Origin of the sequence: Streptomyces sp. NPDC002896 (genome assembly GCF_040295225.1) — a bacterium.
Classification (GTDB): domain Bacteria; phylum Actinomycetota; class Actinomycetes; order Streptomycetales; family Streptomycetaceae; genus Streptomyces.
Genome location: NZ_JBEOVA010000038.1, coordinates 1 through 56,394, shown reverse-complemented (window position 1 = coordinate 56,394; position 56,394 = coordinate 1). Strand labels below are relative to the sequence as shown.

General features: G+C 70.7%; 51 protein-coding genes and 2 pseudogenes (1 of these 53 only partly in view). 22 read left to right on the top strand and 31 right to left on the bottom strand.

All coding sequences use genetic code 11. The features are described from left to right. A protein-coding gene (locus tag ABT009_RS40265) for an alpha/beta fold hydrolase (protein ID WP_351306447.1) crosses the window boundary here: on the bottom strand, positions 1-287 show its 5' portion. Its footprint begins 484 nt before the window's first position; the window shows 287 of its 771 coding nt (coding positions 1-287); the start codon lies at positions 285-287; its stop codon lies beyond the left edge, outside the window. A 150-nt stretch (positions 288-437) separates the two neighbouring features. On the opposite strand from ABT009_RS40265, the gene ABT009_RS40260 reads away from it, so the two are divergent. Next, entirely contained in the window at positions 438-1,301 is an 864-nt protein-coding gene (locus tag ABT009_RS40260) for a helix-turn-helix transcriptional regulator (RefSeq protein ID WP_351306445.1), read from the top strand. Positions 1,302-1,407: 106 nt separating this feature from the next. Here ABT009_RS40260 and ABT009_RS40255 read toward each other — a convergent pair whose 3' ends face one another. Together ABT009_RS40255 and ABT009_RS40250 are read right to left on the bottom strand one after the other, a co-directional pair. Further along, positions 1,408-2,103, bottom strand: a complete 696-nt coding sequence (locus tag ABT009_RS40255; protein ID WP_351306443.1) for a hypothetical protein — start codon at positions 2,101-2,103, stop codon at positions 1,408-1,410. A gap of 415 nt (positions 2,104-2,518) precedes the next feature. Beyond that, positions 2,519-2,722, bottom strand: coding sequence for a cold-shock protein (locus ABT009_RS40250; protein WP_037648160.1), 204 nt, complete (start codon positions 2,720-2,722; stop codon positions 2,519-2,521). A gap of 362 nt (positions 2,723-3,084) precedes the next feature. Here ABT009_RS40250 and ABT009_RS40245 point away from each other — a divergent pair, with 362 nt between their 5' ends. Then, the gene (locus ABT009_RS40245) at positions 3,085-3,447 is read left to right on the top strand and encodes a P-loop nucleotide/nucleoside kinase family protein (RefSeq protein WP_351306441.1); all 363 of its coding nucleotides are present in this window, start codon (positions 3,085-3,087) and stop codon (positions 3,445-3,447) included. A 97-nt stretch (positions 3,448-3,544) separates the two neighbouring features. Here ABT009_RS40245 and ABT009_RS40240 read toward each other — a convergent pair whose 3' ends face one another. From ABT009_RS40240 to ABT009_RS40230, 3 genes are all read right to left on the bottom strand, one after another. Continuing rightward, positions 3,545-5,650 (bottom strand): SpoIIE family protein phosphatase, encoded by a 2,106-nt coding sequence (locus tag ABT009_RS40240; protein WP_351306439.1) that lies wholly within the window; start codon positions 5,648-5,650, stop codon positions 3,545-3,547. A 219-nt stretch (positions 5,651-5,869) separates the two neighbouring features. Next, a complete protein-coding gene (locus ABT009_RS40235) occupies positions 5,870-6,139 on the bottom strand; it encodes a phage terminase large subunit family protein (protein WP_351306457.1) in 270 nt (89 codons plus the stop codon). Positions 6,140-6,142: 3 nt separating this feature from the next. Further along, complete coding sequence (locus ABT009_RS40230) at positions 6,143-6,427, bottom strand: hypothetical protein (RefSeq protein ID WP_351306438.1); 285 nt, start codon at positions 6,425-6,427, stop codon at positions 6,143-6,145. Between the two features lie 24 nt (positions 6,428-6,451). On the opposite strand from ABT009_RS40230, the gene ABT009_RS40225 reads away from it, so the two are divergent. The 5 genes and pseudogenes from ABT009_RS40225 to ABT009_RS40205 all read left to right on the top strand — a co-directional run. Beyond that, positions 6,452-6,676, top strand: coding sequence for a hypothetical protein (locus ABT009_RS40225; protein WP_351306436.1), 225 nt, complete (start codon positions 6,452-6,454; stop codon positions 6,674-6,676). Between the two features lie 283 nt (positions 6,677-6,959). Beyond that, a complete protein-coding gene (locus ABT009_RS40220) occupies positions 6,960-9,200 on the top strand; it encodes an MMPL family transporter (protein WP_351306434.1) in 2,241 nt (746 codons plus the stop codon). Between the two features lie 77 nt (positions 9,201-9,277). Then, complete coding sequence (locus ABT009_RS40215) at positions 9,278-10,504, top strand: sensor histidine kinase (RefSeq protein ID WP_351306432.1); 1,227 nt, start codon at positions 9,278-9,280, stop codon at positions 10,502-10,504. Continuing rightward, a complete protein-coding gene (locus ABT009_RS40210; protein ID WP_351306431.1) occupies positions 10,501-11,181 on the top strand; it encodes a response regulator transcription factor in 681 nt (226 codons plus the stop codon). The genes ABT009_RS40215 and ABT009_RS40210 overlap by 4 nt, the downstream gene beginning before the upstream one ends. 107 nt (positions 11,182-11,288) lie before the next feature. Next, positions 11,289-11,540, top strand: a pseudogene (locus ABT009_RS40205) (LexA family protein); the annotation flags it as partial. Positions 11,541-11,793: 253 nt separating this feature from the next. On the opposite strand, the gene ABT009_RS40200 reads toward ABT009_RS40205, so the two are convergent. From ABT009_RS40200 to ABT009_RS40175, 6 genes are all read right to left on the bottom strand, one after another. After that, on the bottom strand, positions 11,794-11,940 hold the full coding sequence (locus tag ABT009_RS40200) for a hypothetical protein (protein ID WP_351306429.1): 147 nt from the start codon (positions 11,938-11,940) through the stop codon (positions 11,794-11,796). Positions 11,941-12,249: 309 nt separating this feature from the next. Beyond that, the gene (locus tag ABT009_RS40195; protein ID WP_351306427.1) at positions 12,250-12,822 is read right to left on the bottom strand and encodes a flavin reductase family protein; all 573 of its coding nucleotides are present in this window, start codon (positions 12,820-12,822) and stop codon (positions 12,250-12,252) included. Between the two features lie 61 nt (positions 12,823-12,883). Next, positions 12,884-13,963 (bottom strand): acyl-CoA dehydrogenase family protein, encoded by a 1,080-nt coding sequence (locus tag ABT009_RS40190; protein ID WP_351306426.1) that lies wholly within the window; start codon positions 13,961-13,963, stop codon positions 12,884-12,886. Then, a complete protein-coding gene (locus ABT009_RS40185) occupies positions 13,960-15,006 on the bottom strand; it encodes an acyl-CoA dehydrogenase family protein (RefSeq protein ID WP_351306424.1) in 1,047 nt (348 codons plus the stop codon). Before ABT009_RS40185 ends, ABT009_RS40190 begins: the two co-directional genes overlap by 4 nt. Next, positions 15,006-16,175: an acyl-CoA dehydrogenase family protein gene (locus tag ABT009_RS40180; RefSeq protein WP_351306423.1), complete on the bottom strand. Its 1,170-nt coding sequence runs from the start codon at positions 16,173-16,175 to the stop codon at positions 15,006-15,008. Before ABT009_RS40180 ends, ABT009_RS40185 begins: the two co-directional genes overlap by 1 nt. Next, complete coding sequence (locus ABT009_RS40175) at positions 16,175-17,047, bottom strand: enoyl-CoA hydratase (protein WP_351306421.1); 873 nt, start codon at positions 17,045-17,047, stop codon at positions 16,175-16,177. The genes ABT009_RS40180 and ABT009_RS40175 overlap by 1 nt, the downstream gene beginning before the upstream one ends. A 114-nt stretch (positions 17,048-17,161) precedes the next feature. Between ABT009_RS40175 and ABT009_RS40170 the strand changes: the two genes are divergently transcribed. The 4 genes from ABT009_RS40170 (at position 17,162) to ABT009_RS40155 (ending at position 21,073) form a co-directional block, all read left to right on the top strand. Continuing rightward, the gene (locus tag ABT009_RS40170; protein WP_351306420.1) at positions 17,162-18,367 is read left to right on the top strand and encodes an acyl-CoA dehydrogenase family protein; all 1,206 of its coding nucleotides are present in this window, start codon (positions 17,162-17,164) and stop codon (positions 18,365-18,367) included. Continuing rightward, positions 18,364-19,158, top strand: coding sequence for an SDR family oxidoreductase (locus ABT009_RS40165; RefSeq protein ID WP_351306418.1), 795 nt, complete (start codon positions 18,364-18,366; stop codon positions 19,156-19,158). Before ABT009_RS40170 ends, ABT009_RS40165 begins: the two co-directional genes overlap by 4 nt. 102 nt (positions 19,159-19,260) lie before the next feature. Then, positions 19,261-19,848, top strand: coding sequence for a TetR/AcrR family transcriptional regulator (locus tag ABT009_RS40160; protein WP_351306455.1), 588 nt, complete (start codon positions 19,261-19,263; stop codon positions 19,846-19,848). Between the two features lie 67 nt (positions 19,849-19,915). After that, entirely contained in the window at positions 19,916-21,073 is a 1,158-nt protein-coding gene (locus ABT009_RS40155; protein ID WP_351306416.1) for an acetyl-CoA C-acetyltransferase, read from the top strand. Between the two features lie 88 nt (positions 21,074-21,161). Here the strand turns inward: ABT009_RS40155 and ABT009_RS40150 are convergent, their stop codons facing one another. From ABT009_RS40150 to ABT009_RS40135, 4 genes are read right to left on the bottom strand one after another with little or no spacing between them, the layout of a single operon-like run. After that, entirely contained in the window at positions 21,162-22,226 is a 1,065-nt protein-coding gene (locus ABT009_RS40150; RefSeq protein ID WP_351306415.1) for an NAD(P)H-dependent flavin oxidoreductase, read from the bottom strand. Then, positions 22,223-22,996 (bottom strand): CoA-transferase subunit beta, encoded by a 774-nt coding sequence (locus ABT009_RS40145; RefSeq protein WP_351306413.1) that lies wholly within the window; start codon positions 22,994-22,996, stop codon positions 22,223-22,225. The genes ABT009_RS40150 and ABT009_RS40145 overlap by 4 nt, the downstream gene beginning before the upstream one ends. Then, complete coding sequence (locus tag ABT009_RS40140) at positions 22,993-23,874, bottom strand: CoA transferase subunit A (RefSeq protein ID WP_351306411.1); 882 nt, start codon at positions 23,872-23,874, stop codon at positions 22,993-22,995. The genes ABT009_RS40145 and ABT009_RS40140 overlap by 4 nt, the downstream gene beginning before the upstream one ends. Further along, complete coding sequence (locus tag ABT009_RS40135; protein ID WP_351306409.1) at positions 23,871-24,695, bottom strand: enoyl-CoA hydratase family protein; 825 nt, start codon at positions 24,693-24,695, stop codon at positions 23,871-23,873. The genes ABT009_RS40140 and ABT009_RS40135 overlap by 4 nt, the downstream gene beginning before the upstream one ends. A gap of 91 nt (positions 24,696-24,786) precedes the next feature. On the opposite strand from ABT009_RS40135, the gene ABT009_RS40130 reads away from it, so the two are divergent. Together ABT009_RS40130 and ABT009_RS40125 are read left to right on the top strand one after the other, a co-directional pair. Beyond that, a complete protein-coding gene (locus ABT009_RS40130) occupies positions 24,787-25,551 on the top strand; it encodes an SDR family oxidoreductase (protein WP_502990054.1) in 765 nt (254 codons plus the stop codon). Positions 25,552-25,677: 126 nt separating this feature from the next. Further along, positions 25,678-26,592, top strand: coding sequence for an SDR family oxidoreductase (locus ABT009_RS40125; protein WP_351306405.1), 915 nt, complete (start codon positions 25,678-25,680; stop codon positions 26,590-26,592). A 117-nt stretch (positions 26,593-26,709) separates the two neighbouring features. On the opposite strand, the gene ABT009_RS40120 is transcribed toward ABT009_RS40125, so the two are convergent. Next, the gene (locus ABT009_RS40120; protein WP_351306403.1) at positions 26,710-27,375 is read right to left on the bottom strand and encodes a response regulator; all 666 of its coding nucleotides are present in this window, start codon (positions 27,373-27,375) and stop codon (positions 26,710-26,712) included. Further along, positions 27,372-28,598, bottom strand: a complete 1,227-nt coding sequence (locus ABT009_RS40115) for a sensor histidine kinase (RefSeq protein WP_351306401.1) — start codon at positions 28,596-28,598, stop codon at positions 27,372-27,374. The genes ABT009_RS40120 and ABT009_RS40115 overlap by 4 nt, the downstream gene beginning before the upstream one ends. A gap of 192 nt (positions 28,599-28,790) precedes the next feature. Between ABT009_RS40115 and ABT009_RS40110 the strand changes: the two genes are divergently transcribed. The 3 genes and pseudogenes from ABT009_RS40110 to ABT009_RS40100 all read left to right on the top strand — a co-directional run bounded on the left by ABT009_RS40110 (position 28,791) and on the right by ABT009_RS40100 (position 31,484). Beyond that, on the top strand, positions 28,791-29,414 hold the full coding sequence (locus ABT009_RS40110) for a VanZ family protein (RefSeq protein ID WP_351306399.1): 624 nt from the start codon (positions 28,791-28,793) through the stop codon (positions 29,412-29,414). Positions 29,415-29,695: 281 nt separating this feature from the next. Then, positions 29,696-30,164, top strand: a pseudogene (locus tag ABT009_RS40105) (SDR family oxidoreductase); the annotation flags it as partial. Positions 30,165-30,281: 117 nt separating this feature from the next. Next, positions 30,282-31,484: a PP2C family protein-serine/threonine phosphatase gene (locus ABT009_RS40100; RefSeq protein WP_351306398.1), complete on the top strand. Its 1,203-nt coding sequence runs from the start codon at positions 30,282-30,284 to the stop codon at positions 31,482-31,484. 5 nt (positions 31,485-31,489) lie between these two features. On the opposite strand, the gene ABT009_RS40095 is transcribed toward ABT009_RS40100, so the two are convergent. Continuing rightward, a complete protein-coding gene (locus ABT009_RS40095; protein ID WP_351306396.1) occupies positions 31,490-31,879 on the bottom strand; it encodes a hypothetical protein in 390 nt (129 codons plus the stop codon). A 301-nt stretch (positions 31,880-32,180) separates the two neighbouring features. Between ABT009_RS40095 and ABT009_RS40090 the strand changes: the two genes are divergently transcribed. Then, positions 32,181-36,740: an HAD-IC family P-type ATPase gene (locus ABT009_RS40090; protein WP_351306394.1), complete on the top strand. Its 4,560-nt coding sequence runs from the start codon at positions 32,181-32,183 to the stop codon at positions 36,738-36,740. 6 nt (positions 36,741-36,746) lie between these two features. On the opposite strand, the gene ABT009_RS40085 is transcribed toward ABT009_RS40090, so the two are convergent. The 5 genes from ABT009_RS40085 to ABT009_RS40065 all read right to left on the bottom strand — a co-directional run bounded on the left by ABT009_RS40085 (position 36,747) and on the right by ABT009_RS40065 (position 41,282). Further along, the gene (locus ABT009_RS40085) at positions 36,747-38,117 is read right to left on the bottom strand and encodes a chloride channel protein (protein WP_351306392.1); all 1,371 of its coding nucleotides are present in this window, start codon (positions 38,115-38,117) and stop codon (positions 36,747-36,749) included. A gap of 156 nt (positions 38,118-38,273) precedes the next feature. Further along, positions 38,274-39,698, bottom strand: a complete 1,425-nt coding sequence (locus tag ABT009_RS40080; RefSeq protein WP_351306390.1) for an RtcB family protein — start codon at positions 39,696-39,698, stop codon at positions 38,274-38,276. 44 nt (positions 39,699-39,742) lie between these two features. Further along, positions 39,743-40,390: a protein-L-isoaspartate(D-aspartate) O-methyltransferase gene (locus tag ABT009_RS40075; protein WP_351306388.1), complete on the bottom strand. Its 648-nt coding sequence runs from the start codon at positions 40,388-40,390 to the stop codon at positions 39,743-39,745. A gap of 16 nt (positions 40,391-40,406) precedes the next feature. After that, positions 40,407-40,640 carry a metallothionein gene (locus ABT009_RS40070; protein WP_351306386.1) on the bottom strand — a complete coding sequence of 78 codons (234 nt, stop codon included), beginning with the start codon at positions 40,638-40,640 and terminating at the stop codon, positions 40,407-40,409. Positions 40,641-40,841: 201 nt separating this feature from the next. Next, on the bottom strand, positions 40,842-41,282 hold the full coding sequence (locus ABT009_RS40065; protein ID WP_351306384.1) for an archease: 441 nt from the start codon (positions 41,280-41,282) through the stop codon (positions 40,842-40,844). Positions 41,283-41,412: 130 nt separating this feature from the next. On the opposite strand from ABT009_RS40065, the gene ABT009_RS40060 reads away from it, so the two are divergent. Then, positions 41,413-42,111: an NAD(P)-dependent oxidoreductase gene (locus ABT009_RS40060; RefSeq protein WP_351306382.1), complete on the top strand. Its 699-nt coding sequence runs from the start codon at positions 41,413-41,415 to the stop codon at positions 42,109-42,111. A 39-nt stretch (positions 42,112-42,150) separates the two neighbouring features. Here ABT009_RS40060 and ABT009_RS40055 read toward each other — a convergent pair whose 3' ends face one another. Genes ABT009_RS40055 through ABT009_RS40045 form a run of 3 tightly spaced genes read right to left on the bottom strand, consistent with a single transcriptional unit; the run spans position 42,151 to position 44,528 of the window. Continuing rightward, the gene (locus ABT009_RS40055) at positions 42,151-42,882 is read right to left on the bottom strand and encodes a DUF429 domain-containing protein (RefSeq protein ID WP_351306380.1); all 732 of its coding nucleotides are present in this window, start codon (positions 42,880-42,882) and stop codon (positions 42,151-42,153) included. A 57-nt stretch (positions 42,883-42,939) separates the two neighbouring features. Beyond that, positions 42,940-43,641 (bottom strand): response regulator, encoded by a 702-nt coding sequence (locus tag ABT009_RS40050; protein ID WP_351306378.1) that lies wholly within the window; start codon positions 43,639-43,641, stop codon positions 42,940-42,942. Then, positions 43,638-44,528 carry a sensor histidine kinase gene (locus tag ABT009_RS40045; protein ID WP_351306376.1) on the bottom strand — a complete coding sequence of 297 codons (891 nt, stop codon included), beginning with the start codon at positions 44,526-44,528 and terminating at the stop codon, positions 43,638-43,640. Before ABT009_RS40045 ends, ABT009_RS40050 begins: the two co-directional genes overlap by 4 nt. Before the next feature lie 138 nt (positions 44,529-44,666). Between ABT009_RS40045 and ABT009_RS40040 the strand changes: the two genes are divergently transcribed. Next, the gene (locus ABT009_RS40040) at positions 44,667-45,374 is read left to right on the top strand and encodes an ABC transporter ATP-binding protein (RefSeq protein ID WP_351306374.1); all 708 of its coding nucleotides are present in this window, start codon (positions 44,667-44,669) and stop codon (positions 45,372-45,374) included. Beyond that, positions 45,371-47,683 carry an ABC transporter permease gene (locus ABT009_RS40035; protein WP_351306372.1) on the top strand — a complete coding sequence of 771 codons (2,313 nt, stop codon included), beginning with the start codon at positions 45,371-45,373 and terminating at the stop codon, positions 47,681-47,683. Before ABT009_RS40040 ends, ABT009_RS40035 begins: the two co-directional genes overlap by 4 nt. A gap of 48 nt (positions 47,684-47,731) precedes the next feature. Here ABT009_RS40035 and ABT009_RS40030 read toward each other — a convergent pair whose 3' ends face one another. Next, a complete protein-coding gene (locus tag ABT009_RS40030; protein WP_351306453.1) occupies positions 47,732-49,600 on the bottom strand; it encodes a serine/threonine-protein kinase in 1,869 nt (622 codons plus the stop codon). Positions 49,601-50,181: 581 nt separating this feature from the next. Here ABT009_RS40030 and ABT009_RS40025 point away from each other — a divergent pair. After that, positions 50,182-51,150 (top strand): trypsin-like serine peptidase, encoded by a 969-nt coding sequence (locus ABT009_RS40025; RefSeq protein WP_351306370.1) that lies wholly within the window; start codon positions 50,182-50,184, stop codon positions 51,148-51,150. A gap of 74 nt (positions 51,151-51,224) precedes the next feature. Here the strand turns inward: ABT009_RS40025 and ABT009_RS40020 are convergent, their stop codons facing one another. Both ABT009_RS40020 and ABT009_RS40015 read right to left on the bottom strand, forming a co-directional pair. After that, the gene (locus tag ABT009_RS40020; protein ID WP_351306368.1) at positions 51,225-51,527 is read right to left on the bottom strand and encodes a hypothetical protein; all 303 of its coding nucleotides are present in this window, start codon (positions 51,525-51,527) and stop codon (positions 51,225-51,227) included. A gap of 165 nt (positions 51,528-51,692) precedes the next feature. Then, entirely contained in the window at positions 51,693-52,658 is a 966-nt protein-coding gene (locus tag ABT009_RS40015) for an RNA repair domain-containing protein (protein WP_502990053.1), read from the bottom strand. Positions 52,659-52,933: 275 nt separating this feature from the next. Here ABT009_RS40015 and ABT009_RS40010 point away from each other — a divergent pair, with 275 nt between their 5' ends. Then, positions 52,934-55,057 carry a hypothetical protein gene (locus ABT009_RS40010; protein WP_351306366.1) on the top strand — a complete coding sequence of 708 codons (2,124 nt, stop codon included), beginning with the start codon at positions 52,934-52,936 and terminating at the stop codon, positions 55,055-55,057. Positions 55,058-55,382: 325 nt separating this feature from the next. Here ABT009_RS40010 and ABT009_RS40005 read toward each other — a convergent pair. Beyond that, a partial coding sequence (locus ABT009_RS40005) for a bifunctional class I SAM-dependent methyltransferase/NUDIX hydrolase (protein ID WP_351306364.1) occupies positions 55,383-56,394 on the bottom strand: 1,012 nt, incomplete at its 5' end.

Here is a 56,394-nt window from a genome sequence, read left to right as displayed (position 1 = left end):
GCGCCCAGCGAGTAGCCCAGGACGTCCACCGGGCCGCGCCCCAGGTCCGTCAGCACGGCGGCCAGTTGGGCGGCGAGCAGCTCGACGGTCAGCTCGCCGCCGTCGTCCTCGGCCGCCTCGCTGCCGGACAGGTCCGGGAGGACGACAGTGTGTCGGCCGGTGAAGTACCCGAGGGCCGACTCCCAGGTCACCGACCCCGCGCCGGTGCCGTGCACCAGCACGAGGACGGGCCCCGAGCCCTCCAGGCGGTAGGGGATGCGGGCGCCGTTGACGGTCACTGCAGGCATGGTTCCTCTTCCCTTAGAGGGTGGGGGTCCGTGTTCCACCGCCAACGATGCGATGCCCCGGCCCGGATGAGGAGCGGACCGCTCTCCCTAGGACCGGCGATCCCAGGGTCCGCATGCCCCCATGGCCCGCCGATGCCGGACCATGGGGGCATGCCAGCCGAACTGAACCGCCGTGAACTCGCCGACTTCCTTCGCCGGTCGCGGGAGCGGCTGCGCCCGCACGACGTCGGGCTGGCCTCCGGGCCCCGGCGTCGGACGCCCGGGCTGCGCCGCGAGGAGGTGGCCCAGCTGGCCGGGATGTCCGCCGACTACCTGATGCGCCTGGAGCAGGCGCGCAGCCCGCAGCCGTCCACCCAGCTGCTCGGCGCCCTGGCCCGCGGGCTGCGGCTCACTGAGGACGAGCGCGACCACCTGTTCGTGCTGGCCGGGCACCGCCCGCCGGAAGGCCGCCGGGCGGGGAGCCATGTGCGTCCCGGGCTGCTGTACCTCCTCGACCAGCTGACGCGCACCCCCGCGCAGATCCTCGGCGATTTGGGCGACCTTCTGGCGCAGAACGCCGTGGCCGAAGCCCTGTTCGGCTGTGTGTGCACGGTGGAGGAGCCCGACCGGAACGTGGTGTGGCGGTGGTTCACCGACCCGTTCGTCCGCGAGGCATACCCGGAGGACGAGCACGAGCGGCACGGCCGGCTGGCCGTTGCCGACCTCCGCACGGCGGTGGCGCGCCGCGGCCCCGGCGACGCCGAGGCGGCGGCGCTCGTCGCCCGGCTGCGGGAGGCGAGCGACGAGTTCGCCGCGATGTGGGACCGCCACGAGGCGGCCGTCCGGCGGCAGAGCCGACTGCGGGTGCGGCACCCGGAGGTCGGGCTGATCGAGTTCGACTATGAGGCGCTCCTCAGCCCGGCCGAGGACCAGCGGCTGCGGGTCTTCACACCCCCGCCCGGCACACCGAGCGCCGAGGCGCTCGACTTGCTGCGCGTCGTCGGGCCCGAGACGGTGCACCGCAGCCACCGGTGATCAGGAGCCGAGGGCCCGCCTGCGGGTCTCGCTTATGAGGAGCACAGCGGCGGCGCTGACTACGAACACCATGGCCGGGCGCCAAAGCCCGCCGCCGGTTGGCTGCCTAGACCTTGGCGGTGGACTTCTCGCTCGCGTCCTCGACAACCGCATCGGAAGCCGCGGCGGCTTCTGTCGTGTCCATCGGCTCAGGCGCCGTGTACATCACCGACCCCTGCCTCCGCTCCCGCTCGATCTCTCCCTTGGCGACGAGCGACTCCAACGTGTTGCGCACCACCTGGGGCTTCGCCGCGCGCTCCGGGTACGCCTCCGCCAGCTCCTTGACGACCTCACTGACCATGCGCGGCTCGCCACGCCCCTGCACCAGGAGGCCCAGGACCAGTTCGCGCAGCGTGGGCCCCGCGCTCTTCCCAGCAGTCTTCTTCACGGCCTTCTTGGGGCTTGTCACCTGCCCATCGGTCCCAGCCTGCGCTGTCTTCTTCCGACGGTCCTGCGTGCCGGCGTTCTTGCGCTCTGCCCGCGGCTGCGGAACGGCCCGGGGGGCGGTAGCCGGTGCGGCGGTGGAGGACGGTGCGGGCGCTTCTGCGACGGCGGGCTCCGCCTGCTGTGGCGGTGTGGACGTCAGGCTGCCCTGCACACCCGACAGCCACTTCTCGTCCTGCTGCAACTGCTCGAGTCGATCCTGCAAGTCCTGCAGCTTCGCGCGAATCTCGCTCTGTTGCCTGCGATTGCTCTCCAAGTCGGACGCAACCCGCTTCGCGTAGACCGTCTGGATTGTGGTGGCATCCGGATCGTTGGACACAGCAGCTCGCTCTCGTCGTCCTGGTGTTCCTGCCGGATGCTACCCACCCTCACTATGCGCAGCGGTTTTCCCGCGCGATATGCACTCGACCGGGCACCACGCACCAACTGCGCCGCCGGTCCTGCGGGCGCCCTGACGTCCGCCGAGCTGCGAGAGGAAGACGACTTTCTCACTGCTGCAGCTCAAGCACCCGCGCAAGGCGGCCTCGTGGTTCACCGCGCTCTTCTATCTCAACCCGATGGACAACATGGGGGCCAGGTTCCTCGCCCCTGGCGGCCCACGCTAGCCCAGCCCCGTGGGCATCGAGAGCCGATACCGCAGCAGCACCGAGACGAATGACCGAGGCCTTCGGCGCGGTATGCACCAGGCCCCCGGAGCAAGCGCTCCGGGGGCCTGGTGATGTATGGCCGCGAGATCAGGCGGGAGTGATGTTCTCCGCCTGCGGGCCCTTTTGGCCCTGCGTCACGTCGAAGGTCACCGCCTGGCCTTCCTGGAGCTCGCGGAAGCCGGAGGAATTGATGTTGGAGTAGTGCGCGAAGACGTCCGGTCCGCCACCGTCCTGGGAGATGAAGCCGAAGCCCTTTTCGGAGTTGAACCACTTGACGGTTCCGCTGGCCATGCTGGTGCCTCTCAGTCGATATCGGGTCCGCACCGCGCGGACCCAGAGGTCCTGGTCCTGCTCTGCACAGCAAAGCGCCCACGCCGGAGCGCGGGCAGGTACTGCGAACCACGACATCTGACAGCGACGCTACATGGCGAAACTGGCTGCCACCAGAGCGCAACGGCCAATGTCCGGAGCCGGGTCGCGACCGGCCCACTCCTGCAGCAGGGACTCGCGCGTACCCGCTGCCCCCGCAGCTGGCGGAGTAATTGTCAATTCCTGTGGATGTCGTCGCGTGACTTGATGACTCGGGATGCGGATGCCTGTGCCGTTCTGGCGTTGATGGTCGGCGGATCGGTCGGGCGTGCGAGGGTGTCGCCATGTTGATCGCGATGGCGGGGCTGCCCGGTGCGGGGAAGAGTTCGGTCGCCGAGGCGTTGGGGCGCAAGCTGGCTGTTCCGGTCGTGTCCGTGGACCCGATCGAAGCGGCGATGTGGCGTGCGGGGGTGGCCCGTGACCAGCCCACGGGCCTGGCGGCGTATGTCGTGGCCGAGGCCGTGGCCGATGGTGCGCTCGGCATGGGCCAAACCGTGATCGTCGATGCGGTCAACTCCGTGGAGGCGGCGCGGGGACAGTGGCGGTCGCTGGCGGATCGTCATGGTGTGCCGCACGCCCACGCCACCCCGCCACGGTGGGCACAACCCATGCCGGACACCACGTCTTGCATGGGATCGCTTAGCTGATCAGCGACGCTTCGGCCATTGATGAGCGGGGCGCCGTCGCCTCTCGCTCACCAGTCGTGCGCCTCGCGCACCAGTGGCCGCAGCAACCGGAACCGGGTCAGCTCCGTCGCCGCCGTGCGAGAAGAAGCGCCACGTCGTCGTCATATTCGCGGTGCAGTGCGCTGAGCACCGTGTCGCAGATCTCCTCCAGCGGGCGTCGGTCGCCCTCCAGCAGCCGCAGCAGGGCCTGCAGTCCGACCTCTATGGACTCCCCGCGATGCTCCACCAGGCCGTCCGTGAACAGCGCGAGCAGGGTCCCCTCCGCCAGTTCCCGCTCCTCGGCACTGAAGGGCACCCCACCCACCCCCAGCGGCACACCGCTGGGTATGTCGAGATACTCGGCCGTGCCGTCCGGGCGCACCAGCACGGGCGGCAGATGGCCTGCGCTGGAGAGTTCGCATCGGCCGCGCTGTGGGTCGCAGACGACGTAGACACAGGTGGCTATCGAGTCGCCGAGCGAACCGGCGATGTCGTCGAGGTGGTACAGCAGCTCGGCGGGACCCAGGTCGAGCCGGGCGAGGGCGCGGGTGGCCGTACGGAGCTGGCCCATGATTGCTGCCGCGTGCACGCCCTTGCCCATCACGTCGCCGACGACCAGGCCGATCCTGCCCCCCTTGAGCGGCAGAACGTCGAACCAGTCCCCGCCGACCTCGCTGACCGCAGGCAGATAGCGGGAGGCGATCTCGATGCCGTCGAAGTCCGGTGGCGGGTGGGTCAGCAGGCTGCGCTGGAGGGTGAGCGCGATGGTGCGCTCGCGCCCGTACAGCCGGGCATTGTCGACGCAGATGGCGGCGCGCGCGGCCAGCTCCGTTGCGAGCGTGAGGTCCTGGTCGTCGAACGGCAAGGCGTTGACCGTGCGGTACAGGCTGAGCGTGCCCAGCACCTCTCCGCGGGCTATCAGCGGGGCGGCCAGATAGGAATGGACCCCGGCCCTTCGGAGCACCTCGGCGGCGGCAGCGTCCCTGGCGATGCATGGCATCGTCGCACTACTCACCCGCTCGACCAGGATCGGCCGCGCCCCTCGAACGCTCTGGGTGATCAGCCGTGACGAACTGTACGACGCCAGCTCGCCGACCGGGTCCGCGGCCCGGATGGCATCGGTCGGGTAACCCGCCGCGACCGCCAAGGCACGGAAGTCGGCGCCGTCCCCCCGGGCTGCGGCTGCGTCGCCATGGCTGACCACCGAGTCGAGGTCGCCATGGCTGACCACCGAGTCGAGTAGGTCGACAGCCGCGAGGTCGGCGAGCTGCGGCACGGCCATCTCGGCCAGTTCACGAGCGGTCTGCTGCAGGTCCAGGGTGGTGCCGATACGGACACTGGCGTCGGCGATCACCGCCAGTCGCTCGCGCGCCTTCGCGACCTCGGCGGCTGCCAGCTGTCGCTCGGAGACATCGATGACGGCGATCGCCAGGCCCAGCACGTGTCCGCTGGGGTCCTCAATCCGGTGGTACGACTCCGAGAAGGCGTGATCCTCGGTATCCGCGGCCGTCCGGCCCACGGTCTGCTGATCCAGCAGCGGCTCGCCGGTCTCCAGAACGTGCCGCATCCGCGACTCGATGGCCTCCACATCCAGCGCCGGCAGCGCCTCGCTGACGCGGCGGCCCAGCACGGCCTCCTCAGGCAGGCCGTTGATCCGCTCCAGTGACGGATTGACGCGGACCCACCGCAAATCGGCGTCGAACACCGCGATGCCCACGGGGGTCTGGTTGAACAGGCTGTGGTTCAGGGCCAGGTCCCTCTCCACGTTCCGCACGGTCTCGGCGTCGGCGGCCAGGCCCAGGGCATGGACGCCGCCACGCGTGTCGCTCAGCCGCATGGTGCGGAACTCCACCTGGCGCGTCGAGCCGTCCTTGTGCACGACTGGGAACACTCCGGCCCAGCTCGTGCCATCCCGTACGCGTTCGAACAGCTCCCGCGCCCGCCACCGATCCTCCTGGGACACCAGCACCCCGGCGCTCCGGCCCAGTGCTTCGGTGGCCGAGTAGCCGAGCAACAGCTCAGCCTCGGGGCTCCACAGCACGATCCGGCCGTCGCTGTCCAGGACCATGGCGGCGACCCGCAGCAAATCGAGCAGCCCTCCAGGCGCAGCGGTGACACCGTCCTCAGGCGCAGCGGTGGCACAGTCCTCCCAGCTGTCCCCGCTCCGGACCTCATGCCCACGCATACCAGCCGCTCCCTCCGGCGGCGGTACCGGAACCGCCAGGGACCGCTCTATGGATCTTCTCGTTACGCCATACCTCGTCCGATTACGTCATACCTCTTCCCGGGAGACATCGCACGCCGTGATCCCATGCGGGCGGTGCGCGCCAAGAACACCGAGCGCGACGAGCTGTGAAAGGCCGCCCGCGGGCCCCGGGTGATGTCATATACCGGACTTGAGCTGCTACCTCCTACCAGCCAGACGCTCATCTGATGAAGGAGCCGTGGCCCCGGCTGCCATCGCATCGAGGAATAGATCGGTGAGTGCCCACACGCAGGAGTCGAGCAGATCGGGGGACTTCTCCTCGTGCTCGGAGGCGCCAACGTACGTCGTCATCCGCTCCTCGAGGGTGGCGAAGGTACGGGGCGGCCCGGCGTGGCTGATGCGGGCCTGTTCGTAGAGCATCGCGACGGGCGCGGCGCGGGCGCGCTTGTTGCAGGTGGCGTGAACGATGCGCTACTGGACGGTGGGGTCGAGCTCGGTGAGGAGGGCGGGCAGATAGTCTCCGCCGTTGTTGGCTTCGACGACAACGCAGTCGGCTTGGTGCTCGTGGTACAGCGTGGCGGCGCGGCGCATCGCGGCGGTGGGGGTGTAGCGGTCCTGTTCGCTGTGGAGGACGTAGCCGCGGGGGCGGTGGTCGCCGTACATCTGCTCCAGGGGGTCCGAGCGGCCGACCACCCGACAGACCTGGACCGGTCCCGTGCCCGACTGCGGATCCGGCGACCCGGCCGCCTGGACCACGTCATCTACCTCGACGAATTCACCATGAAACTGGCCACCGCCTGGGGGCTGGAGCGCCACCGGCGATGGCCGGACAGCACCAACCCGCACCTCTTTGTCACGCGTAATACCGCAGTGAACGACTCCCACCCACCGATCAGCATCGGAGTGGTCCGCAAGCCGTTCCGCCAGCTCGGCCTCACCGCCAGTGCGCTGCGCGTCGACCGGATCTCGACGAGGCCCGCCACACCGAAGATCCCCTGGTCCTGATGCGACTGTTCAACCCTGTCGAACATCACCGCTACCCGGTATGTCCTCACCGCCCACCCGGACAAGAAGATCAACCCCATCGCGCCCTGACGGTGCGGGACACTCGGCCGGGCCCGGCTCGGTGGATACAGGCGGTGACGCCGCCACCGCGGGCCGCGATGTGATCCGCGCTCAGCGACTACTGCGTACGTAGTAGTGGATTGTCGGCAGCTACACGAAGACGAGAAATGCCTGGTCGGACAGGGTGGAGGGGTTCCCCGAGTTCGGATGTGGAGTTCCTTCTGTGGCTGCCTTTCTTGATCGTTTGGGCCGGTTGGCCTTCCGGCGGCGCTGGCGCGTCTTGGTGCTGTGGGTACTGGCGCTGGTCGCCGCGGGCATGGCGTCGGCGCTGGCGCCGGCTGCGCCTGATGGCTCCTACTCGATGCCGGGGACGGAGTCGCAGCGGGCGTTCGACCTCATCGAGGAGCGCTTCCCCGCCAACAGCACCGGGAGCGCCAGTTCCGAGGGGGCGAGCGCGAAGCTCGTGTTCGTGGCGCCGGATGGCCAGAAGATCACCGACCAGGCGAACCGATCGGTCGTCGACGGGGTCGTGGGCCAGGTCGGCGACCTCGATCAGGTGGTCCGGGCGGCCGACCCGTACCGGACGGACGCGGTGAGCAAGGACGGGTCCACGGCGTACGCGTCGGTCACCTTCGAGGTGAAGGCGAAGGACGTCGACGACAAGGTGAAGCAGGACCTGGAGCAGGCCGTTGAGGAGGGACGGGACGCGGGGCTGACGGTCGAGGTCAGTGGCTCGGTTCTGGCCACCCAGCCGTCGGGCGGTGCGACCGAGCTGGTCGGCGTGGTGGTGGCGGCCGTGGTCCTGCTGATCACGTTCGGTTCGCTGGCCGCTGCGGGCCTGCCGCTGCTGACCGCGCTGATCGGTGTTGGGATCGGCGCCGCGACGATCATGGCTCTCAGCAGTGCGCTGGGCCTGTCCAGTGCCACCAGCACGCTGGCGATGATGCTGGGCCTCGCGGTCGGGATCGACTACGCGATGTTCATCGTCTCCCGCTACCGGGAGGAGCGTGCCCGGGGGCTCGCGCCGCAGGACGCGGCAGGGGTGGCCGTGGGCACGGCCGGGTCGTCGGTGGTGTTCGCAGGCCTGACCGTGGTGATCGGCCTGGCCGGCCTGTCGGTGGTGGGGATCCCGACGCTGACCCAGATGGGACTGGCAGCGGCCGGCACCGTGGCGCTGTCGGTACTGGTCGCGGTGACCCTGGTCCCAGCCCTGCTCGGGATTTTCCCCCGCGCCGTCCTGGCGCGCTCGACACGCCGTTCCACCCGCCGTGGCGTGCGGTCCGCCGTAGGCGAGGGCAAGCCGAACATGGGCAGTCGGTGGGCCCGCCTGGTAGTTCGCCGGCCGCTGCCCGTGCTGCTGGTGGCGGTGGCGGCCCTGGGTGTGATCGCCCTGCCTGCCGCACAGCTGCACCTGGGCACGGCGGGAGACGAGTCCAAGCCGACCTCGGCCACCGAGCGCCGCGCCTACGACGCCCTGGCCAAGGGCTTCGGCCCGGGCTTCAACGGCCCGCTGACCATCGTCGTGGACGCCAAAACGGCCCAGGACCCCAAGGGCGCCGTAGAAGCGAGCGCCCGGGAAATCGGCGCCGTCGACGGTGTCGTGTCCGTCTCGCCGGCACGCTTCAACACCGCGGGCGACACCGCGGTCTTCTCCGTCACCCCGGCCACCGATCCCCAGGACGAGCGGACCAGCACGCTGATCCACACCTTGCGCGACGACCGGCCGACGATCGAGAAGGCCACCGGTGCGACGTTTATGGTCAGCGGCAGCACGGCGGGCAACATCGACAGCGACCAGAAGGTCCAGGGCGCCCTCGTCCCGTACCTCGGACTCGTGGTGGGCCTGGCCTTCCTCCTGCTCCTGATCGTGTTCCGTTCCGTGCTGGTCCCGCTCAAGGCGGCGCTCGGATTCCTGCTGTCGGTGCTGGCCGCCCTCGGCGCGGTCGTCGCCGTCTTCCAGTGGGGATGGCTTGCCGACCTGCTGGGTGTGCATCAAACCGGCCCGATCATGAACACCATGCCGATCGTCATGGTCGGCATCGTCTTCGGCCTCGCCATGGACTACGAGGTCTTCCTCGTCACCCGCATCCGGGAGGCTCATCTGAAGGGCGAACGTCCCGGCCAGGCGATCGTCTCCGGCTTCCGCCACAGCGCCCGGGTGGTCGCCGCCGCGGCCGTCATCATGATCTCGGTGTTCTCCGGATTCATCGGCGTCAGCGAACCCATGATCAAGATGATCGGTTTCGGCCTCGCCACCGCCGTGCTGTTCGACGCGCTCGTCGTGCGGATGACGATCGTGCCCGCCGTCCTCGCTCTGCTGGGCAAGCGTGCCTGGACGATGCCCCGCTGGCTGGAGCGGATCGTGCCCCGCGTCGACGTCGAGGGCAACGCCCTGACCACCGATACGAACGCCACGGCAGCAACACCCGACGAGACGGAGCGACAGGGTCTCCCCGTCCACTAGTGGCAGCCTGGAGGTGCCGCCCACCTGGACACGGGTGGGCGGCACCTCCAGAACGCTCCGCCGACCCGGCGTACACCATGATCACTACACACGCAGAAGGCACGATGATCATGACCTGGCAGCGCTACCTGCGCAGTCATCCCCGCAAGGTCGACACCACGGTGGCCCTGGTGCTGTTCGTCGTGGCCTTTCCCGGCAGCTTCGTCAGCGTCGACCACCTGGCCGCACCCGCCCACGGGTGGCTCGGTGTACTCCTGGCCGGTATCTCCTGCGCCGCACTGCTGTGGCACCGCACCCGGCCGAGGCTCGTCACCACCGTCGCCATCCTGTGCGCGACCGCTATGGCCCTGGCCGGCTACGTGATGACCGTCCTGCTGCTCGCCCCGCTGATGGCGGCGCTCTACTCACTGGCCGAGCGCACCGACCGCGGGACGACCCGGAACTTCACCCTCGCGGCCGTCGCCCTCGCCGTCGGCGCCTCTGCGATCGGCGGACCCGCCGGAGAATCGCTGGCTCTCAAGGTGATCGGCCCGATCGCCTACCTCCTCCTGCCGGCCGCCCTCGGCTCCACCGCCCGCTTCCGCACCGCCTACCTGGAATCGGTGCACGCCCGCGCCGAATACGCCGAACGGACCCGCGAGGAAGAAGCCCGGCACCGCGTCGCCGAAGAACGCATGCGCATCGCCCGCGAACTCCACGACGTCTCCGCCCACCACCTCGCCCTGGCCAACGCCCAGGCCACCACCGCCGCCCTCCTCATCCGCAGCCACCCGGAACAGGCCGAGAAAATGGTCACCGCCCTTGGCGAGACCACTGCCACCGCCCTGCGCGAGATGAAAGCCACCGTCGGACTCCTGCGCCAGCAGAACGACACACCCGACGACCCCCTCCAGCCGGCCCCCGGCCTCGCCCAACTCCCCGCACTCCTCGACACGCACACCGCCGCCGGACTCACCGTCACCCTCGCCACCCACGGACAACCCCAGCCCCTCACCCCCGGCGTGGACCTCACCGCCTACCGCATCGTGCAGGAAGCGCTCACCAACATCGCCAAGCACGCCCACACCAGCACCGCGGAAGTGACCCTCACCTACACCCACGACCGGCTCGCCATCAGCGTCACCGACCAAGGAACGGGCCCCGAAAACACCCCGGGCAACGGGTACGGTCTCATCGGAATGCGGGAACGCGCGCTGTCCCTCGGCGGACAACTGCACGCCGGACGCCGTCCCGCCGGCGGCTTCGAAGTCACCGCCGAACTCCCCCTGCACCCGAGCTCATCCCATGAGGACAGCACGCCATGACCATCCGCGTCCTGCTCGCCGACGACCAGGCCCTCCTGCGTGAGACCTTCCGCATCCTCGTCGACTCCCGGCCCGACATGGAAGTTGTTGGCGAAGCCGCCGACGGCGACGAGGCAGTTACGCTCACCCGCACGCACCGTCCCGACGTCGTCGTCATGGATATCCGCATGCCCGGCACCGACGGCCTCGCCGCCACCGCCGCCATCTGCGCCGATCCCGACCTGTCAGCCACCCACATCCTCATCCTCACCACCTTCGACACCGAAGAACACGTCGCCCGAGCACTGCACGCCGGAGCCAGCGGCTTCCTCGGCAAAGACGTCGGCGCCGAAGGACTCCTCCACGGCATCCGCACCGTCGTCGCCGGCGACGCCCTCCTCTCACCCCAGGCCACCCGCAACCTCATCACTCGCTTCCTCGCCACCCCCCAGCCTGGCACCCACCCCGCAGCCCAGAAAAGCCTGGCCACCCTCACCGCCCGAGAACGTGAAGTCATGGCCCTGGCCGCAGAAGGCCTCACCAACACTGAGATCGCCGGAAAGCTCTACCTCAGCCCTCTGACCGTGCGCACCCACATCCACCACGCCATGAACAAACTCCAAGCCCGCGACCGCGCCCAACTCGTCGTCATCGCTTACCAGACCGGCCTTGTCCACCCCAACCCACCACGTTGCTGATCGACGTCACAGGAAATCCCATACTTGGCGTGTGGTCCCTGGGCTGCCCGCCCTGGAGGCTGTCTCCCTGCACAGGCGTGAGCCCATCAATGACTGCCATGCCGCAAGTCCTCGAAGCCCACATCTGCGACGGTGACCTCGTCACCGTCCGCCGCCAGGACTCCGCCGACCATGGGGACATAGTCGCCGCGCTGCTGGACGGCGAAGCCACCGTCAAACGGCTGCGCCGCGAGGACGACCGCGTCTGGCTGACGCCCCACAACACCGCCTACGAGCCGATTCCCGGCGACGATGCGGCCGTTCTCGGAGCCAGGGGGCGCGGACGGCGGGGCGGGGCGGTATGCGAAGAAAATATTTGAGCGCGATGTCCACCGACGTGCCGCGATCATCGGGCCGAAGCGGGCCTGAGAAAGCCGGCCTTGGATCGGCGGACCAGCAGCTGGCCCGCGAGGACGGCAACCATGGAGGCGATCAACGCGGTCGTCTGCTGCACCGTCCCTGGCTGGATAACCCTGCCCAGCTGCGTGAGGCACAGGGCCATCAGTAGGGCCGGATTGCCGGTGAGTCGCCGGGGCGTCGGCGTACGGAAGGCCCACAGGGTGCGGCCTGCCGTCAGCGTGGCCGTACAAGCGGCGAAGAAGGCGATTCCTGCGCGGCGTCCTCGCGCAGCCGCCGCTCCTTTCGGTCAAGCCGCTGGGTGAGCAGCACGACCACCAGGAAGACGGCGAGTGATCCGGTGGGGAAGTGAATCTGCTCCATGTCCGGAAGCGACCAGGTGTGGAGGCCTTCGGCTCGGCGAGGTCCTCGAAGTACGACCCGGTGCCATCGGTCCATGTGCGGGCGTAGAAGCCGAGGTCGGGACGGCCGGGCGCGTACAGGAGCGCGAGGTCCAGGTCGGCGGTGGCCAACCCCGGGGCGACGGCACTCGCCAGGGGCTTGGAACACCCCTGTCCCGTCGTCCTTTCTGAACCAGCGGATGCGGCGGCTCGCGGAGGCGGACGCCGAGGGGGCACGGGGCAAGGAGGCGTGGGCGTATCCCACGCTCACCCTCAGATGGGCGGAGCGGTACTACGCCTCGGAGCGCGACCTGGCCGACGCGATGCTGGCCGACCTGGAGGAGCTGGAGCGCAGGCGTCCGTAAGTTCTGCGGAAGTAGACCAGAGGACCGGTGTCGTCCGGGGCCGCCGCGAGCGCGGTGACCCGGCCGAGGACGACGGTGTGGTCGCCGCCGGGCAGCCTCCCCGCCAGATCGCACTCGATCCAGGCGAGCGCGCCGTCAAGCAGAGGTGCGCCGTTGTTCCCCGCACGCCAGGCGACCCCGGCGAACTTGTCCCCGCCGGTCACCGCGAACTGCCGGCACAGCTCCTGCTGGTCGGCCCCGAGGACGCTGACGGCGAAGCGGCCGGCGCGGCGGATCCTCGGCCACGTGGACGAGGTGTGTGCCGGGCAGAAGCACACCAGGGGCGGGTCCAGCGACACCGAGGAGAACGACTGCACGGCCATCCCCACGGGCCGGCAGTCCTCGACCGCGGTGATCACCGCTACCCCGGTGCAGAAGCTGCTGAGCACCTCCCGCATCGCAGCGTCGTCGACGCCCTGTGCGGCCCGCAGGGGAGGGCTCTCGGGGGCGAGTGTGGACATTGCTTCCTCCGATGTTTCCAGCACGGATGTTTCCGACTAGAAATGGTGGTCGGGTTGCCGGTCAGGCCGCGGTCAGGCCCAGGTCTGCTGCCAGGCGGCCGCGGTGCCACGCCGGCGGGCCGAAGAGCCGGCCCGAGCCGTGCGCGCGCTTGAAGTAGCGGTGGGCGTCGTGCTCCCAGGTGATGCCGATGCCGCCGTGCAGCTGGATCATCTCGCCCGCCACCCTCGAAAAGGCCTCCGAGCAGGCGGACTTGGCGACGGCTGCGGAGCGGGTCAGCTCCGGTGAGCCCGCGGCGGCGGCGAAGGCGGCGCCGAGTGCGGCCGAGCGTGCCGACTCCACCAGCACGTACGCGTCCGCGAGCCGGTGCTTGACGGCCTGGAAGGAGCCGATGGGCCGGCCGAACTGCACGCGGTCCTTGGCGTAGGCGACCGTGAGTTCCAGGCAGCGTTCGGCCGCGCCGACCTGCTCGGCGGCGAGCGCCGTGCAGGCCAGGTCAAGGACGTGCCGCAGCACCCGGCCGCCGTCGCCCTCCTCGCCGATGAGCCGGCCCGCGGCCCCGTCCAGCACCACGCCAGCCTGCGCCCGCGTCTGGTCCATCGTGACCGCCGCCTCCCGGCGCACCCCAGCCCCGTCCACGGCCATGTGGAAGAGCGAGATCCCCGTACCCGTCCGGGCCGCCACCAGCAGCACCTCGGCCCGGGCCCCGTCGAGCACGTGCTCCTTGGTCCCGGTGATCCGCCATGCCCCGCCCGGTTCGGGGGCGGGCTCGGCTTCGGCCCGGATCGCCGCCGGGTCCCAGGATCCCTGCTCGGCCCATGCCACGGCCCCCACCGACCTACCCTCTGCGAGCCGTGGCAGCAGTTCCGCGCATGCCGCGGCGTCGCCCGAGGCGAGCAGTGCCTGCGCGGCGAGCACCGCGGAGCCGAGGTAGGGCACCGGGCTCAGCTCCCGCCCCAACTCCTCCATGACGACGTGGACCTCCTGGGCTCCGCAGCCCGCGCCGCCGTACTCCTCCGGAACGGCGAGCCCCGCCACGCCGATCTGCTCGGTCAGGGGACGCCAGGCCGCCGCGCCCTCATGGCGCCCGAGCAGCGATCGTACGGCGGACCGTAGTTCCTCCTGTTCCTCCGTCAGTCTCATCCGCCTGCTCCTTTCTGTGCGACCCGGCGGGGCTCGTACGGCCGCGGTCGGCTCTCTCCGTCCAGGACGCGGGCGCGGCAGGCCGCGGGTGTGCCCCAGACGGACCGCAGCGCACGGGCCTTGCGGATCCACAGGGAGAGGTCCAGTTCCTCGGTGTAGCCGAGGGCTCCGTGGAGTTGCAGGGCCGTGCGGGCGGCGGTGTACGCGGCCTCGCACGCGCTCACCTTCGCCGCGGCGATCTCCCGGCCGGTGGACGGGGCGTCCGCCGCGAGGGCCAGTGCCGCGGCGTGGATCAGGGGCTGGGCGAACTCCAGGGCGATCAACGCGTCCGCCAGACGGTGTTTCACCGCCTGGAACGAGCCGATGGCGACTCCGAACTGGGTGCGCTGCTTGGCGTATTCGACCGTCCGGGACAGCAGGGTCCGGCCCAGCCCGAGGGCCTGGGCCGCCGTGGCAAGGGCAGCGACATTCGCCGCGTGCGCGGCCGCGGCGGCCACCTCGGGTCCCTTCGCCAGAACGGTGCCGCCGAGCGGCCGGGACAGCCGCCGCGCCGGGTCGGCGGACGGCTGGAGGGGGCCCGCCGACTCCGCCAGGCGTACGGTGTCGCCGTCCACCACGAAGACCACGTCGGCGGCGTCGGCGTCCAGGGCGTACGGACTGCCGGGGGAGAGCAGGCACAGGGAGGCGGCGGTCTTGCCGGAGGCGATGCCGGGCAGCCAGGCGGCGGCCGGGGCCTCGTCGCCGAGGCGGTCCAGGAGGGCCGCCGCGGCCACGGTCTCCACCAGCGGGCCGGGTACGGCGTGGCGGCCCAGCTCGGTGAAGGCGACGGCCAGTTCGACCGGCAGTACGCCCAGGCCGTCGTGCTCCTCCGGGACGGCGATGGCGAAGACCCCGGCCTCCGCCAGTCGCGCCCACAGGGCACGACCGGGAGTGGTGTCCCCGGACGCCCAGGCCCGTACGACCGCGGGGGTGTCGGCCGTCGTCAGCATGCCGTCCAGGGTGCGGGCGAACTCCCGCTGTTCGTCGTCGAGGAGGAACCGCATCACCGGCGTCCCTTCGGCAGGCCGAGCAGCCGCTCGGCGATGATGTCGCGCTGGATCTCGTTGGTGCCGGCGTAGATGGGACCGGCGAGGGAGAAGGTGTACCCCTCGGCCCAACTCCCGTGTGCGGGCGCCTCCTCGGCGTCGTCGGCGAGTTCGCCGTACGGGCCGAGCAGGTCCAGCGCGGTCTCGTGCAGGGCGATGTCCAACTCGGACCAGAAGACCTTGTTGAGGCTCGATTCCGCCCCGATCGAACCTCCCGCGGCGATCCGCGAGGCGTTGGCATAGGTGAAGAGCTGGTAGGCGCGGGCGCCGATCACCGCGTCGGCCACCCGGTCGCGCAGCGCGGTGTCGGAAGGATCCGCCTGCGCGCGCCAGAGAGCGGTGAGCCGGTCGGCCGCGGCCGTGAAGCGTCCCGGGCTGCGCAGGGTCAGCCCGCGCTCGTTTCCCGCCGTGCTCATCGCGACCCGCCAGCCCTGGCCCGGCTCGCCGATGACGTCCTCGTCGGGGACGAAGACGTTGTCGAGGAACAGTTCGGCGAAGGCGGGCTTGCCGTCGAGCCGCCCGATGGGGCGTACGGTCACGCCGTCCGCGTCGAGCGGGAACATCAGGTACGTCAGGCCGTGGTGTGGTTTCCCGGCGTTCGGGTCGCTGCGGAAGAGGCCGAAGGCGCGGTCGGCGAAGGCTGCTCGGGAGGACCATGTCTTCTGCCCGCTCAAGCGCCAGCCGCCGTCGGTGCGGACGGCCGTCGACCGCAGCGACGCGAGATCCGATCCCGACTCCGGCTCCGACCAGGCCTGTGCCCAGATCACCTCGCCGCTTGCCATCTGCGGCAGGATGCGGGCGCGCTGCTCGTCGGTGCCGTGCTCGAACAAGGTGGGGGCGAGGAGGTTGATGCCGTTCTGGCTGACGCGCCCGGGGGCGCCGGCCGCGTAGTACTCCTCCTCGAAGATCAGCCACTCCAGGATCGAGGCGGCCCGGCCTCCGTATGCGTGGGGCCAGGAGACCACCGACCAGCGGTCACCGAACAGCGTGCGCTCCCACTCCCGGTGTGCCGCGAATCCTTCGGCGGTCTCCAGGGATGGCAGGGGAGCGGCGGGGACGTGGGCGGCGAGCCAGTCGCGGGCCTCGGCGCGGAAGGCGTCCTGTGCCGCCGTGAAGTCCAGGTCCATCAGGCGGAGGCCTCCTTCGCACCGGCCTTCTTCATCGCGCGGACGTCCATGCCGCCGAGCGAGTCCTTCGCTGTCTCCGCGTTGTGTGCGTGCGCCAGGTGGTGCAGTCCGAAGACGGAGTCCATGCCGGTGTGCATGCCCTGCAGATCCTCGGCCTGGTTGACGGCGCGCTTGGTCAGGGCCAGTCCCATGCGGGGCATCTCTGCTATTCGGGCCGCCAACTCCATGGTGTGGTCCGTGAGTTCGGCTCGGGCCACGACCCGGTTCACCATTCCGACCTCGTACGCGCGCTGTGCGCTCATCCGGTCGCCCGTGTACAGGAACTCCTTCGCGATGCGCGGCGGCATCACCCACGGGTGGGCGAAGTACTCGACTCCGGGGATGCCCATGCGCACCACGGGATCGGCGAAGAAGGCGTCATCGGACGCGACGATCAGGTCGCACACCCAGGCCAGCATCAGGCCGCCGGCGACGCACGCGCCCTGCACCGAGGCGATCATGGGCTTGGGCAGTTCGCGCCAGCGGCGGCACATGCCCAGATAGACCTCGGACTCGCGGGCGAAGCGGCTCTCCGCGCCCTGCTTGTCCGAGTGGTCCCACCAGAGCCCGGCCCTGCGGTCGAACGGCAAGTGCGCGTCCCGTTCGGGTGTCCCGATGTCGTGGCCGGCGGAGAAGTGCTTCCCCGCTCCGGCGAGCACGACGACCTTGACCTCGTCTTCGTCGGCCGCGCGGTAGAAGGCCTGGTCCAGCGCGTATGTCATCGCGGAGTTCTGGGCGTTGCGGTAATCCGGCCGGTTCATCGTCACGACTGCGACGGGGCCGCGGCGTTCGTAGCGGACAGGCGCCGTGGACGCGGTGCGGGCAGCGGACATCCGCCCTCCTTCCCTAACAAGTGTTTGGTAGGTTAACGTACGAGTCCCCGGCCGTCGAGAAGTCGCGCCGTCCCGCCGCGAGTCCCTCCAACGAGAGTCGTCCGGAGCCGCCAAATGAGCAGCAGCGTCGAGGAGTTCCGTACCGAGGTCCGCGCCTGGCTCCGGGTCAACGTCACCGGCGAGTTCGCCGCCCTCCGCGGGCGCGGCGGCCCCGGACGGGAACACGAGGCGTATCCCGAACGCCTCGCCTGGGAGCGGCACATGGCCGCCGCGGGCTGGACCTGCGTCGGCTGGCCGAAGGAGTACGGCGGCCGCGGCGCCACCCTCGAGCAGCAGGTCGCCTTCCACGAGGAGTACGCCCTCGCGGACGCCCCCGCGCGCGTCAACCACATCGGCGAACAGCTGCTCGGGCCCACCCTCATCGCCTTCGGCACCCAGGAGCAGCGCGAGCGCTTCCTCCCGCCGATCGTCGCCGTCGAGGAGCTGTGGTGTCAGGGCTACAGCGAGCCGGACGCCGGGTCGGACCTGGCGAACGTACGGACCCGGGCCGAGCTGGACGATGGGGGCACCTCCCGCTCGAGCGAAGCCGAGAGTGGGGGAGAGTGGGTGGTCACCGGGCAGAAGATCTGGACCTCACTCGCGCACGAATCCGACTGGTGCTTCGTCGTCGCCCGCACCGCACCCGGGTCCACCCGCCACCAGGGGCTGTCCTATCTGCTGGTGCCGCTGGACCAGCCCGGTGTGGAGGTCCGGCCGATCACCCAGCTGACGGGCACCTCCGAGTTCAACGAGGTCTTCTTCGACGGCGCCCGCACGCGGGCGTCGAACATCGTCGGAGCGCCGGGCGAGGGCTGGAAGGTCGCCATGGCCACGCTCGGCTTCGAACGGGGTGTGTCCACCCTCGGCCAGCAGGTCGGCTTCCGCCGCGAACTGGAGGCGGTCATCGAGCTGGCCAAGCGCAACGGCGCGGCCGCCGACCCACTGATCCGGGACCGGATCGCCCAGGCCTGGATCGGTCTGGAGATCATCCGCGGCAACGCACTACGGATGCTCGAAGGCGTTGCCGCGGGGGCACCGGGCCCCGAGGCGTCCATCGGCAAGATCTTCTGGGCGACCTGGCACCGCGAGCTGGGGGAACTCGCCATGGACGTGTGCGGCACCGCCGGGATGCTCGCGGCCGGTGAGCCGTACGAACTCGACGACTGGCAGCGGCTGTTCCTCTTCTCCCGCTCCGACACCATCTACGCCGGATCGAACGAGATCCAGCGCAACATCATCGCCGAGCGGGTGCTCGGCCTGCCGAAGGAGGTCCGCCCTTGAGCGCACCGGCCACGCCCCCGCCGTACGTTCCCGGCCACGCCCTGCTGGCCGGGCGCACCGCCGTGATCACCGCCGCCGCGGGAGCCGGCATCGGCGGCGCGACCGCGAAGCGGCTGCTTGAGGAGGGCGCGAGCGTCGTCATCTCCGATGCCCACGCCCGCAGGCTCAAGGAGTCCGAGGCGGAGCTCGCTGCGGAGTTCGGCGCGGACCGGGTCGCGTCGCTGCCCTGCGACGTGACCGACGAGACGCAGGTCGGCGCGCTGTTCGACCTGGCCGAGCAACGGCACGGACGCCTCGACATCGTCGTCAACAACGCCGGTCTCGGCGGCACGGCCGACCTCGTCGACATGGCCGACGAGCAGTGGGACAAGGTCCTCGACGTCACCCTGAACGGCACCTTCCGCTGCACCCGCGCCGCGCTGCGCCGCATGAAGGCGGCAGGTAGCGGGGGCGTCATCGTGAACAACGCCTCGGTGATCGGCTGGCGCGCACAGAAGGGCCAGTCGCACTACGCCGCCGCCAAGGCCGGGGTCATGGCCCTCACCCGCTGCGCCGCGCTGGAGGCCGCCGAGTACGGCGTACGCGTCAACGCCGTGTCGCCGAGCCTGGCCATGCACCCGCACCTGGTGAAGGTCACCACGCCCGAACTGCTTCAGGAGCTGACATCGCGCGAGGCGTTGGGCCGCTACGCCGAGCCGTGGGAGGTGGCCAACGTCATCGTCTTCCTGGCCAGCGGCTACTCCTCGTACATGACGGGCGAGGTCCTGTCCGTCAGCAGCCAGCACGCGTGAGACGAGAATGACCGTGTGCCAAAAACCAGCAGCAGCAAGCAAGTGCCGAAAGCCGGCAGCAGCAAGCAGGTGCCGAACGCCGGCAGCAGCAAGAAGGCCCCGATGAGCCCGTCGCCCGAGCGGCGCGAGGAACTCCTGGCCACGGCGGCCGAGGTGTTCGCCGCGCAGGGGTACAACGCCACCACGGTCCGCAAGATCGCGGACGCGGCGGGGATGCTCGCGGGCAGCCTCTACTACCACTTCGACTCCAAGGAGTCGATGCTCGACGAGATCCTCTCCACCTTCCTGGACGAGCTATGGGGCCGGTACGACGCCGTGCTCGCCGCCGGGCTCGGCCCCAGGGAAACCATCGAGGCCCTCGTCACCGAGTCCTTCCGGGAGATCGACCGGCATCTCGCCGCGGTCGCCATCTATCAGAAGGAGTCCAAGCACCTTCAGACCCAGCCGCGCTTCGGCTATCTCGCCGACTCGCAGGTGAAGTTCGAGAAAGCGTGGCTCGGGACGCTCGAGCGCGGAGTGGCCGCCGAGGTCTTCCGCGCCGACCTCGACATCCGCCTCACCTACCGCTTCGTGCGCGACACCGTGTGGGTCGCCGCGTCCTGGTACCGGCCGGGCGGACAGCACAGCCCCGAGGAGATCGCCCGCCAGTACCTGTCGATGGTGCTGGAGGGCGTCGCCCTCCGCGAATGACAGCGATCGCCCTCCGCGTACGACCGCGCGAGTGCATCCATCGAAGGACATCCAAGAAGGAGCGGCCATGGCCGAGGCATACATCGTCGAAGCGATACGCACCCCGGTCGGCAGGCGGAACGGCGGGCTCGCCGCCGTGCACCCTGCCGACCTCGGCGCCCACGTCCTGAAGGCGCTGATGGAGCGCTCGGGCGCCGACCCGGCGGCCGTCGAGGATGTCGTCTTCGGCTGCCTGGACACCGTCGGACCGCAGGCCGGCGACATCGCCCGCACCTGCTGGCTGGCCGCCGGGCTGCCGGAAGAGGTGCCCGGCGTGACCGTCGACCGGCAGTGCGGCTCCTCGCAGCAGGCCGTGCACTTCGCCGCCCAGGGAGTGCTCTCCGGCACCCAGGACCTGGTGGTCGCCGGCGGCGTCCAGAACATGTCGCAGGTGCCGATCGCCTTCGCCAGCCGCCAGGCCGCCGAGCCGCTCGGGCTGACCGAGGGCCCGTACGCCGGCTCCGAGGGATGGCGGGCCCGCTACGGCGACCGGCCGGTCAACCAGTTCCACGGCGCCGAACTGATCGCCGAGAAGTGGGACATATCCCGCCGGGACATGGAGGAGTTCGCGCTGCGCTCGCACCAGCGGGCCGTCCGCGCCATCGACGAGGGCCGCTTCGACCGCGAACTCGTCGCATACGGGGACGTGACGACCGACGAGGGCCCGCGCCGCGACACGACCCTGGAGAAGATGGCGGGCCTCAAGCCGGTGATGGAGGGCGGCCGGCTGACGGCCGCCGTCTCCTCACAGGTCTCCGACGGCGCCTCCGCCATGCTGCTCGCGAGCGAACGCGCCGTACGGGAGCACGGGCTGACCCCGCGCGCCCGGATCCACCACCTCTCGGTACGCGGCGAGGACCCGATCCGGATGCTGTCCGCGCCGATCCCGGCCACCGCCTACGCGCTGAAGAAGGCCGGGATGACGATCGACGACATCGACCTGGTCGAGATCAACGAGGCGTTCGCGTCCGTGGTGCTGGCGTGGCTCAAGGAGACCGGCGCCGACGCGGAGAAGGTCAACGTCAACGGCGGTGCCATCGCCCTCGGCCACCCCCTGGGCGCCACCGGCACGAAGCTCATGACCACGCTGCTGCACGAACTGGAGCGCACGGGCGGGCGGTACGGGCTGCAGACGATGTGCGAGGGCGGCGGCCAGGCGAACGTCACGATCATCGAGCGTCTCTGAATCGAGCGCCTCTGAGATCGAGTGCCAGTGCCACCGAGCTGTGCCGGTCGGTCCGAGGTTCCGCCTTGGGGCCGACCGGCATGCTCCCTCACCCGGGCAGCGGCAGCGCCCGAAGGGTGGCGTCGGCCTCGGCCATGATCCGGTCGACGAGCTCCGCGCAGGACGGCAGATCGTCGATGAGGCCCGCGACCTGGCCGGAGGCCATCACGCCGAGATCGGTGCGCCCGTCGACCATCGAGGCCTTCAGCAGCATCGGAGTGTTGGCGGCCAGCAGCACCTGACTCCAGGTCAGCTCCTTGCCGTGCTTCATTGCCAGACCGTCGCGGACCATCCGAGCCCAGCTCATGCCGGACTCACGCTTGAAGGCCGCGGCGTGGCGGACCGCCCGCAGCAGCGCGGCTGCCCGGCCCGAGCGCTCCAGCGCGTCGACCAGCTCGGTGCGCAGCATCCGGTGCGGGAGGCCGTCCACCTTGGTGGTGACGGTGACGTCCCCCACCGCCGCGGCCAGGTACTTCGCCTTGACCGCGTCGGGGACGGTGCTGTCGGACGTGAGCAGGAACCGGGTCCCCATGGCGATCCCCGCGGCGCCGTAGGCGAGCGCGGCGACCAGGCCGCGGCCGTCGTGGAAGCCGCCGGCCGCGACGACCGGGATGTCCACGGCGTCCACCACCTGCGGGAGCAGCACGGTGGTGGCCACGTTCCCGGTGTGCCCGCCACCCTCGCCGCCCTGCACCACCACCGCATCGGCGCCCCACGCGGCGACCTTCTCGGCGTGCCGCCTGGCGCCGATGGAGGGGATGACGACGACACCCGCGTCCTTGAGGCGCCCGATCAGTTCCCGGGAGGGCGCGAGCGCGAACGAGGCGACCTTCACGCCCTCGTCGACGATGATCCGTACGCGCTCGGCCGCGTCCCCCGCGTCCGCCCGCAGATTGACCCCGAAAGGCGCGTCCGTACGGGACTTCACCTCCCGTACGGCGGAGCGGAGCTGCTCGACGGTCATGGTGGCGGAGGCGAGGATCCCCAGCGCTCCCGCGTTGGCGGCGGCCGAGACCAGACGCGGGCCCGCCACCCACCCCATGCCCGTCTGGACGATGGGGTGGCGCACGCCGACCAGCTCGGTGAGCGGGGTGGCGATCGTGACGTCGCTCATGCCGTCGGCACCTCGCGGTCCCGCAGCCCGTTCGGGTCGATCACCTCGCGGATCAGCCGCAGCTCCTCGGGCGTTGGCTCGCGGGTGTACGGCACGTCGTCGGGGATGGTGAGCGCGAAGCCGGTGGCCTCCCTCACCTGCTTGACCGTGACACCGGGGTGGAGCGAGCGCAGCCGCATCGTCTGGTCCGGGGTCTCGAAGTCGAAGACGCCGAGGTCGCTGATGACGTTCGGGATGCGGTGGTAGCGGCTCGCGGAGGGTCCGGCTGCGGCGGCACGGTCGTACCCCACTCCCGACACCATGTCGACCCGCTCGACGAACACCCGCGTCGAGTGCCGCGGCACCCAGTAACTCGTGGGGTTGTTGAGGGTGTTGACGGGCGCACCGCGCACCCCGAGAAGCTGTCGCTTGGGCCGGGCCCAGTCGCCGATGCAGGAGATGTTCTGGTTGCCGTGGCGGTCGAGCTGGCTGGCACCCATCATCACGTGCCGCCGCCCGGTGGCCACCATCGCCAGATGCTGACGGTACGGCAACCAGCCCTCCACCACCTGGGCCTTCGCGCCCACCGCGGGCACGTCACCGATCAACAGCGCCTCGCCGTCGGTCAGCAGCAGGTCGGGGGAGAAGGTGAGCTTCGCCAGCCGGGCCCCGATCGTGGGAACGGTGCCCATGGGGCTGGCCAGCACCTCGCCCGCGTCCCGCCAGGCCTCGGCGCACGCCACCACGCAGTACTCGGCCCGCGTCGCCGTCGTCGTAGCGACATCGCTCATGCTGCTGCCTCCTCCTGTGCTTTCTCCTTGTGGAACACCGCCACCGCGGCCTGGTACGCGTCCTCGTCCCCGGACAGGAACCGCTCGGTGAAGGCCCGCCAGGCCTCGGGATCCCGCGCCGCCTGGGCATACGCGCGCTGGAAGGCCTCGTCGCGGTCGTGGTCCGGGACGCAGGAGGTGAAGTGCGCGCCGTTCGGGGTCTCCACGACGCCGTTCACGAACGCCCGCTTGACCAACAGCGACTGCGGTCCGGAATCCTTCAGCAGATCCGCGGTCTCCACGATCCGCTCGCACGACACGTACGCGGCGTCGGCGGCCTCGCAGAACAGGTCGTCGAAGTACGGGTCGGGGCCCAGGTACTGGGCATTGCCGTGCACGTCCGCGCGGTTGAGGTGGACCAGCGCGGCGTCCAGCCGCAGGGCGGGGACCGCGACCAGCTCCTCGCCGTCCTCGTACGGGGACGTGACCGTGCGCAGCGACGGGTTGACGCTCATCACGTCCGAGGCGAGACCGGCCCGGATCGGCATGAAGGGCAGCCGATGCGCGGCGGCCGTCAGGCCCCACATGAACATGGCCTCGTCCAGCTCCACCATCTCGAACTCGCCGCGCTGCCGGGCGGCTTGGAAGTGCGGCTCCAGGGGGATGGAATCGAGGGTGACGAAGGCCGCGACCAGCTTGCGGATCTTCCCGGCCGCGGCGAGCAGCCCGACGTCGGGGCCGCCGTAGCTGACGACGGTCAGGTCGGTGACGTCGGAGCGCAGGAGCGCGCGCACCAGCGCCATCGGCTTTCGCCGGGAGCCCCAGCCGCCTATGCCGATCGTCATGCCGCTCTCGAGGCGGCCGACCACCTCATCGGCGGTCATCGTCTTGTTACTCAACTCCGGTTCTCCTTCGACGATGCGGACGACGGTGACGCGGGCGACGGCGATGCGGACGACGCCGATGCGGACGACGACGGTGCGGACGACACGAAAGCGTCACGGTGCTTGTCGGCGACCCCGCTGAGGTTGGCCTCGAACGTGAAGCCCTGCTCGAAGCGGTAGCTGCGGCGGACGTCCACCGGGTCGATGCCGTTGATCGCGGCCTTGGCGAGGCGGATCAGGTCGCCGTCCTTGGCGGCGATCTCGCGCGCCAACTCCACGGCTGCATCGAGAAGTTGCTCGCGAGGGACGACCCGCCACACCGAGCCGTGCCGGTGCAGCTCCTCGGCGGTGGCGGTTCGCGAGGTGTAGTACAGGGCCCGCATCAGGTGCTGGGGGACCAGCCGGGCCAGATGGGTGGCCGCGCCGAGCGCGCCCCGGTCCAGTTCCGGCAGGCCGAAGGTCGCGTCGTCGCTGGCGACGATCGCGTCGGCGTTGCCGACCAGGCCGATGCCGCCGCCCAGGCAGAAGCCCTGCACGGCGGCGACCACCGGGACCTCGCAGTCGTAGACGGCGGCGAACGCCTCGTAGCAGCCGCGGTTGGCGCCGATGAGGGCGCCGTGCCCGTCCGTGCGCTGCATCTCCTTGATGTCGACGCCTGCGTTGAAGCCACGGCCCGCGGCGGTCAGCACCACGCAGCGCACCTTCGGGTCGGCCCCGGCAGCGCGCACGGCGGTGGCCAGGTCGTACCAGCCCTGTACGGGCAGGGCGTTGACCGGTGGGAAGTCGACGGTGATGACTGCGATGCCCTCTTCCGGGGCGGAGGTGGAGACACCCATGAGCGGATCAGCTACCTTTCCACCAAACATTTGTTAGGTCGCAAGGTAGCAGCGGACCGCGCGCTGCGGGAGGTGCGAAGTGGCAGCGATCATGAATCTGTCCGGCTCCGTCGCCGTCGTCACCGGGGGAACCCGGGGTGTCGGCGCGGGCATCACCAGGGCCCTGCTCGAAGCCGGCGCGCAGGTCGTGACCTGCGCCCGACGACCCCCGGACAAGCCCGTCGAGGCGGCGGGGCGCACGGCCCGCTTCCTCCCCGTCGACCTGCGCGACACGGAGGCGGTCGACGGGCTCTTCGCACAAGTGCGGAGCGAGTACGGACGGCTGGACACCCTGGTCAACAACGCCGGAGGGACGCCCTTCCGGATGCTCGGCGACGGCGGAGTGGAACGGCACGCCCGGGTCGTCGAGCTGAACCTCCTCGCGCCGCTGACCGCGTCCCTCGCCGCGTACGAAGTGATGCGCAATCAGAGCGGGGGTGGGTCGATCGTGATGATCGGCAGCGTCAGCGGGACCCGTCCGTCACCGGGCAGCGCGGCGTACGGAGCCGCCAAGGCGGGCCTCGAGCACCTCGCCCGCTCCATGGCCGTGGAATGGGCGCCGACCGTGCGGGTCAACACGCTCGTCCTCGGCATGGTCCGCACCGAACTGTCCCATCTGCACTATGGGGACGAGGACGGCATCGCCGCCATCGGCCGCACCGTGCCGCTCGGCCGGCTCGCCGACCCCGCCGAGATCGGCGACGCCTGCGTCTTCCTCGCCTCCGACCGGGCCTCGTACATCAGCGGCGCCAGCCTCCACGTTCACGGTGGTGGGGAGCGCCCGGCCTTCCTCGACGCCGCCACCGTCAACAACTGACCGCCTGGCCGCCTCAGGCGGTGGTGACGGAACGACCAGTTCGGACCGCACGGCCGAACGACCAGCTCAGACCCGCACGTGAGATCCGCACGTGAGACCCGCACGTCAAAGGAAGGACACACATCCATGACCACCGGAATCTGCACCGGACGCGTCGTCGTCGTCACCGGGGCGGGGCGCGGGCTCGGCCGCGCGCACGCGCTCGCCTTCGCCGCCGAGGGCGCCCAGGTCGTCGTCAACGACCTGGGCGTCGGACTCGACGGCACCGGCGGGGCCACCGGGCCCGCCCAGCAGGTCGTCGACGAGATCCAGGCACTCGGCGGCGAGGCCGTCGCCCACGGCGGCGACATCGCCACCGCCGACGGCGCGGCCTCCCTAGTCGCCACCGTGCTGGACACCTTCGGCCGCCTCGACACTCTCGTCAACAACGCCGGATTCCTGCGCGACCGCATGCTCGTCAACCTCGACGAGGACGACTGGGACGCCGTCATGCGCGTCCACCTCAAGGGCCACTTCCTGCCGCTGAAGCACGCAGCCGCGCACTGGCGCGCCGAGGCGAAGGCCGGCCGGACGCCGGAGGCCCGGGTCGTCAACACCAGCTCCGGGGCAGGACTGCTCGGCAGCGTCGGCCAGGGCAACTACTCCGCCGCCAAGGCCGGGATCGTCGGCCTGACCCTCGTCGCCGCCGCCGAGATGGGCCGCTACGGCGTCCAGGTCAACGCGATCGCCCCCTCCGCCCGCACCCGGATGACCGAGCAGACCTTCGCCGACACGATGACCGCCCCCGAGGACGGCGCCTTCGACGCCATGGCTCCGGAGAACGTCTCCCCCCTCGTCGTGTGGCTGGGCTCCGCCGCCTCCGCCGGGGTGACCGGCCGGGTCTTCGAGACCGAGGGCGGGCGGATCACGGTCATGGAGGGCTGGCGGCCGGGCCCCACTGCGGACAAGGGCGCCCGCTGGACCCCGGCCGAGGCAGGCGAGACGGCCCTGAAACTGCTCGCCGATTCCGAGCCTCCGCAGCCGGTGTACGGGGCGCGGTAGGTCCGCCGACGAGCCCCGCTGGTGAAGGGCCCACTGTGGGCGTCGCCAGCTCGATGGCCTGCGGTCACCCTGGACAGGCCGGTCTACTGCCGGTCGACGTTCACTGCCGGTCGATGTTCACTTCCGGTCGACGAGGCCGGATTCCCAGGCCCAGGCGGCGATCTCCACGCGGTTGCGGGCGGCTAGTTTCGACTGCACGTTGCCGAGATGGGTTTTCACCGTGCCCACCGAGATGGACAGTTCGGCTGCGATCTCCGCGTTGGTCAGTCCCCGGGCCACCAGGCGTACGAGGTCCAGTTCGCGCGCCGACAGGGCGCTGTGCACCGCGCCCTGCGCCCTTCGGCGCGTGGTCGCCGTGCTGTTGAGTTGGCGCAGCAGCCGCACCGTGATCGAGGGGCTGACGAGGGCCTCACCCGAGGCTGCTGCCCGGATCGCCTCGACCAGGAGCGCTGGTCCCGAGTCCTTGATCAGGAATCCGCAGGCGCCGTCGTGCAGGGCGCGGTGGACGTACTCGTCGTCGTCGAAGGTCGTGACGACGACGACCTTCGGTGGGGCGACGGTGCCGGGGCGGGTGAGCCGGCGCAGGGCCTCCAGGCCGTCGAGGCGGGGCATGCGGATGTCCATCAGTACGACGTCGGGGCGGTGCCGCCCGGCGAGTTCCACCGCCTGCAGGCCGTCGCCGGCCTCGGCGACGACCTCGATGTCGTCCTCGGCGGCCAGGATCATCGCGAATCCGGCGCGGACCATGGCCTGGTCGTCGGCGATCAGCACCCGGATGGTCATCGGGCCGCTCCGATCGGGGCGGCGGCCGGGGCCGCCGGGAGGGTGGCTTCGAGGCCCCAGCCGCCGTCCGCGCCCTGGCCGGCCTCGATGCGGCCGCCGATCATGCTCACCCGCTCGGCCAGTCCCCTCAGCCCGTACCCGGCACCGGTGGTGTGCCGCGGCCGTCCGTCGTCGCCGACCCGTACGGTGACGCCGTCCCCTGTCCGTACCACGGCCACCCGCACCTCGGTGCAGCCGCGGGCGTGTTTGCGTACGTTGGTCAGCGCCTCCATCACCACCCGGTGCACGGTGGTGGTCACCTCCACCGGCAGGTCGTCGAACGTCCCCTCCACGTCGAGTCGAGCCCGCGCGCCGCCGATCGCCGAGAAGCCCTCGACGAGCGATCGCACCTCGGCGATCCCCGCCAAGGGAGTGAGAGCGGGTTGCCCGGCGCTGTCTTTCCCGTCGCCGTTCCCACCCCCGTTCTTCGGGGTGCCTTCCTGCCCGTCGGCGTCGCGCAGCATCCCCACCATGAGGCGCATGGACGACAGTGCCTCCGTCCCCGCCTGCTCGATCCGCTCCAGCGCGGGCCGTACGAGTTCGGGGCGCCGCTCGGCGATCGCCAGGGCGCCCTGCGCCTGCACGACGATGCCGGTCACATGGTGGGCGACGAAGTCGTGCAGGTCGCGTGCGAACTCCGTGCGCTGCTCCAGGCGCAGCGTGGCCGCCCGGCGCCGCCGGTCCGCCCTGACCAGCCGCCAGGTGACACCGGCGCTGAGCACCGCCGTCGACACAACGGCGAAGAACAGTGCCGTGATGACGCTGATGTCCACCACCTCGACCGCGATCGGCCGCAGCACGATCGCCACCCACAGGACGGGAGGGACGGCCCAAGCCACCCACGACCGACGTCCGCGCAGCGGGACGAGCAGCAGCAGCCACAGCAGCGCGGCCGGTTCCGTGAACCCGTACGCCTTCGAGGCCAGTGGATCGGGTGCGGTGCCGGGCCCGGCGCGCAGGACGACTGAGACCGCCAGCGACGCCACCACCGCCAGGCCGGCGACCATCGGCAGCGCCTTGGCGCCGAGCCAGGGCGAGGCGGCGACGGAGGCCACGGCCAGCAGGGCACAGCACAGTTTGGCGAAGTCGAGCCCCTGTCCGCCGAGCAGGCCGCCCCAGTAGTCGGCCAGTAGGGCCGCGCACAGGACCGCCAGCCACGCCGACCATGCAATCCAGGGCGCCACGGCCCGCGTTCGCGCCCGCCAGGAAGGCTTTTGGGAAGCCCACCTGGAATCCGAGGGATCGGACGCCGCTCGGCCGAAAGTCGTAGCCGGCCGCGCAAGTTCTGCCTTTCGCCGGATCCGGCGCGCGGCGCGGCCGGGCAGAGTCGGGTCCGTCGGGCGGGTTCCGCGATCCATCACACCCAGGAGCATGTCATGGGCAACGCCAGCTTCCGTATCGAGTCCGTGGAGGTGCTGGGGCCCCTCCTCGCCGCGTTCGCCGTGCTGCTCGCGGCGCGCGCCTCGAGGAAGCGCCCCGGCTGGTACGGCAGGCCGGCGCTGACCCGGCTCGTGGCGGCGGGCTACGTCGCGGGCTTCCTGCACTTCACGATCTTTCCGATCATCGTGGACCGGGCCCAGAACGAAGCGTCCTGGACCGGCCAGGTCCAGCCGATCCCCTTCCTCAGCGTCCTCGCGATGGACCCCACCGTCGTGCTCAACGTGATCCTTTTCGTGCCGTTCGGTCTGCTACTCCCGCTGATCGCGAAGGGTGAACTCTCGGTGAAGGGGGTCGCCCTGCGGTCCCTGGCCGTCAGCCTGACGATCGAGCTGACCCAGCTGGGGATGTACATCCTGTTCAGCAACGGCCGGGGGACGGATGTCGACGACCTGATCGCCAACACCCTCGGGGGCGTGCTCGGTTACCTGATCCTGCGCCGGGTCCTGCGATCCTCCGCGCTGTCCGGCCTCGTACGCGACTTCGCCCTGCCGGGAACCGCGCTCGCGGCCTCGGCCACGGAGACGGTGTCCGTGGTCGCGGCCGCGCCTGGCGCGCGCTGACCGGCGGCGGCACGGCAGCGATCAGGCCCCGCGGGGCCTGATCGCCGTCGCTACAAGCGCTAAGCCCGTGCCCGCGACGCCGGACTCGAGGCCAGCCACGAGGGCGTCGACTGGCTCCTCGCCCAGGACGAGCTTCCCGACAGCGTCTTCGAGGCCACGTCGGTGAATGTCCACCGGGCCAACGCCCCCCGCTACGCAGACCTCGGCATCCGCTCCGTCGACCTCACACCGGCCGCCGTCGGCGCCGCCGTCGTACCGCCCGCCTGTGCGGCGCGCCGCGGTCGGTTGACGACTTCCGCCGGGTCCTCGACATCAACCTCACCGGTGTCTTCATCGGCATGCGGACCGTGATCCCGGTGATGAAGCGGAACGGCGGCGGCTCGATCGTCAATATCTCCTCCGCGGCGGGCCTGATGGGCCTGGCCATGACCGCCGGGTACGGAGCGTCAAAGTGGGGGGGTGCGCGGGCTCACCAAGGTCGGCGCGGTGGAACTCGGCACCGCCCGCATCCGCGTCAACTCCGTCCACCCCGGAATGACCTACACCCCTATGACCGCTCACACCGGAATCCAGCAGGACGAGGGCGGGTACCCCAACACGCCCATGGGCCGGGTCGGCGAGGCTCCGGAGATCGCGGAGGCGGTGGCCTTCCTGCTCTCGGATGCCGCCTCGTACGTCACCGGCGCCGAACTGGCCGTCGATGGCGGATGGACCACTGGCCCGACGGTCCAGCGGCTCATAGGCGGATGACCGGCCGGGCCGGCCGTCCGGACGGATGATGGACGCACGGACATGTGCGGTGGAGGTGTTGGATTGCGCCGACGCGATCAGGAATCGGCACACCGGGCCAGTGATGGTGCCGGTGCGTTGGGCCCGGTCGCGTGGGTGGAGGAGGCCGTCGAGTCGATCGGTACGACCTTGGACGAGCGGACGACATGCGCGGAGCTGGCCGGTTTCCTGTGCCGGCAGATGTGTGACGCCGCCGGGGTGGATCTGCTGTCCGAGGATGTCCCGGCCGGGCGCCATGCGCGAGGTCTGGCTTCGTCCCCTGTCGCAGCAGCAGGGCGCAGCGCCCTCCTGGAAGCGTGGACCGCGCACAGCGGCAGATTCCCGTCCGACCAAGCCCTGGGCGAGGGCCGTCCGATCATCGCCTCCGACGACGTGTCCGGCAGCATCCCCCGCAGGGCGGTGTCCGTGCCGCTGCTTGCGCACGGCCGTCTGTACGGGGTGCTGTTCGCCATCCGAACCGGTGCGGCCTTCACGGGTCAGGAAATAGCCGGCATGCACTACGCGGCACGTCTCGCTGCCGTCCATATCGGCCACGCACGCCGGCACACCGCGGTGCACAGCACCGCGCTGAACCTGCAGCGCGCCCTGTTGTCCGAGCCTGGCCGGCCTCACCCGAACCTGGACCTCGCCAGTCGCTACCTTCCCGCGGGTCGCGGCGCACTCGTGGGAGGGGACTGGTTCGAAACGGTACGACTGCACTACGGACGCACCTTGCTGATCATCGGGGACGTCATGGGGCACGGGCTCGACGCCGCGGTGGACATGAACGCCTACCGCTCCATGCTCCGCTACGTGGCATCGACGGAACTGCCACCTCACAGGGTGCTGCAGCAGGTGGACGCCGCCGTCATCGAGGACGGGCCCAGCCGCCCGGCCACCTGCCTGCTCGTCCGCGTGGACCCCGCGCGCGGTGCTGCCGTGCTGGCCAGCGCGGGTCATCTGCCTCCGGCGCTGTTCGCCGATGACGGCACGGGCGATCTACTGGATCTGACCGTGGGCCCTCCCCTGGGTACCGGTGTGGGCGGCTTCGAGCAGACCGTCCACGGCCTGACCCCCCACGACACCCTCGTCATGTTCACCGACGGCCTTGTGGAGCGGCGTGGGGAGGACATCGACACCTCCCTGGCCCGACTTGCCGGACTGTGTCTGTCACCGACCACCGGCGTCGACGAGCTGCTCGACCAGATCCTCGTCCGCCTCGAAGCCCACAGCGCGGAGGACGACGTCGCCGTACTCGCCGCTCGCATGCGTCACCGTGCCGGACACCACCCCTCCGCGTAACTCCCTCACCTTCCAGAGGCGGTACGGGTCTTGTCATCAGGTCCGTTCGAGGGGCTCGCGGAGGCCGGGCCGAATACCCCTCCCTGGCGCAGGACGGCGTAGCCGATACCGATGCCTGCCGCCACGGGCCATTCCAGGACGCCGACTAGGCCGAGCGTGCCGAGGCCGAGGAAAAGGGGGAGCCCACCTTTGGCTGGCAAGACGCGCTGAACTGCCGTGACGGGCATCGCGGCGACTTTTGCAACGGCTGAGGCGGCGCGCCCGACAGGTATGTCGATGGTGAGCGTGTGCTCGTCGCGCCCGTTCGAGGGGCTCGCTGCCTTCTTGCGCGCGGAGGCCGGCCGGCTGGGAGTTTTCGCCGTGCGGCTGCGGGCTTGCTGAGCGGTGGCGTTCACGGTTTTTCCTCCTAATGCACGGTTCGTTTTCTGAATGACGTTACAGATTTGGCAATTGTCATTCCCTGGGGCTTATGTTGCCTATGGGGCGCGATGACGGCCTCTGAATGGCATCTGCATCAGAAGGTGCTGTCGCTCAGCCCATGTCCGCTGCTCGCCGGAAAGCGGGAGGTGCCCAGTGCTGCCGTGGAGTGGGGTTCTGCCGTCCTTCTCCGGCCTGGTCTCCCCGCTGGCGCCAACGGGGGTCGTGGGCGAGGTCGCGGACGGCGCTGTCGATGGGGTCCGTTCGCGCTGGCAGGCGATGAGTGATGCTCTGAGCGGTCTGCCGCGCGCTCTTGCCGACGTGTTCGCCGTACTGGGGGATGCCGGGCAGGAACGCTCTCGGCGGCGCGTGTGGTCCGGTGGGGGCAGGGCGCACATCGAGGTACGCGGTCTGAGCGGGCTAGGGGAGCGTCACGACCGGTTGGTGTGCGCGCTGGGTATGGCGCTGCGCGCCGTCGAGGGTGTGCGCTGGGCCGAGGTGAACGCGGTGCTGGGGCAGGTGGTCGTCGATGCCGACGAAGACGACGTCGGCCTGGACCGGCTGGTGGAGCTGGTGGAGCAGGTCGAGAAGGCACACGGCAGCGACGGTGAGACGTTCGCCGGCCATCGTGCTCATCCGCCGTTCGACACGGCTCCGGCAGTGCTGGCTGGGGCGTCGCTGGCCGCGGACTGCCTCGGGCTGGTGGTGACGGGGCTCAGCCGGGTGACGCCGTGGTCCGCACCAGTCCTGCTGCGGGTGCCGGTGGTGTTGGCGGAGACCCAGCCGCGGCTGCGCCGTCTGCTGGAGGAGCGGCTGGGCCGGGCACATGCCGAGATGGTGCTGGGGGTGGCCCATGCGGCAGTGAACTCCCTGACCCGGGGGACGGCGCCGCTTGCCCTGGATGCCGTGCAGCGGTTGTGGCAGCTCGCCGAGATCCGCAGCCGGCAGGCCGTATGGAGTTGGCGGGAGAGCGAACTGGTGGGCGCCGGGGACGGACTGCCCCGTCACGTGCCCGAGCGGGTGCGCCGACCGGCGCCACTGCCCGACGGGCCGGTGGAGGCATGCGGGCAGCGGACCTCGCTTGCGGCGTTGCTGGGATCCGGGGGCGTACTGGCGTGGACCGGCAGCCCCGAGCAGGCCGCACAGGCGATCCTGGCGACCGTGCCGAAGGCCGCGGGCATAGGCCGGGAGGCCTTTTGCACACGGCTGGGCCGGGATCTGGCCCGCGACGGCGTGGTAGCGATGGACGGGACCGCGCTGCGGCTGCTGGACCGGGTCTCCACCGTCCTGATCGACTCGACCGTCCTGTGCGAGCCCCGCCCGCGACTTCTGTCGGCCGTCGCCACCGGCCGGCTGGACGAGGCCGATGTGTGGCGTGCCGGGCAGTCGGCTCTGCTGGGCCGCTCCCTGCAGGATCTGTGGGGTCCGGGCCCCTGGGTCTGCGAGGGCTGGCGGCTGGAGCGCCCCGCCGACGCCCCGCACGGGCGGCCTGACGCGCCTTCGGGGTTGCCCCTGGACCTCCGTGACACCCGGGGGCGGCGTCAGGGCCGGATTCTGGTCGGCTGTGAACTCGACCCGCTGGCTGACGCCTTGCTCGGCACGGCCCGCTCCGGTAGCCGCCGTCTGTTGCTCACCGAGCACGTAAGCGCCGATGAACTGCTCCCCTGGGCCGACCAGGCCGTACCGATGTCCGCCTCGCTGCCCGAGGAGGTGCGGCGCCTGCAGGAGGACGGGCAGGTCGTCCTGTTGCTCACGTCTGCCGAGGACGAGGCGCTGGCCGCCGCGGATGTCGGTGTCACGGTGCTGCCGGGCCCCGGCGGGGCAGGCCGGGTGTGCTGGTCGGCGCATCTGATCAGTGGGCCGGGGCTGGCGCAGGCGTGGCGTGTCCTGGCCGCCCTGGACGAAGCCCATCAGGTCAGCAGCAGGTCGGCCCGCCTGTGCCTGGGCGGGTCCGCGCTCGGGGCGCTGATCGCGGCCGCCCGCACTCGCCGATCGGTGGTCGGCCTGACCACCTCGCCGGTTCATGTCGCTGCGTTCCTTGCCCAGTCGGGTGGTGTCAGGGCGGCCCGTCGTCTGGCCCGTAGGCCTCTGCCACCGGCCCGCATCCGTAGCGCCTGGCATGCCTTGGAGGCCCCGGAGATCTTCGGCATTGTGGGTGGAGCGGGCGATGGCCCGGGCGGCCGGCCGACGGCTGGGTCGTCCGCCGAGTCAGGCCGTACGAAGCGGGGCGCCCTTGCCGCAGCCGTACACACCGTCGCCGGCGCCGCCGGCCTGACCGGAGCGGTCCGCGGGGCCGCGCAGCTGGTGACCGCGGTACGCGAGGAACTGCGCGACCCCCTCACCCCCGTACTGGCCCTGGGCGCTGCCGCCTCCGCAGCCGTGGGCTCCGGCGTCGACTCCGCCCTGGTGGGCGGCGTGATGGCCGGCAACGCCGTGGTCAGCGGCGTGCAGCGGTTGAGTGCCGAACGCGCCCTGAACGGTCTGCTTCTCGCCGAGCAGCAGTTCGCCCGACGGGTCCACTGGACACCCGTCGCCTCCACGGCAGACCCGGACCCGTCCCGGTTCTTCGCAGGGCTGCAGACCGCCCCCGTGCACACCACCGCCGCACAGGACCTGCGACTCGGGGACATCATCGCCCTGAGGCCGTCCGACGTCGTCCCGGCGGACGCCCGGCTGCTGGTCGGCGACCGACTGGAGATCGACGAGGCGACCATGACCGGCGAGTCCGTCCCGGTCGCCAAGGATCCGGCGGCCACCCCCGGCGCGGAACTGGCCGAGCGGTCCTGCATGGTCTACCAGGGATGCACCGTGCTGGCCGGGACCGGTTACGCCGTGGTCGTGGCCACAGGAGCCCAGACGGAAGCCGGCCGCGCGGCCGACCTGGCTGGTACCGCCACCACACCCCCCGGCATCGAAAGCCACCTGGCCGCCCTGACCAAGGCCGCGCTGCCCGCGGTCGGCATCGGCGGCGCCGCGGTCACCGTCCTGGGACTCCTGCGTGGGGTGCCGGTACGCGAAGCGCTCGCCTCCGGTGTGGCCATCGCCGTCGCCGCGGTCCCCGAGGGCCTCCCGCTGGTCGCCACCGTCGCCCAGTCCGCCGCCGCCCGTCGTCTGTCCCGGCACGGCATCCTCACCCGCTCCGCCCGCGTCCTGGAAGCGTTGGGCCGCGTCGACGTCGTCTGCTTCGACAAGACGGGCACCCTCACCCAAGGCCGGCTGACCGTGACCGGGCTGGCCACACCCGACCACGAGCTACGGATGGACAGTCCAACCGGTCGCCGCCTGCTGCAGATCGCGGCCAGGGCCTGTCCGACCCCCAAGGACGGCCAGACACTGACCCACGCCACCGACCAAGCCGTCATCGACGCCGCAACCACACACTGCGAACCCGACCGCACCTGGCGATCCGTCACCGAACTGCCCTTCGAAGCCAGCCGCGGCTACTCCGCCTGCCTGGGCACCGAATCAGGACACCCCTGCCTCGCCGTCAAAGGAGCACCGGAAACAGTCCTTGCCCGATGCACCGCCACCCTCTCCACATCCCACGAGCCCGGCAGTGACACCACCCTCTCCACATCCCACGAACCCGGCAGTGACGGCACCGTCCCCCTCACCCCGACTCGACGCCGCGCCGCGCACCGCCTCATGCAGCGCCTGGCCGCAAGCGGCCTGCGAGTCCTCGCGGTCGCCGAGGCCAGGCCCTCCTCACCCGCAGACCCCGGCGACGACGTGGCCGACCTGGCCCACGACCTGACCCTCCTCGGCTTCCTCGCCATCGCCGACCCCGCACGGCCAGGAGCCGCGGAAACCGTGAAGCGCCTGGCGGAAGCCGGGGTACGGACCGTCATGATCACCGGGGACCACCCGGCCACCGCCGCCGCCGTCGCCCGCGAACTCGGTATCCCCGACGCCGATTCCGTTCTCACCGGCGCCGAACTGGACACCCTGTCCGAACGCGCCCGCCTCCGCCGGATCGCCCAGACCGCGGTCTTCGCCCGCGTCTCCCCCGAGCACAAGGTCCGCATCGTCCAGGCCCTGCAACGCACCGGACACGTGGTGGCCATGACCGGCGACGGCGTCAACGACGCCGCAGCCATCCGCCTCGCGGACGTCGGCATCGGCCTGGCAGCCCATGGCTCGACCTCCGCGCGTGCCGCCGCAGACCTCGTCCTCACCGACCCGGACCCCACCCGCCTCCTCCAAGCCCTCGCCGAGGGCCGCACCCTGTGGCACAGCGTGCGCGACGCGGTCGCCATCCTCGTCGGCGGCAACGCCGGCGAGGTCGCCTTCACCGTCCTCGGCACCGCCCTGACCGGCCGCGCCCCCCTCGGCACCCGCCAACTCCTGCTGGTCAACCTGCTCACCGACATGCTGCCCGCCCTCGCCGTGGCCCTCGCCCCGGCCCGGGCGACCAAACCCGGCGAAGACCCCCTGACCGGCGGCCCGGTCCCCTCACTTCTCGGGCGCGACCTGGCGCATGTTCTGGCCGTCCGCGGGACCGCCACGACACTCGGGGCTGCCACCGCCTGGCAGATCGGCCGCTTCACCGGCCTGCAGCGGCGCGCGAGCACCATGGGCCTGGCCGCACTTGTCGGCACTCAGCTGGGCCAGACCCTCATCACCGACTGGCACAGCCCCCTCGTCCTGGCCACCGCCGGTCTGTCCACCGCCGCACTCGTCGCCGTCGTACAAATCCCCGGCATCAGCCACTTCTTCGGCTGCACCCCGCTGGGTCCCGTCGCCTGGACCACCGTCACCGCCTGCTCGGCGGCGTCCACGCTCGCGGCCGCGTTCGCCCCCCGCATCCTTGGCCTGCAACCCACCGCCACGTCCACCTGACTCCGGTCAAGCAGATGGTGGTTCAGCCGACGGGGCGGTTGCCGGTTTCTGCCGGCCTCCCGGTTCCCGCCGGCGCCATCGGCGCAGCAGTCGGCTGGTGATGAAGGAGACGACGGCCGCGACGGCGATCAGGGGCATCTGGTTGTGCGCGTCGGGGCCGAGCAGCAGTGCGCCCAGGACCGCGCTGGTCAGGGGCAGGCCCGTGACGGCCGCCGCGGCGGCGGAGATCCCGAGGCCGAGGGCTGGGGTAGGGCCGAAGCCGGGCAGTCCGGAGCATGCCAGGGCGGTCGCGGAGCCCAGCAGGACGGCCGGGAAGATGGGGCCGCCGCGCAGGCTGCCGAGGCTGATGCCCCAGGCCAGCCCCTTGCAGACCACGAGCGCGACCAGGGCGGCCACGGACCAGGCGTGCGGGTCGGCGGCGAGGTTGCCGAGAGCCGCCTGGCCGGAGAGCGCGGCCTCTTCGGGGGAGCGGCCGGTGAGCAGGGCGTACGCCGTGATGCAGACTCCGACCGCGACGGCGCAGATCACCGTGCGCAATCCGGTGTGCCGCCTTGTCCAGCTCTCCGTACGCCAGCCGAGTCCGTGTGCCGTGGTGACGACCACGGCGACCAGGGCCGCCGCTGGGATGCCCCACAGGAAGTCGCCTGCGTCGGGGCCGACGTTCGGCGGCACGGTGGGCAGGCTGAGGGCGCCGACCGACAGGCCCGTCCAGTGGCCGAAGCCGGTGAAGACCAGCGCTCCGGCCGCGCTCGCGATCAGACAGGGCAGCAGCAGGACGACGAGCTGGGGCCCGGCCAGGCCGGCCGCCTCGACGACCATCAGCGCGGCCACCAGCGGACCACCCAGGATGGTGGAGATCGCGGCCGTCGACCCGGTGGTGGCCACGACCGCCGTGGTTGCGGGGTCCGGTGCCTTGCGGGCCATGTGCAAGGAGAGAAGCGCCAGCCCGCTGCCCAGCGCCATCAGCGGAGCCTCCGGCCCCAGGACGACGCCGAGAGGGAGAGTTGCCAGGGCGGCCAGGACCACGCCGGGCACTTGCTTGGGGCCGATGGGCGGTCCGCCCAGGCCGTGCACGGGCACATGGCCGCCGCGGCCCGGCATACGGGTGACGATCGGCGCGAGGATCAGCCCGGCCAGCAGCAGCGCGGGCAGGGGCCACCACCAGGGGGGACGGTCGTAGCCGACGGCCTGCGGCAAGGCCTGCCACACGCCCTTCTGGAACGCGTGCTGCAGGCTGACGAAGAAGAAGCAGGCGAGCGCGACGGGCATGCCGATCAGAACGGAGCGCAGAAGCAGCCGGAGATAGCCGGTGCTGAGCAGGACATCGAGCCGGTCTGCCTCCGTCGGGGCGGACTCGTCGACTCCCGGGTGGTTCATGGCACCGGAACCCGGCCCCGGACCAGGCACGTTGAGACCCGCATGTCCTCCATGCAAGGCCCCTCGGCGACCCCGCGCCCGTCGGCGGACCCGAACGGATGACGAGCCCCAGCTGTCGGTGAACCGGCCAGGGACACAGGGCAGGCCCCTCCGGTGTCATCCCTTGACGACGCCGAGTGGCAGCAGGCGCGCGACCAGCCGGGCGAGCCCCGCGCCTTCGGTGGCGATGGCGACCGCGTCGACGTCCTTGTAGGCGCCCGGTGCCTCCTCGGCGAGACCGCGCCACGAGGACGGCCGGACGGCGATGCCATGGGACTCCAGTTCGCTGCGGAGCTCCTCGCCCCGGACCCTGCGGAGCGCTTGGTGGCGGCTCCACACCCGCCCCGCTCCATGGCAGGCCGACCGGAACGCGTCGTTCCCAGTGGTGCCGACCATCACGTACGAGGCAGTGCCCATGGTGCCCGGCACCAGTACGGGCTGACCGGCACCCGCAAGATCATCCGGCAGGCTCGGATCGCCCGGCGGCAGCGCCCGCGTGGCCCCCTTGCGATGGACGCAGAGCCGGCGCCGGGCACCGTCCACCTCGTGCGTCTCGATCTTCGCGGTGTTGTGGGAGATGTCGTACACCAGGTCCAGGCCCACCCCGGCCGCGGTGGCGAAGGCGTGGCGTGCGGCCTCGGCGAGCAGCTGCCGGTTGGCGCGCCCGTAGTTGGCGGCTGCCGCCATCGCCCCGAGATACGCGCGGCCGGGCGGGGAGTCGACGGGTACGCAGGCCAACTGCCGGTCCGGGATGTGGATGTCGTACGTCCGCAGTGACTGGTCCATGACGCGGACGTGGTCGGTGCACACCTGGTGTCCGAGGCCCCGCGAGCCGCAGTGGATCATCACGCAGACCTGGCCGGGCCTAAGGCCGAAGGCGGCCGCCGTCTCCGCGTCGTACACCCGGTCCACCGCCTGCACCTCCAGGAAGTGATTGCCCGAGCCCAGGCTGCCCACCTGCTGCAGCCCCCGGTCCACCGCCCGCTGCCCGACCTGCGACGGATCGGCCCCCTCCAGCACGCCGTAGTCCTCGCAGCGCACCAGGTCACGCTGCACCCCGTGGCCGCTCTCGACCGCGTACCGGGCGCCGCCCACCAGCAGCTCGTCCATCTGGGAACGCCCCTTGATCTTCCACAGCCCGCCACGTCCCATGCCGCGCGGAATGGTGTCGCCGAGGATGTCCATCAGCCTCCGCATGTTCCGGGCCAGCGGATCACGCTCGATGTCGGCGGCGAGCAGCCGGACACCGCAGGAGATGTCGAACCCCACCCCGCCCGGCGAGACCACACCGGCTTTGTCGATGTCCGTGGCGGCCACCCCGCCGATCGGGAAGCCATACCCCCAGTGCACGTCCGGCATGGCGAAGGAGGCACGGACGATGCCGGGCAGCGTCGCCACGTTCACCACCTGCTCCAGCGCCTTGTCCCCGGCCGCCTGCGGCAGCAGGTCCCGCGTGGCGAAGACGACTCCGGGCACCCGCATCCGACCCTGCTGGTCGATACGGAAACGGAACGGGCCGTCCTGGACCAGCGTGATGTCCATACTTCGAGCGTACGTGCGGCGGTGACGCCGAAGCACGCGTTGGATCAGGGAAAGCCGTACCGCCCCCGCAGGCGTACAAAACGGGCCGCCGTCAGCAGCCGCCCCGCGTCCAGCCCGGAAGCCGTGCGCCGGAACGACATGACCTCCTCATCGCCGCCGTGACCGATGGGCTGTACGAGGCCGCCCCCGAGCCGCAACTGCTCGATCAGCGGCTCGGGGACCGCGGGGAAAGCGGCGGACACGATGACGGCGTCGTACGGAGCACGGTCGGGCACGCCGCCGCTGCCGTCCCCGACCCGCAGTTCCACGTTCCGGACGCCCTGGCCCGCAAGGTTGTCGCGGGCCCGGTCGGCGACGTCCGGCCACATCTCGATGCTCACCACGTCGGCGGCCAGCCGGGCGAGCAGCGCGGTCTGGAAGCCGAGACCGGTGCCGACCTCCAGTACGTGCTCGTCCCCGCCCAGCTCGAGGCTCTCGATCATCATGGCCGACAGCGACGGCTGCGTGGTCACCTGCTCATGACCGATCGACACGGGTACGTCGTCGTAGGCCGCAGCCGCACGGCCGCTGGGGACGAAATGCTCTCGCGGCGTCGTACGCACGGCCTCGAGCAGACGTTCATCAGTGATCCCGGCCGCGCGAAGGGCCCGTACGAGATCCTCCGGAGTACGAGCAGGATCCCGCGAGCGCACTGGGAGCCGGCCGGGCTCAGGCGTGATCGACCAGTTGCCTGACCCCCTGCTGGCGGGCGCAGTTCGCACAGCAGTAGAACTGCCCGTCGGCCTGCAGGCCGTGGCCGAGGATGCGGCACTGACAGTTGGTACACGTCGGTGCCAATTGCTGGGCCGCGCACTCGAGACTGTCGAAGACGTGGACGGCTCCCTGCGCCCGTACCTCGAACGACATCTCGTAGTCGTTGTTGCAGACCTCGCACACTGCCATGAAGGTTCACTCCTTGATGTACTGCGGCCATCGGGCCGCACTCGGCTCGCCCGGGCTCGGCTCCCGCTCGGAAAAGGTTGCTCGCGATCCCTCTTCCACGGGCCAGGAGCGCGGATGCGCTCCGTGCTCAGGGATCACACGGCTGGGGCGGCAGATGCCGCCGTGCGCGGGGATCAGGGCACTCACACGTCGAGCGGGCACTCACACGTCGAGCGTCACGGAGCAGGTCCAGCCTTCGGGGCCGTGAGCGAAGTCCAGGTCGTGCAGCGTGACCGCCTTGGGCGCTGCCCCCGTCACGGGAAGTGATGAGGCGTCAGCCATGTGCAGACCGGCCCGCAGACCGTCGGGCGTCTCGGTGAGCTCCACGTCGACCGGTACCTCGTCCGCGGTGTCGAGCCAGTACACGACCTCCTCCAGCAGGGCCACGAGCAGGTCCGCGTCACTGTCCGCACGCACCACCACGTCCCGCCTGTGGATACCGGTCGCGCCCGCCCCCGACAGATCCAGGAACGATTCGCAGACACCCCGCACCGCGTGCGCCAGACACTCCTCGCGGGTCGGGGCCCACGCCTCCACCCGCAGGTCCGCGGTGTGCGGCACACCGCGGTGACCGGCGCGCCGTGCGCCGTCTTCCGGATGCATCACACCCAGCTCCCCGCCACGATCGACTGCTCTGCACCTCCCATCGTCGCCCCTCCGCCGGGATGTCACACTCGCCGCCGCGTGGGCCCTCTTAGACGGCGAAGACACCCCAGAACTGAGAGGAAAGCCAGTGAAGCTCGTCGTTTTCGGAGCTAACGGTCCGACCGGACGGCAGGTCACCGAACAGGCCATCGCCGAAGGACACACGGTCACCGCCGTCACACGCCGGCCCGACGCCTTCCCGCTGAAGGACCCGCGCCTGCAGGTGGTCGGAGCGGACGTGCAGGACCCGGCCGCGGTCGAACAAGCAGTGGCCGGGCAGGACGCGGTGATCTCGGCGCTCGGGGTCCCCTACAGCCGGGACCCCGTCACGGTGTACTCGGAGGGCATCACGCACATCACTCAGGCGATGACGAAACAGGGCGTCCGGCGCCTGGTCTGTGTGACCTCGACCGTGTTGTTCGGCGTGGCAGCGCCCGGGGAGGGTCTCTTCTTCCGCAAGGTGCTCGAGCCGTTCCTCGTGCGTTTCGTGGGGCGAACGGTGTACGACGACATGCGACGTCTGGAGGAGATCGTGCGCGAGAGTGACCGCGACTGGACGGTCATCCGCCCCGGCGGTCTCTTCGACACGACCGCCGTCAGTCACTACCAGATCGCCGACACGCGCCTTCCCGGCCGCTATACCTCCCGTGCCGACCTTGCGAACGCGCTGCTGCGCCAGGCAGTGGACGGCGGTGATGTGCGCACCTTCGTCGATGTGCGTACCACGGAAGGAACCCCGAGCTTCATCGACCTCCTCCGGAAGGAGGCGGTCGGCAGCAAGAAATAGGTGAGCCGACGCGGCTCACAGCCCAGCGGCCACCGCACGTCAGAACAGCCGGGGCAGGCTGCCCTCCGGCGGCAGATGGATCCATCCCTCGATCTCGGCGGTGGCCCGGTCCTGCTCCTCGGGCAGCGCGGTGAGCCCGAGCGCGGCGGCCCGCGCCACCAGCGCCGCGATCACCGCGTCGAAGGCGTGCTCGCTGCTGTCGTACAGCTCCCGGACGCCCGGCTCGCACCGGAGCTGCGGTGCCGCGCCCAGCAGGACCTCCATGGAGCGCGGGCTGCCGAGACCCCAGCGGAGCCGGGCGGCAGCGGGGTAGACCTCCACGACGCTGCCCGCGCCCGTCCGCTCCACCTCCAGCCCCCGGGCGGCCAGCGCATCGGCAAGGTGCGCCCAGCGGGCGGTGGTGGCGCCAAGCCTGTCGAAGGACACGGACAGCGGCGGGCGGGCACCTGCTCCCAGTGCCCGGTGGGTCAACAGGTCGGTACGGCGCAGGCGCAGCGTCGCGCGGTGCACGGCGCTCTCCGTCCCGCGCCCCGGCCACGGCCTCCCGGCCGCATGCGCGGAGACCGCCTCGATGAAGGGGATCGGCCAGCCGAAAGGACAGTCGATCCCCGCCCGGTCACCAGGCTGGAGTCCGGTGAGCAGTCCGAGCAGATCCTCGTCGGTGCACCGCAGCCGCGGGGGCTCGACGACGGCGGTCGATCCCTCCCAGACCACCACGGCGGCCGCGGTGGTCCGAGGGCCGGCGGCGAGGTCGATCCCCACGGTTCGCATGGGCCAATCATGACGGGTTCACGGGTTCACGGGTCCCGGGGCCCGCTCGCGCCGGAGTCACCCGGTGGTCCCGCTCCCGCCGCGGTCACCCGGTCTGACCAGCCCCGTCTCGTACGCGAGTACAACGGCCTGGGCGCGGTCGCGCAGGGTCAGCTTGGCGAAGATCCGGGCCACGTGGGACTTCACCGTGGCTTCGCTCAGGGTCAGTTCGGCGGCCAGCTCCGAGTTGGACAGGCCGCGGCCCATCAGTGTCAGGACCTCAAGCTCGCGGGGAGTCAGGGCCGCGAGATCGGCGTGCACGGCGGGTGGGCGGCTGTCATCCGTGGCGAAGCGTTCCACCAGGCGCCGCGTGATGGACGGTGCCAGCAGGGCGTCGCCCGTGTCGACCAGTCGTACGGCCGCCGCCAGGTGTTCCGGGGTGACGTCCTTCAGAAGGAAGCCGCTGGCTCCGACCGACAGCGCCGTGTACACGTAGCGGTCCAGGTCGAAGGTGGTCAGCATGAGCACCCGGCAGTCCGGGGCCCGTTCCAGGATGCGGCGGGTGGCCTCCAGGCCGTCCATGTTCGGCATGCGGATGTCCATCAGCACGACGTCCGGCCTGAGTTCGCGTGTCATGGCCACCGCCTCCGCGCCGTCGGCCGCCTCGCCCACCACCTCGATGCCGCGGGCGGTCAGGATCAGCCGGAAGCCGGTCCGGATCAGGGTCTGGTCGTCGGCGATGAGCACGCGGGGAGTCCGCTCGACTCCGGGCGCCGTCATGGGCGGTCCAGGGGGATGCGCGCCCGGACCCGGTAGCCGCCGCCGAGCCGGCGCCGGGCGTCCAGGTCTCCTCCGTACACCGCGACCCGCTCACGCAGGCCCAGCAGTCCGCGGCCCGCGCCCTCCCGGTGCCGCGGGGCGGTCCGCGTCGGCGCCGACTGCGCGGCCGCGGCGCCGGTCAGCACGCTCGGGCCGGTGTTCAGCACCTCCACGCGCAGCGCGTGGTCCGCGTATCGCACGGTGACCTCGGCCTTGCCGCCGTCGCCGTGCCTGAGCGCGTTGGTGAGTGCCTCCTGGATGATCCGGTACGCGGTCACGTCGATGCCCTGCGGCAGCGGGCGCGGTTCGCCGGAGATCCGCACCTCGACGGGCAGCCCGGCGAACGATATCCGGTCGACGAGCGGGCCCAACCGGTCCAGGCCGGGCTGCGGTGCCAGATCCATGGGGTGGCCGTCGTCGCCGCCTTTGTCCCCAGCCGCCGGGGCCTGGTCCGCGTCCTCGCCGCTCTGCGACGGCGCCAACAGCCCCAGCAGATGCCGTAGATCGGTCATCGCGCCGCGCCCCGCGTCCTCGACGGCGCGCAGGGCCGCCGCCGCCTCGTCCGGCATCGTGCCCAGTACCTCGCGGGCGGCCCCGGCCTGCACCACCATGAGGCTGACGTTGTGGCTGACGATGTCGTGCAACTCGCGGGCGATGCGGTCGCGTTCGGCCGCGATCGCGGCGCGGGCAGCGCTCTCCCGCTCCCGCTCCAGCAGCCAGCCGCGTTCCCCCACGGCCGTCTGCCACCGGCGTCGCGTACGCACCAGCGCCGCAGCCAGCCATGCGGCGGCCGCCCACGCCACCCCCAGCGCCGCCATCAGCAGCCCGTCCGGCTCCCACTCCCACACGGGCTTCACCTTCGCAGACCGTCGTCGGTTCCGCATCAACCTGTGGATTCAGGCCCTACATCGCGGGATTGAGGTGCCGACCGGTTTGCCACCCCGGGAGGGATGTCCACGCACCGATCCCCCCTTAGCGTCCTGTGCATGGTCAGTGAGGACAGCAGGGGAGAGGCCGTCGTACGGCTCGACGGCGTACGCAAGGAATACGGCGAGACGACGGCGCTGGACGGCGTGTCGCTGGAGATCCACGCAGGGGAGGCGGTCGCGGTGATGGGCCCTTCGGGGTGCGGCAAGTCCACCCTGCTCAACATGATCGCCGGTCTGGACCGTCCGACGGGCGGCACCGTCGTCGTGCACGGCGAGAACGTGGGGGAGCTGAGCGAGAAGGGCCTCGCCCTGTACCGGCGGCGCCGCATCGGCATGATCTTCCAGTTCTTCAACCTCATTGACGATCTGTCAGCACTCGACAACGTCGCCCTGGCCGCGCAACTTACCGGCACCCCCGCCCGGCAGGCCCGCCGCCGCGCGCTGGAGCTGTTCGAGGAACTCGGTATCGCGGATCGCAGGAACGCCTATCCGGCGGTGCTCAGCGGCGGCGAGCGGCAACGCGTCGCCGTGGCCCGGGCGTTGATGAACCGTCCTGCCCTGCTGCTGGCCGACGAGCCGACCGGGGCCCTGGACAGCCGCTCCGGCGAGCAGGTGATGGACCTGCTGCTCGACCTCAACCAGATCGGCCAGACGCTGATCCTGGTGACCCACGACCAGCACCTCGCGCGGCGCTGCGCCAGCCGGCTGGTCGAACTCGCCGACGGCCGGGTGACCGGCGAGCACACCCTGGAGCCGTCCGCATGAGGGCGGTATGGCGGGCCGCGCGCGCGGCCGTACGGCGTCGCATGCTCCAGACGATCGTCATCGGGCTGGTCACGCTGACCTCGACCTGCGCGATCGTGATCGCGCTCGGCCTGGTCGACTCGGCCTCCGCCCCGTTCGACAAGGCCTTCGCCAAGCAGCACGGGCCGCATGTCGTCGCCGCGTTCGACCCCGCGAAGGTATCGGACGCGCAGTTGGCGCGGGCTGCCCGGCAGGAGGGCGTCGAGGCCGCCGCCGGACCGTTCGCCCAGGCCACGGTCGACCTGCCGAGGGACACCGGGAAGTACGGCCTCTTTGGCGCGGTCACGATCGTAGGCCGTCCCGGCCCCGGGGGCCCGGTGGACCGGCTGGACCTCTGGGCGGGCCGGTGGGCCACCCGGCCGGGCGAGATTGTTCTGAACCGGCAGTCGGACTGGGCCCCGGACGACCTGGGCAAGCGGATCCAACTCCCCTCGGGACCGTCCCTCACCATCGTCGGGTACGCCTTCGACCTGAGCGGGACCGCGGATGCCTGGGTCGCTCCGGACCAGATCGCGGCCCTGCACCCGACGGGCACGCAGATGCTCTTCCGCTTCGAGGACGCGTCGTCGGACGGCAGGCTCCGCGCGGACCTGGCCACGGTGACCGCAGGGCTGCCGAAGGGCGCACTCGCCGCCTCCCAGTCGTACCTCACCCTCAAACACCAGATGGGCAGCGCGGCCCGGGCCTACGCCCAGTACCTGGTGGCCTTCGGCGTCCTCGGCATCGTCGTGGCGGTGCTCATCGTCGCCAACGTGGTGAGCGGCGCGGTGATCTCCGGCTTCCGGCACATCGGCATCCTCAAGGCCCTGGGATTCACACCGGGACAAGTCGTCGCCGTCTACCTCACGATGGTCTCCGTACCCGCCGTCATCGGCTGCGCGTTCGGCACCGCCGCCGGCAACCTGATCGCGCGTCCCCTCTTCCGGTTCGTGTTCACGGGGCCCAACGCCGGGGTGTTCCACCACAGCGTCGGCGTCGAGCCCTGGGTGAATGCCCTCGCCCTGCTCGGCATGCCCGCCGTGTGCGTGCTCGCCGCACTCGTCCCCGCGGCCCGCGCCCACCGGCTGTCCGCGGCGCGCGCGATCAGCGCGGGCAGCGCCCCACGCTCCGGGCGTGCGCTGGGCATCCAGCGCCGGCTGGCGGGCATCAGGCTGCCGCGGTCGGTGAGCCTGGGGGCGGGCCTGCCGTTCGCCCGGCCGGGCCGCAGCGCTCTCACGCTCGCCGCTGTGGTCCTTGGGGTGACCACCGTGACGTTCGCGACCGGTCTGGCCACGACGATGACCCGCTTCGGCAGTGCGGGCGAGGACGCGTACCAGGTGACGGTGTACGCGACCCGCGTCAGCCACGGCAAGGAGATCCAGCCGAACCACGGCGACCGTCAACTCCAGTCGCTGCTGCGTACGCTGCCGGGCGCGAGCGAGGTCACCGCCAGAGGGAATGTCGAGGTACGTATCCCCGGCTCCGTACAGAAGGTCATGCTCGAGGGCCGTCGCGGGCCCGCCCCGAGGCTGGACAGCGTGCTCACCAAGGGCCGGTGGACGCGCCATACCGGCGAGGTCGTGGCCGGGTCAGCCTTCCTGCGCCGGCAGGGTCTGCACGTCGGCGACCACTTCCGCCTGGAGAAGGGCGACCGCCACGAGGAGGTGACCGTCGTCGGCGAGTTCATGGAGAACGACGGCCGGTTGGTCGTCGCCGACTGGCCGACGCTGACGGCGCTGTCCCCGCACGAGAAACCCATCGCCTATCACGTCAAGCTCGACGACGGCGCGGACCCGGCCGCCTACGCCCGCGCGGCCCGCGCCGCCGACCCCGGGATCGATCCGGTACCCAACGGCCCGAACACCGGCGCCCAGACCATCGTCGGCTCCGCGGTGGTCCTCACCGTGATGCTCGCCATGGTCGCGTCGCTCGGCGTCTTCAACACGGTCGTCCTCAACACCCGCGACCGCCGTCGCGACCTGGGCATGCTCAAGTCCATCGGCATGACGCCACGGCAGGTCACGGTGATGACAGTGACGTCGATGGCGGTACTCGGCGCGGCCGGCTCACTGCTCGGCATCCCGCTGGGCATCGGGGGATACGAGATGGTGGTGCCGCGCATGGCCGACGCGGTGGACATCACGCTGCCCTCTTACATGACGGACGTCTGGCAGGCCCCGGCTTTGGCCGGCCTGGCCCTGGCGGGACTGGCGATCGCGGTACTGGGCGCGTACATCCCGGCGAGAGGTGCGGCGCGGTTGACGGTCGCGGAGGCGTTGCACACCGAGTGAGGCCGGAGAAGACGGACGACGGCGGCGCTTGCTGAGCGACGCGGTGGCTCAGGGCTTTTCGACGATGCTTGTGTCGAGTTTCTTGCGATCAACTCGATGCACGTCGCACTCGATGTAGTGGAATCCACTCTCCCATGTGTTCTTGGGTGGAGCGACACTCTGCATGTGGAGGGCTGTGGTGCTGTAATCGCGGAATCTGGGTGCGCAGAAATCTTCCGTGGGGTTCAGTGCGGTTTCGTATTTCATCTCAGCTGGAAGCTTGACGTACCCGACGTTCTGAGAATCATGTGGAGCGTCACAGTCTGCAAGATACGAGACGATCTTCTTCTCTGTCTCCTTCGTGTTGTAGCAGTCTCCGATCGATGAATTCATCGGGCTGGCCCGATCACCGGTCTTGCGAAACTCCGCAACAGGTCCTGAAAGCGACGTCGACTTGTTGAACACCAAGCACGCGATGTCGTACACGCCGTTGTCCCAGCCCTCTTGGGTGGGTGGCAGCGCGTACGAGCGGGCATCCGCCATTGCTTCCACAGTGTCGTTCAACGCGGATGCGCAGCGATCCTCGCCGTTGATCCGGGCGTCCTCAGGGGAGGTTGCCGATTCGGATCTGATGACCTGACCGTTAGGGTCCGACCGGCAGCCGATGGTTCGCAGGCGCGGCGCGTTTTCGAACTTCGCTCCCCTCCAGGAGGCTGCTACGCAATCGCCGGGACGTAGTTCCCGGGTGAGGCCGACGGAGTCTCCGTAGGGCATTACTTGGCGAGTTGGGGTGGTGGGTGGGGAGGGTTCGGTGGTGGGTTTCTCCGGGCCGCCGAGGCCGGTCACGGCCGCCCACACGCCGAAGCCGACCAGCACTGCTGCGGCCATGGCCAAGGCGATGCGCTGCTTGGACAGGTGGGGTCGCTGCCCCCGCGGTTGGGGCTTCGGAGGCCGAGGAGGGGGAGGCGGGGGAGGAGGAGGCGGTGGAGGCGGCGGAGGAGGCCCTGCAACGGGTGGCCGTTTGACTGGCGGCTGCTTGGCGGGCGGCGGTTTGGCGGGTGGCTGCTTGGCGGGGGGCCGCTTCATATCCGTGACGGTGGTCTGCCGGGACCGAGGACGGGCTTCTCGCACGAGCGGGATGAGCATCTGCTTTGCCGCTTCGGCACTGATTCTGTATGCCGGGTCCTTGTCCAGCAGTCTCCACAGAATCGGTGTGAGATCGCCTGCTCGCCGGGGCGGCGTGGGTTCTTCGGTGAGAAGCGCGGTGAAAACGGATTGATCAGAAGGACGGTCGAAGGGGCCGTGTCCCTCGACCGCGAAATAGAGAGTAGCGCCCAGCGAGAAGAGGTCCGACGCCTCCGTGGGATTCTGGTCACGCGCCCGTTCGGGGGCCAGGTAACCCGGAGTCCCGAGGAGTCCGGACTGTGTGGTGAGCCGTGGCTCGTCGGCGTCTTGCTGGATGGAGATGCCGTAATCGGTGAGCAGCACTCTTTCGGTGCCTGGGTGTCGGGGATCTCGCGGTTCGGCGCTCGCCATGAGGACATTGGACGGTTTGACGTCCCGGTGCAGGATCCCCAGCCGGTGGCCGGCGGTGAGCGCGTCGAGGAGAGCGAGCCCGATCTTTGCCGTTGCGGCCGGCGACAAGGGTCCTCTGTCGCGTACGACTTCCTCCAAGTTCCGTGCTCCGGGAACGTATTCCATGACGATCCAAGGAAGACCCTCGTCGACGACGAGGTCGTAGACCGTCATGACCTGGGGGTGGCCGCGCAACCGGGCGATATGCCGTGCCTCCCTACGGGCTCTGGTAATGCGTCGATTCCGTTGATGCTCGGAAAGATGCTTCGGCATGGCGAGCTCTTTGAGCGCGACGGGGCATTCCAGCACCTCGTCATGGGCGAGCCAGACGCGACCCATTCCACCGGCTCCGAGACTCCGCATCAACCGGTAGCGCCCGGCGACGACACGCCGCCCACCGGCATCATCCGGCCCTGCCACGACAGCCTCCCTCCCGGGCAGGCCCTGGCCGCAGCCGAACAAGGTGCCGAAGTCTCGCTTCCATGAAGAGCGCGATCACCATGGCAGGACTAACCGAACCGTCATGCTTTGCCGTCATGAGCACGCCGGAGGCAGCGCCGTGATCACGCGTCCGGCGTCACGGGCGGGGGAGGGTGATGCAGGCCCGGATTGGTGCTCAACCCTCGGCCGGAACGACAAGCGATGACGTTTCACGTTTCACACGCATTCGCGCAGAGATCGCGCAGCATCGCGGGAGAACGTCGGCTCGGTGATCTTGGATGGCAGCATTCGGCATGTCCACGCCATTACATGGAAGGTGAGTCATGCGAACTGCGCCACTGCGTCGGCTGTGCGTCATAGCCGCAGCCACGACCGCACTCGTGGCAGGCGCGTTAGCGCCGGTAGCGACCGCACAGGACGGCCGTAGCATGGTGTCCGGCGTTTCCATAGATCACGAAGATTCGTCCCGGTCGGAAGTGCTCGACTTCTGGACCCCGGAGCGCATGCGCAAGGCGGTCCCGGCCCCGCTGCCGGAACGCTCCGCAGCAGGAGGCAAGGACACAGCGTCAACGAGCGCCTCCAGCGCCTCCGCTTCCGACATCGACTCGGCAGCAGGTGTCATCGCGTCAGCTCCCGCCGTGCAGCCGAAGGGCTCCGCCGCGCCGCTGACGACCGAGTCCGCAGCCGGGGATGCGCCCCTTGCGGAATCCGCGGCCGCCGACGACATCGCGGTCTCGCAGCGGGTTCCGATCACCACGACGTACCCCATGAACATCGTGGGGAAGCTGTTCGCCTACGACGCGGAGGGCAACGAGGAGCTGAAGTGTTCGGCTTCCGTCATCGTCTCGGACACGGCGAGCACCATCTGGACGGCCGCGCACTGCGTACATCGCGGTGACGGTAGCGGCTCTGCCGGGTTCTACGAGCAGTTGATGTTCATCCCGGCGTACAAGGACGGCGAATCTCCCTGGGGGCTGTGGGCCGCCACGACGAAGTACGCACCCACGGCGTACACGGAGGACACTGACAACCTCGAGTCCGACTTCGCCGCCGTGGAGCTCGCGCCCGACCCCACGTACGGGAAGATCCAGGACGCCATGGGAGCCTTCGGGTACTCGTTCGGCTCGGGCTCGGACTACTCGGACGTGACCACCGCCGGGTACCCCGGCGAGGGCTACAACCGCACGGACCTCGACGGCGAGTACATGATGTACTGCTACGGCAACGCCGAGGACTACGCGAACCTCAACCCGCTGGACGACCGCATCAAGATGGACTGCGACATGGGGAAGGGCGCATCCGGCGGCCCCATGGTGATCGCCTCCGACGAGTCTGGCCTCCAGATCATCGGCGCCAACTCGCACTACATCGGCGACGCCTCAACAGGAGAGCGCGCCAACGACGATCTCCTCTCCTCGGAGCACGGCGTCAGAGCGGCCAACGTGATCGCCGCCGTCAACGACAGCGCCTGAGAGTGAGGGTGCCCCGGCTGCCGCGAGCGCTGATCGCTGCAGCAGCCGGGGCACACCCCGTCAGTTCATTTCACTCACCAGCAGTGCGGCCGAATCAGCTGCCCCCATCCGGTGCACTCCACCGGGTACACCGGCATCTCCGCCGGCTTCGCCTGCTTGATCCGTTCGGGAGTCCAGTACTCCAGGATCTCTTCACGCGACGCGTCTTCGCGGCTCTCATCCACTTCGGTGGAGCCTGCTTTGCTGGAGCCGCCGCCGGGCAGCGTGGCCGAGATTGCCGCACCCGAGAGGCCGAGCATCCCGACAGAGGCGACAAGGAGCATCCGGGCGCGTGGTGGCAGCGCTGCTTTCTGCGTACGGCGGCGGGCGGCACTCATCACGTACTCCCTCGATCGACTCCGTGATTCCAGTATTGATTCAAACGCTGAGCAGATCAACTCGGCTTTGTTTACGGCCAGTTGAGAACCTGCAGCGAGGCTGTCGAATCGGTAGTGATGGCCAGCCACGGCCGTTCCGCCTCGACGTCCAAGCGATTGTCTGGCTCACCTGTCGGTGATCGTGGAAAGCCAAGCCTCGTCGTCCGGGCCCGGCTCGTCAGGGCCGGTCTCGGGGAGCCGAAGCACGTCGCCCGTGCGCAGAGCGACCGTGGCTCGCGGCCGCATCGGCCCGTCTCCCCTGCGCGACAGCAGGACGAGCTCCCAGACCGTGGCCGTCATGGCGTCGAGCCGGGCGGCACAGTCGGCGGTGACTCGCTGCGGATCCCGGGTACGGCCCAGGGACAGGTGCGGGGTGAAGCCCTTCGCGGGCCCGCTGCAGCGCGGGAACCGCTGCTGCAGTGCGCCATACAAGCCCGCCCACGACGCCTCACCGGCCGCCGCCGGGTCGAGCCACACGGTGGAGTACGCCCGGTGCCGGAACGTGCGCACCCCGTCCAGCCGTGCGGTGAAGACCGGCGTCTCGGCCGCCGCCGCGGCGAGCAGCGGGGCCGCCCGCTCGAAGTCGGACTCCGGCACGAAGCCGAAGAGCACATTGACGTGCGGCGGCCAACGGTGGATCTGCGGATCGTAATCCCGGCGGATGTCCTGGATCGGCGGCCACAGCTCAGCAGGCGGGATCCAGGCCACCGCCGTGCGGGCCGTCGGGGGCAAGTGGAGGACGGCGGTGGGCTCGCTCCCGCCGAAGCCCGGTTCGCAGCTCAGGTCGGCTTCCACACTGCAATGGTCCGACGCGTACCAGCCCTCCGGGGCCCGCAGGCGGCGCGGGCCCCGCACCCGGCCGGCATTCGACGCGTCGATGCGGTCCACACCCGTGGCCCGGTCCCAGACCACCTCGCCGTCCGCCTCGATGAACATCACTCGGTGCCATGGAATGTCACCACCGGGTACGAAGGAGGTCAGCGCGATGCGCTTGGGGGCGTCCCCACGCTGGCTGATCCCCAGCACGAACCGGGCCGGATCGAACCGTGGGTCCCAGCGGACCTGGTGATAGATCTCGTCGCTGGTCCGCATCACGCCTCCTCTCCCGCCCTCACACCTTCTCTTCCTCCAGGGTGCCGCGCCGTCCACCCTGTCCTCCCGATGCGGTCGCCGCCAGGTTCACGCCCCGCCGGTGGCCGGGCGGCCCGGAAGGTTGCCGTACCCGCCGCCGGTACCCGCCCTCCGTACTCGGCTGTCTTTCCCACCTCGGCTCCCTGCCGGTTCCGGGCCCGGCGCGCCTGCCACGGCCGGTAGCGTGGGCAGTGAAAACAGAGCCCTGAGAAAGGCCAGAGCGGGAAACCATGCGGATGATCTTCAATCCCGCCGAAGAGAACGAGTACGAGGCGGCCTGCGAGCTTCTCGTCCACCGATTCGACCGATGGGCCAAGGAGAACGGCATCGACGCCGATCCGTTCGCCGCCGAAGCCGCGCTCGAATACCGCCATCTCGGCACACCGGACGGCAGGCTGGGACTGTGGGACCAGCGGCACATCGAGGAGTTCCTCCTCGACTGGGTTCCGCGGACGGTGACCGTACTTCCCGACGAGGAGCCTGTCGACGCGCCGGGCACTCTGCGGGCCCTGCTGCGGTATCTGGACGCCGTCCACCTCGCGGATCCCCGAGGGGCGTCCCTGGCCGAGGGGCTGGAGGCCGTCGACGCGGCGGCGCCCCGTTATGCGGAGGCGATGGCCGACCGCAGCCGCTGGGGCCTGGCGAAGTTCTGGATCACCACCGCAGCGGAGCAGGGCGTCGACGTCCACGACGAGCAGGCGTTGCAGGACTTCGTGGAGCGGGCACAGCGCGAAGAGGTGCCCCACGACCCCGAAGTGCTCGAAGCCATCGTGGAGCGGCAGATGCGGAGTCCCGGGCCCGTAAGGTCCGAGCCACAGCTCCCGGTCGCGCTCCCGGACGACGACGTCCTGCGGGCCCAGGCCCACCGCTCACCGGTCCTGCAGCAACTCCGCGACCTGGCCGAGTGGGCGGGCCGCGACGGCCAGACGCTCACCGGTTCCGGGAGGCTACGTCTGTCCGATGCCCGGGAACTCGTAGACCGCCTGGACACCGGAGACAGCACCGACTCAGTCCGCTCGTCCGCGGACCTGCCGCGCCTCAACCTCCTAGTGGAGTGGGCGAAGACAGCCAGGCTGATACGAGTCGCCAAGGGGAGGCTGTACGCGGTGGCCAAGGCGGAGCCCGTGCTGAACGACCCGCTTGCACTGTGGCGGCGCGCGTTCGACGCGCTGCGCGAGCTGCGCGGCCCTGTGAGGGGCGGGCGCCGCGGCAGGTACGCAGAATCCGTGCTGTTCGACGAGTACGCCATGTGCGACCTGTACGACGTCATCCTGCCCGACGTACTGGCCACCCTCTACAGCCTGCCGCACCCCATGCCGTGGCCCGGGCTGAGGGAGACAGTCCACCTCGCCTACCGCTCGAATTCCCTGCTGGGAGTCCTCGGCACCGACTCCATCGGATTGGAACAGTCCGACGCCGACAACGATCTGCGCAGGCTGCTGGGAGTTTTGGAGAACCTCGGGGCGATCGAGTGCCACCAGGGGATGGCCGAACCTGTCTTTGCGGATCTGGCGATGAGCGAGGACGAAGACGAGGACGAGGGATGGGCTGACATACCGGCCGAGGACGATGACGACCTGCTGGACGGCGCCCTGCTGGATGACGCTCTGTCGGCTGATGCCCTGTTGGATGACGAGGCGACCCTGCGGGCCCGGAAACTGAAGTCCGAACTGACTGCGGGACCCGTTGAGTTGATCCGCCTCACCGACCTCGGAACGGACTCCGTGCGCCGCAGGCTGCTGGCCGAAGGCCGGGACGCACCCTTGATCGGCGAGCTTACCCAGGCCCCGCCGGCCGGCCTGCTGGGCGTCCTCGCCGACCACTACGATCCGGAGTCCGCACGGGCAGAGCTCGCCGCATGGATCGCCGTCCACGGCGACCGCCCCGCAGCGCTGGAGCAGCTCGTCCACGCGGTGCGGACCATGCCGTTCCGCACCCGGGCCGAGGCCATGCTGGACGTCCTCGTCTCATCGCTCGACGACGGGGTGATCTTGCTGCGAAGCCTCCGTTCGGACCCATCGCTGGCTCCCACCGCGCTGAGCCTCCTGGCCCGCCGGGAGATTCTCGCCCCCGAGGACCTGACAGAGCCGGAAAGTCTGCTCATGGTCGCTGAAAGCCTGCTGCAGCTCTGCGAGGCGACGGGCGTCGACGGGGTGAGGCACGTACTGCACCAGCAGGGCCGTGAGGCCGAAGAGGCCCTCCGGGCGGCTCTGGCCTCCGGCCACCCGGACCGGGAGGGCCTCGCGGACCTTCAGGCCCTCGTCGAGCGCGTGTCCCGGGAGCGGAACACCCACGTCGGCCGTTTTCGACAGCGCGGCCACCGAAAGAACGGCAGACGGGGCGGGAAGCGGCGCCGCTGAGGACCGGCACTCCTGACGCGCCGGGTACGGCCACGATCCCCCGGCGCGCTCGGTGACGGCCGGCGGGACGGGCTAGATCAGCGGGCCGCTCGCCTCATCGATCAGCGGCCCTCTGCACCACGGCGAGACGTCGTCCTCGTCCTCTGTCATGCGGGCCATCGCTGCGGAAGTGCCGCGACGACGTGACCGCCAGCAGTGGCGTCATCGGCCGGACGGGAGCCTTCCCAGACGGCAAGGTCGCAAGTCATGGCCGGAGACTGCCACATGACACAGACAGCAGGCGGAAGTCGCGGTGCCGGCCACTGGCTCGAGTCCGCATCGGAGGTCATGCGATGCCGTCAGCTGCGGTCGCCGCCGGAGGTGTGCTGTACGCGTAGGGCGTGAAGTGCGCGGGGGTGTGGTCGATGGGGAGGTCGGGGCGCCATGCGGTGAGGATCTGGGCGCTGCACACGAACAGGCCGTCGGGCAGCTGGTCGAGCGGGTACCAAGCCCAGTCGCGGACCTTCTCGTCCGGCTGGGTGGCCGGCTGGCCCTGCCAGGCGTTGACCAGGGCGCCGACGGTGAGGCGGACGACGTCGTCGACGTGGTCGACGAGTGTGCCCAGGAGCGTGACGTCCTCGATCCGGGCGCGCAGTCCGGTCTCCTCGGCGAGTTCCCGGATCACGGTCCGTTCGAGGGATTCGCCGGGCTCGACGGTGCCGCCCGGCAGTTCAAGGGTGCCGTGGCGGTGGCGGCCCAGCAGCACGCCGCGGTCGCTGAGGACGATGCCGCCGACGCCGATGGCTGCGTGCGGCGCGGGAGGGCGCGTTGTGCGGGGGCGGCTGGAGAGGCGTTCGGGCCGGTCGGGGAGGCGGCGGGCCCGGATCAGCTGCTGCACGACGGGCGCGCTCTCGTCGGGATGGTCCAGCAGGTCGATGGCCTCGACTCGGAAGCCGTGCTCGGTGAGCAGGTCCTCCCACAGCTGTGGTTCCAGGACCCACATCTGGGTGGGCAAGGGCGGGTTGTCGCTGAGCAGGATCATCTGCTCGCGCGGCTCGACCGTCGTGGACGGGCCGCGGCCGTGCAGGTCGGTATGCAGGAGCGAGAGGATCAGCGGCGCCCCGGGGCGCAGGCCGTCGCGTAGGGCGGGCAGGGCACGGTATGGGTCGATGAAGGCCAGGGTGCCGATGGCGTACGCGGCATCGAAGGGTTCGGCACTCTCCAGGTAGTCGACGACGTCGCCCTGCACGAACTCCACGCCCTGAACGTCCGCGTGTGTGGATGCGGCGCGCTCGTGCTGGGTGGGCGACAGCTCGATCCCCGTCATGTGCGCGCCGTGGTCCTGGGCGAGGTGCACG

What these genes read in the sequence shown, in the direction of transcription:
- ABT009_RS40260 (WP_351306445.1), top strand. Translation starts at nt 438, where the DNA reads ATGCCAGCCGAACTGAACCGCCGTGAACTCGCCGACTTCCTTCGCCGG.
- ABT009_RS40250 (WP_037648160.1), bottom strand. Translation starts at nt 2,722, where the DNA reads ATGGCCAGCGGAACCGTCAAGTGGTTCAACTCCGAAAAGGGCTTCGGC.
- ABT009_RS40245 (WP_351306441.1), top strand. Translation starts at nt 3,085, where the DNA reads ATGTTGATCGCGATGGCGGGGCTGCCCGGTGCGGGGAAGAGTTCGGTC.
- ABT009_RS40240 (WP_351306439.1), bottom strand. Translation starts at nt 5,650, where the DNA reads ATGCGTGGGCATGAGGTCCGGAGCGGGGACAGCTGGGAGGACTGTGCC.
- ABT009_RS40225 (WP_351306436.1), top strand. Translation starts at nt 6,452, where the DNA reads ATGAAACTGGCCACCGCCTGGGGGCTGGAGCGCCACCGGCGATGGCCG.
- ABT009_RS40215 (WP_351306432.1), top strand. Translation starts at nt 9,278, where the DNA reads ATGATCACTACACACGCAGAAGGCACGATGATCATGACCTGGCAGCGC.
- ABT009_RS40210 (WP_351306431.1), top strand. Translation starts at nt 10,501, where the DNA reads ATGACCATCCGCGTCCTGCTCGCCGACGACCAGGCCCTCCTGCGTGAG.
- ABT009_RS40200 (WP_351306429.1), bottom strand. Translation starts at nt 11,940, where the DNA reads ATGGAGCAGATTCACTTCCCCACCGGATCACTCGCCGTCTTCCTGGTG.
- ABT009_RS40195 (WP_351306427.1), bottom strand. Translation starts at nt 12,822, where the DNA reads ATGTCCACACTCGCCCCCGAGAGCCCTCCCCTGCGGGCCGCACAGGGC.
- ABT009_RS40190 (WP_351306426.1), bottom strand. Translation starts at nt 13,963, where the DNA reads ATGAGACTGACGGAGGAACAGGAGGAACTACGGTCCGCCGTACGATCG.
- ABT009_RS40185 (WP_351306424.1), bottom strand. Translation starts at nt 15,006, where the DNA reads ATGCGGTTCCTCCTCGACGACGAACAGCGGGAGTTCGCCCGCACCCTG.
- ABT009_RS40180 (WP_351306423.1), bottom strand. Translation starts at nt 16,175, where the DNA reads ATGGACCTGGACTTCACGGCGGCACAGGACGCCTTCCGCGCCGAGGCC.
- ABT009_RS40175 (WP_351306421.1), bottom strand. Translation starts at nt 17,047, where the DNA reads ATGTCCGCTGCCCGCACCGCGTCCACGGCGCCTGTCCGCTACGAACGC.
- ABT009_RS40170 (WP_351306420.1), top strand. Translation starts at nt 17,162, where the DNA reads ATGAGCAGCAGCGTCGAGGAGTTCCGTACCGAGGTCCGCGCCTGGCTC.
- ABT009_RS40160 (WP_351306455.1), top strand. Translation starts at nt 19,261, where the DNA reads ATGAGCCCGTCGCCCGAGCGGCGCGAGGAACTCCTGGCCACGGCGGCC.
- ABT009_RS40155 (WP_351306416.1), top strand. Translation starts at nt 19,916, where the DNA reads ATGGCCGAGGCATACATCGTCGAAGCGATACGCACCCCGGTCGGCAGG.
- ABT009_RS40150 (WP_351306415.1), bottom strand. Translation starts at nt 22,226, where the DNA reads ATGAGCGACGTCACGATCGCCACCCCGCTCACCGAGCTGGTCGGCGTG.
- ABT009_RS40145 (WP_351306413.1), bottom strand. Translation starts at nt 22,996, where the DNA reads ATGAGCGATGTCGCTACGACGACGGCGACGCGGGCCGAGTACTGCGTG.
- ABT009_RS40135 (WP_351306409.1), bottom strand. Translation starts at nt 24,695, where the DNA reads ATGGGTGTCTCCACCTCCGCCCCGGAAGAGGGCATCGCAGTCATCACC.
- ABT009_RS40130 (WP_502990054.1), top strand. Translation starts at nt 24,787, where the DNA reads ATGAATCTGTCCGGCTCCGTCGCCGTCGTCACCGGGGGAACCCGGGGT.
- ABT009_RS40125 (WP_351306405.1), top strand. Translation starts at nt 25,678, where the DNA reads ATGACCACCGGAATCTGCACCGGACGCGTCGTCGTCGTCACCGGGGCG.
- ABT009_RS40120 (WP_351306403.1), bottom strand. Translation starts at nt 27,375, where the DNA reads ATGACCATCCGGGTGCTGATCGCCGACGACCAGGCCATGGTCCGCGCC.
- ABT009_RS40110 (WP_351306399.1), top strand. Translation starts at nt 28,791, where the DNA reads ATGGGCAACGCCAGCTTCCGTATCGAGTCCGTGGAGGTGCTGGGGCCC.
- ABT009_RS40090 (WP_351306394.1), top strand. Translation starts at nt 32,181, where the DNA reads ATGAGTGATGCTCTGAGCGGTCTGCCGCGCGCTCTTGCCGACGTGTTC.
- ABT009_RS40085 (WP_351306392.1), bottom strand. Translation starts at nt 38,117, where the DNA reads ATGAACCACCCGGGAGTCGACGAGTCCGCCCCGACGGAGGCAGACCGG.
- ABT009_RS40080 (WP_351306390.1), bottom strand. Translation starts at nt 39,698, where the DNA reads ATGGACATCACGCTGGTCCAGGACGGCCCGTTCCGTTTCCGTATCGAC.
- ABT009_RS40070 (WP_351306386.1), bottom strand. Translation starts at nt 40,640, where the DNA reads ATGGCAGTGTGCGAGGTCTGCAACAACGACTACGAGATGTCGTTCGAG.
- ABT009_RS40065 (WP_351306384.1), bottom strand. Translation starts at nt 41,282, where the DNA reads ATGCATCCGGAAGACGGCGCACGGCGCGCCGGTCACCGCGGTGTGCCG.
- ABT009_RS40055 (WP_351306380.1), bottom strand. Translation starts at nt 42,882, where the DNA reads ATGCGAACCGTGGGGATCGACCTCGCCGCCGGCCCTCGGACCACCGCG.
- ABT009_RS40050 (WP_351306378.1), bottom strand. Translation starts at nt 43,641, where the DNA reads ATGACGGCGCCCGGAGTCGAGCGGACTCCCCGCGTGCTCATCGCCGAC.
- ABT009_RS40040 (WP_351306374.1), top strand. Translation starts at nt 44,667, where the DNA reads ATGGTCAGTGAGGACAGCAGGGGAGAGGCCGTCGTACGGCTCGACGGC.
- ABT009_RS40035 (WP_351306372.1), top strand. Translation starts at nt 45,371, where the DNA reads ATGAGGGCGGTATGGCGGGCCGCGCGCGCGGCCGTACGGCGTCGCATG.
- ABT009_RS40030 (WP_351306453.1), bottom strand. Translation starts at nt 49,600, where the DNA reads ATGCGGAGTCTCGGAGCCGGTGGAATGGGTCGCGTCTGGCTCGCCCAT.
- ABT009_RS40025 (WP_351306370.1), top strand. Translation starts at nt 50,182, where the DNA reads ATGCGCAAGGCGGTCCCGGCCCCGCTGCCGGAACGCTCCGCAGCAGGA.
- ABT009_RS40020 (WP_351306368.1), bottom strand. Translation starts at nt 51,527, where the DNA reads ATGAGTGCCGCCCGCCGCCGTACGCAGAAAGCAGCGCTGCCACCACGC.
- ABT009_RS40015 (WP_502990053.1), bottom strand. Translation starts at nt 52,658, where the DNA reads ATGCGGACCAGCGACGAGATCTATCACCAGGTCCGCTGGGACCCACGG.
- ABT009_RS40010 (WP_351306366.1), top strand. Translation starts at nt 52,934, where the DNA reads ATGATCTTCAATCCCGCCGAAGAGAACGAGTACGAGGCGGCCTGCGAG.